General features: G+C 70.8%; 53 protein-coding genes and 1 pseudogene (2 of these 54 only partly in view). 30 read left to right on the plus strand and 24 right to left on the minus strand.

Going from position 1 to position 56,296, the window contains the following annotated elements; genetic code table 11:
* The 4 genes in view from ABGB18_RS26615 to ABGB18_RS26630 are tightly spaced (at most 26 nt apart) and all read right to left on the minus strand, a layout consistent with a single transcriptional unit that may run on beyond the window.
* Window positions 1-611, minus strand: partial view of a sugar ABC transporter permease gene (locus tag ABGB18_RS26615; RefSeq protein ID WP_347698318.1) — the 5' portion only. It extends 301 nt beyond the left edge of the window; only the first 611 of its 912 coding nucleotides appear in the window; the start codon lies at window positions 609-611; the stop codon falls past the left edge of the window.
* On the minus strand, window positions 611-2,023 hold the full coding sequence (gene ngcE, locus ABGB18_RS26620) for an N-acetylglucosamine/diacetylchitobiose ABC transporter substrate-binding protein (protein WP_347698319.1): 1,413 nt from the start codon (window positions 2,021-2,023) through the stop codon (window positions 611-613). Before ngcE ends, ABGB18_RS26615 begins: the two co-directional genes overlap by 1 nt.
* Before the next feature lie 26 nt (window positions 2,024-2,049).
* Window positions 2,050-2,784, minus strand: a complete 735-nt coding sequence (locus ABGB18_RS26625; protein WP_347698320.1) for an SIS domain-containing protein — start codon at window positions 2,782-2,784, stop codon at window positions 2,050-2,052.
* On the minus strand, window positions 2,785-3,654 hold the full coding sequence (locus ABGB18_RS26630; protein ID WP_347698321.1) for a MurR/RpiR family transcriptional regulator: 870 nt from the start codon (window positions 3,652-3,654) through the stop codon (window positions 2,785-2,787).
* A 79-nt stretch (window positions 3,655-3,733) separates the two neighbouring features.
* On the opposite strand from ABGB18_RS26630, the gene ABGB18_RS26635 reads away from it, so the two are divergent.
* Window positions 3,734-4,708: a BadF/BadG/BcrA/BcrD ATPase family protein gene (locus tag ABGB18_RS26635; RefSeq protein ID WP_347698322.1), complete on the plus strand. Its 975-nt coding sequence runs from the start codon at window positions 3,734-3,736 to the stop codon at window positions 4,706-4,708.
* A gap of 118 nt (window positions 4,709-4,826) precedes the next feature.
* Here the strand turns inward: ABGB18_RS26635 and ABGB18_RS26640 are convergent, their stop codons facing one another.
* Both ABGB18_RS26640 and ABGB18_RS26645 read right to left on the minus strand, forming a co-directional pair.
* A complete protein-coding gene (locus tag ABGB18_RS26640; protein WP_347698323.1) occupies window positions 4,827-5,732 on the minus strand; it encodes a hypothetical protein in 906 nt (301 codons plus the stop codon).
* The gene (locus tag ABGB18_RS26645) at window positions 5,729-6,304 is read right to left on the minus strand and encodes an RNA polymerase sigma factor (RefSeq protein WP_347698395.1); all 576 of its coding nucleotides are present in this window, start codon (window positions 6,302-6,304) and stop codon (window positions 5,729-5,731) included. The genes ABGB18_RS26640 and ABGB18_RS26645 overlap by 4 nt, the downstream gene beginning before the upstream one ends.
* 248 nt (window positions 6,305-6,552) lie before the next feature.
* Here ABGB18_RS26645 and ABGB18_RS26650 point away from each other — a divergent pair, with 248 nt between their 5' ends.
* The gene (locus ABGB18_RS26650; RefSeq protein WP_347698324.1) at window positions 6,553-7,401 is read left to right on the plus strand and encodes a LysR family transcriptional regulator; all 849 of its coding nucleotides are present in this window, start codon (window positions 6,553-6,555) and stop codon (window positions 7,399-7,401) included.
* A 15-nt stretch (window positions 7,402-7,416) separates the two neighbouring features.
* Entirely contained in the window at window positions 7,417-8,043 is a 627-nt protein-coding gene (locus tag ABGB18_RS26655; protein ID WP_347698325.1) for a MerR family transcriptional regulator, read from the plus strand.
* Between the two features lie 64 nt (window positions 8,044-8,107).
* Here ABGB18_RS26655 and ABGB18_RS26660 read toward each other — a convergent pair whose 3' ends face one another.
* Both ABGB18_RS26660 and ABGB18_RS26665 read right to left on the minus strand, forming a co-directional pair.
* Window positions 8,108-8,995, minus strand: coding sequence for a hypothetical protein (locus ABGB18_RS26660; protein ID WP_347698326.1), 888 nt, complete (start codon window positions 8,993-8,995; stop codon window positions 8,108-8,110).
* A 50-nt stretch (window positions 8,996-9,045) separates the two neighbouring features.
* The gene (locus ABGB18_RS26665) at window positions 9,046-9,720 is read right to left on the minus strand and encodes a ThuA domain-containing protein (protein ID WP_347698327.1); all 675 of its coding nucleotides are present in this window, start codon (window positions 9,718-9,720) and stop codon (window positions 9,046-9,048) included.
* A gap of 124 nt (window positions 9,721-9,844) precedes the next feature.
* Here ABGB18_RS26665 and ABGB18_RS26670 point away from each other — a divergent pair, with 124 nt between their 5' ends.
* The 6 genes from ABGB18_RS26670 (at window position 9,845) to ABGB18_RS26695 (ending at window position 17,512) form a co-directional block, all read left to right on the plus strand.
* The gene (locus ABGB18_RS26670) at window positions 9,845-10,702 is read left to right on the plus strand and encodes an RNA polymerase sigma-70 factor (RefSeq protein WP_347698328.1); all 858 of its coding nucleotides are present in this window, start codon (window positions 9,845-9,847) and stop codon (window positions 10,700-10,702) included.
* A gap of 42 nt (window positions 10,703-10,744) precedes the next feature.
* Complete coding sequence (locus ABGB18_RS26675; RefSeq protein WP_347698329.1) at window positions 10,745-11,506, plus strand: SDR family oxidoreductase; 762 nt, start codon at window positions 10,745-10,747, stop codon at window positions 11,504-11,506.
* 124 nt (window positions 11,507-11,630) lie between these two features.
* Window positions 11,631-13,280 carry an FAD-dependent oxidoreductase gene (locus tag ABGB18_RS26680; RefSeq protein WP_347698330.1) on the plus strand — a complete coding sequence of 550 codons (1,650 nt, stop codon included), beginning with the start codon at window positions 11,631-11,633 and terminating at the stop codon, window positions 13,278-13,280.
* Entirely contained in the window at window positions 13,277-14,710 is a 1,434-nt protein-coding gene (locus ABGB18_RS26685; protein ID WP_347698331.1) for an ATP-binding protein, read from the plus strand. Before ABGB18_RS26680 ends, ABGB18_RS26685 begins: the two co-directional genes overlap by 4 nt.
* Window positions 14,711-14,847: 137 nt before the next feature.
* Window positions 14,848-16,356 carry an AbgT family transporter gene (locus ABGB18_RS26690; RefSeq protein WP_347698396.1) on the plus strand — a complete coding sequence of 503 codons (1,509 nt, stop codon included), beginning with the start codon at window positions 14,848-14,850 and terminating at the stop codon, window positions 16,354-16,356.
* A 22-nt stretch (window positions 16,357-16,378) separates the two neighbouring features.
* The gene (locus ABGB18_RS26695) at window positions 16,379-17,512 is read left to right on the plus strand and encodes a M20 family metallopeptidase (protein ID WP_347698332.1); all 1,134 of its coding nucleotides are present in this window, start codon (window positions 16,379-16,381) and stop codon (window positions 17,510-17,512) included.
* Window positions 17,513-17,580: 68 nt separating this feature from the next.
* On the opposite strand, the gene ABGB18_RS26700 is transcribed toward ABGB18_RS26695, so the two are convergent.
* Window positions 17,581-18,597 carry an ROK family transcriptional regulator gene (locus ABGB18_RS26700; RefSeq protein WP_347698333.1) on the minus strand — a complete coding sequence of 339 codons (1,017 nt, stop codon included), beginning with the start codon at window positions 18,595-18,597 and terminating at the stop codon, window positions 17,581-17,583.
* Between the two features lie 72 nt (window positions 18,598-18,669).
* Here ABGB18_RS26700 and ABGB18_RS26705 point away from each other — a divergent pair, with 72 nt between their 5' ends.
* From ABGB18_RS26705 to ABGB18_RS26720, 4 genes are all read left to right on the plus strand, one after another.
* Entirely contained in the window at window positions 18,670-19,818 is a 1,149-nt protein-coding gene (locus ABGB18_RS26705; protein ID WP_347698334.1) for an MFS transporter, read from the plus strand.
* Between the two features lie 306 nt (window positions 19,819-20,124).
* Window positions 20,125-21,444 carry a serine hydrolase domain-containing protein gene (locus tag ABGB18_RS26710; RefSeq protein WP_347698335.1) on the plus strand — a complete coding sequence of 440 codons (1,320 nt, stop codon included), beginning with the start codon at window positions 20,125-20,127 and terminating at the stop codon, window positions 21,442-21,444.
* Window positions 21,445-21,693: 249 nt separating this feature from the next.
* Window positions 21,694-23,472, plus strand: a complete 1,779-nt coding sequence (locus ABGB18_RS26715; protein ID WP_347698336.1) for a protein kinase — start codon at window positions 21,694-21,696, stop codon at window positions 23,470-23,472.
* A gap of 126 nt (window positions 23,473-23,598) precedes the next feature.
* Complete coding sequence (locus ABGB18_RS26720) at window positions 23,599-24,348, plus strand: glucose 1-dehydrogenase (RefSeq protein WP_347698397.1); 750 nt, start codon at window positions 23,599-23,601, stop codon at window positions 24,346-24,348.
* 873 nt (window positions 24,349-25,221) lie between these two features.
* On the opposite strand, the gene ABGB18_RS26725 is transcribed toward ABGB18_RS26720, so the two are convergent.
* Window positions 25,222-26,235 (minus strand): hypothetical protein, encoded by a 1,014-nt coding sequence (locus tag ABGB18_RS26725; RefSeq protein ID WP_347698337.1) that lies wholly within the window; start codon window positions 26,233-26,235, stop codon window positions 25,222-25,224.
* Here ABGB18_RS26725 and ABGB18_RS26730 point away from each other — a divergent pair.
* The gene (locus ABGB18_RS26730; RefSeq protein ID WP_347698338.1) at window positions 26,225-26,680 is read left to right on the plus strand and encodes a hypothetical protein; all 456 of its coding nucleotides are present in this window, start codon (window positions 26,225-26,227) and stop codon (window positions 26,678-26,680) included. The two genes, ABGB18_RS26725 and ABGB18_RS26730, sit on opposite strands and share 11 nt — an antisense overlap.
* Before the next feature lie 162 nt (window positions 26,681-26,842).
* Here the strand turns inward: ABGB18_RS26730 and ABGB18_RS26735 are convergent, their stop codons facing one another.
* The gene (locus tag ABGB18_RS26735) at window positions 26,843-27,811 is read right to left on the minus strand and encodes an alpha/beta hydrolase (RefSeq protein ID WP_347698339.1); all 969 of its coding nucleotides are present in this window, start codon (window positions 27,809-27,811) and stop codon (window positions 26,843-26,845) included.
* Window positions 27,812-27,951: 140 nt separating this feature from the next.
* Here ABGB18_RS26735 and ABGB18_RS26740 point away from each other — a divergent pair, with 140 nt between their 5' ends.
* The 4 genes from ABGB18_RS26740 to ABGB18_RS26755 all read left to right on the plus strand — a co-directional run bounded on the left by ABGB18_RS26740 (window position 27,952) and on the right by ABGB18_RS26755 (window position 30,385).
* Window positions 27,952-28,677 carry a dienelactone hydrolase family protein gene (locus tag ABGB18_RS26740; protein WP_347698340.1) on the plus strand — a complete coding sequence of 242 codons (726 nt, stop codon included), beginning with the start codon at window positions 27,952-27,954 and terminating at the stop codon, window positions 28,675-28,677.
* 104 nt (window positions 28,678-28,781) lie between these two features.
* Complete coding sequence (locus ABGB18_RS26745; protein ID WP_347698341.1) at window positions 28,782-29,672, plus strand: LLM class flavin-dependent oxidoreductase; 891 nt, start codon at window positions 28,782-28,784, stop codon at window positions 29,670-29,672.
* 90 nt (window positions 29,673-29,762) lie between these two features.
* The gene (locus ABGB18_RS26750; protein ID WP_347698342.1) at window positions 29,763-30,080 is read left to right on the plus strand and encodes a hypothetical protein; all 318 of its coding nucleotides are present in this window, start codon (window positions 29,763-29,765) and stop codon (window positions 30,078-30,080) included.
* Window positions 30,081-30,091: 11 nt separating this feature from the next.
* On the plus strand, window positions 30,092-30,385 hold the full coding sequence (locus tag ABGB18_RS26755) for a hypothetical protein (protein WP_347698343.1): 294 nt from the start codon (window positions 30,092-30,094) through the stop codon (window positions 30,383-30,385).
* A gap of 102 nt (window positions 30,386-30,487) precedes the next feature.
* Here the strand turns inward: ABGB18_RS26755 and ABGB18_RS26760 are convergent, their stop codons facing one another.
* A complete protein-coding gene (locus tag ABGB18_RS26760; protein WP_347698344.1) occupies window positions 30,488-31,588 on the minus strand; it encodes an ROK family transcriptional regulator in 1,101 nt (366 codons plus the stop codon).
* A 99-nt stretch (window positions 31,589-31,687) separates the two neighbouring features.
* Between ABGB18_RS26760 and ABGB18_RS26765 the strand changes: the two genes are divergently transcribed.
* Window positions 31,688-32,914, plus strand: a complete 1,227-nt coding sequence (locus tag ABGB18_RS26765) for a Gfo/Idh/MocA family oxidoreductase (RefSeq protein ID WP_347698345.1) — start codon at window positions 31,688-31,690, stop codon at window positions 32,912-32,914.
* A gap of 104 nt (window positions 32,915-33,018) precedes the next feature.
* On the opposite strand, the gene ABGB18_RS26770 is transcribed toward ABGB18_RS26765, so the two are convergent.
* Both ABGB18_RS26770 and ABGB18_RS26775 read right to left on the minus strand, forming a co-directional pair.
* Entirely contained in the window at window positions 33,019-33,333 is a 315-nt protein-coding gene (locus ABGB18_RS26770) for a hypothetical protein (protein WP_347698346.1), read from the minus strand.
* Between the two features lie 82 nt (window positions 33,334-33,415).
* Window positions 33,416-34,267 (minus strand): NAD(P)H-binding protein, encoded by an 852-nt coding sequence (locus ABGB18_RS26775; protein ID WP_347698347.1) that lies wholly within the window; start codon window positions 34,265-34,267, stop codon window positions 33,416-33,418.
* 85 nt (window positions 34,268-34,352) lie between these two features.
* On the opposite strand from ABGB18_RS26775, the gene ABGB18_RS26780 reads away from it, so the two are divergent.
* The gene (locus ABGB18_RS26780) at window positions 34,353-34,784 is read left to right on the plus strand and encodes a MarR family winged helix-turn-helix transcriptional regulator (protein ID WP_347698348.1); all 432 of its coding nucleotides are present in this window, start codon (window positions 34,353-34,355) and stop codon (window positions 34,782-34,784) included.
* Window positions 34,785-34,893: 109 nt separating this feature from the next.
* The gene (locus tag ABGB18_RS26785; RefSeq protein WP_347698349.1) at window positions 34,894-36,912 is read left to right on the plus strand and encodes a hypothetical protein; all 2,019 of its coding nucleotides are present in this window, start codon (window positions 34,894-34,896) and stop codon (window positions 36,910-36,912) included.
* 28 nt (window positions 36,913-36,940) lie between these two features.
* Here the strand turns inward: ABGB18_RS26785 and ABGB18_RS26790 are convergent, their stop codons facing one another.
* Entirely contained in the window at window positions 36,941-37,360 is a 420-nt protein-coding gene (locus ABGB18_RS26790) for a very short patch repair endonuclease (protein WP_347698350.1), read from the minus strand.
* 192 nt (window positions 37,361-37,552) lie between these two features.
* On the opposite strand from ABGB18_RS26790, the gene ABGB18_RS26795 reads away from it, so the two are divergent.
* Both ABGB18_RS26795 and ABGB18_RS26800 read left to right on the plus strand, forming a co-directional pair.
* Entirely contained in the window at window positions 37,553-40,633 is a 3,081-nt protein-coding gene (locus ABGB18_RS26795) for a DUF3427 domain-containing protein (RefSeq protein WP_347698351.1), read from the plus strand.
* Window positions 40,634-41,471: 838 nt separating this feature from the next.
* Window positions 41,472-41,600, plus strand: a pseudogene (locus ABGB18_RS26800) (transposase); the annotation flags it as partial.
* Between the two features lie 690 nt (window positions 41,601-42,290).
* Here ABGB18_RS26800 and ABGB18_RS26805 read toward each other — a convergent pair.
* Together ABGB18_RS26805 and ABGB18_RS26810 are read right to left on the minus strand one after the other, a co-directional pair.
* The gene (locus ABGB18_RS26805) at window positions 42,291-42,764 is read right to left on the minus strand and encodes an ATP-binding protein (RefSeq protein ID WP_347698352.1); all 474 of its coding nucleotides are present in this window, start codon (window positions 42,762-42,764) and stop codon (window positions 42,291-42,293) included.
* Window positions 42,761-43,021, minus strand: coding sequence for a hypothetical protein (locus ABGB18_RS26810; protein WP_347698353.1), 261 nt, complete (start codon window positions 43,019-43,021; stop codon window positions 42,761-42,763). The genes ABGB18_RS26805 and ABGB18_RS26810 overlap by 4 nt, the downstream gene beginning before the upstream one ends.
* 189 nt (window positions 43,022-43,210) lie before the next feature.
* Here ABGB18_RS26810 and ABGB18_RS26815 point away from each other — a divergent pair, with 189 nt between their 5' ends.
* Window positions 43,211-44,029 carry a helix-turn-helix transcriptional regulator gene (locus ABGB18_RS26815; RefSeq protein WP_347698354.1) on the plus strand — a complete coding sequence of 273 codons (819 nt, stop codon included), beginning with the start codon at window positions 43,211-43,213 and terminating at the stop codon, window positions 44,027-44,029.
* The gene (locus ABGB18_RS26820; RefSeq protein ID WP_347698355.1) at window positions 44,026-44,247 is read left to right on the plus strand and encodes a DUF397 domain-containing protein; all 222 of its coding nucleotides are present in this window, start codon (window positions 44,026-44,028) and stop codon (window positions 44,245-44,247) included. The genes ABGB18_RS26815 and ABGB18_RS26820 overlap by 4 nt, the downstream gene beginning before the upstream one ends.
* A gap of 16 nt (window positions 44,248-44,263) precedes the next feature.
* Here the strand turns inward: ABGB18_RS26820 and ABGB18_RS26825 are convergent, their stop codons facing one another.
* The 4 genes from ABGB18_RS26825 to ABGB18_RS26840 all read right to left on the minus strand — a co-directional run bounded on the left by ABGB18_RS26825 (window position 44,264) and on the right by ABGB18_RS26840 (window position 48,768).
* Window positions 44,264-44,422 (minus strand): DUF6203 family protein, encoded by a 159-nt coding sequence (locus tag ABGB18_RS26825; RefSeq protein WP_347698356.1) that lies wholly within the window; start codon window positions 44,420-44,422, stop codon window positions 44,264-44,266.
* A gap of 418 nt (window positions 44,423-44,840) precedes the next feature.
* On the minus strand, window positions 44,841-45,110 hold the full coding sequence (locus ABGB18_RS26830) for a hypothetical protein (protein WP_347698357.1): 270 nt from the start codon (window positions 45,108-45,110) through the stop codon (window positions 44,841-44,843).
* A 17-nt stretch (window positions 45,111-45,127) separates the two neighbouring features.
* Entirely contained in the window at window positions 45,128-47,104 is a 1,977-nt protein-coding gene (locus ABGB18_RS26835) for a PASTA domain-containing protein (protein WP_347698358.1), read from the minus strand.
* Between the two features lie 110 nt (window positions 47,105-47,214).
* Window positions 47,215-48,768, minus strand: coding sequence for a serine/threonine-protein kinase (locus ABGB18_RS26840; protein ID WP_347698359.1), 1,554 nt, complete (start codon window positions 48,766-48,768; stop codon window positions 47,215-47,217).
* Between the two features lie 215 nt (window positions 48,769-48,983).
* Here ABGB18_RS26840 and ABGB18_RS26845 point away from each other — a divergent pair, with 215 nt between their 5' ends.
* The 4 genes from ABGB18_RS26845 (at window position 48,984) to ABGB18_RS26860 (ending at window position 52,427) form a co-directional block, all read left to right on the plus strand.
* The gene (locus tag ABGB18_RS26845; RefSeq protein WP_347698360.1) at window positions 48,984-50,231 is read left to right on the plus strand and encodes an LLM class flavin-dependent oxidoreductase; all 1,248 of its coding nucleotides are present in this window, start codon (window positions 48,984-48,986) and stop codon (window positions 50,229-50,231) included.
* Window positions 50,228-51,097 (plus strand): TIGR03619 family F420-dependent LLM class oxidoreductase, encoded by an 870-nt coding sequence (locus ABGB18_RS26850; RefSeq protein WP_347698361.1) that lies wholly within the window; start codon window positions 50,228-50,230, stop codon window positions 51,095-51,097. The genes ABGB18_RS26845 and ABGB18_RS26850 overlap by 4 nt, the downstream gene beginning before the upstream one ends.
* A gap of 146 nt (window positions 51,098-51,243) precedes the next feature.
* A complete protein-coding gene (locus ABGB18_RS26855) occupies window positions 51,244-52,053 on the plus strand; it encodes a HipA family kinase (protein WP_347698362.1) in 810 nt (269 codons plus the stop codon).
* A complete protein-coding gene (locus ABGB18_RS26860) occupies window positions 52,050-52,427 on the plus strand; it encodes a DUF3037 domain-containing protein (protein WP_347698363.1) in 378 nt (125 codons plus the stop codon). The genes ABGB18_RS26855 and ABGB18_RS26860 overlap by 4 nt, the downstream gene beginning before the upstream one ends.
* Here ABGB18_RS26860 and ABGB18_RS26865 read toward each other — a convergent pair.
* The 3 genes from ABGB18_RS26865 to ABGB18_RS26875 all read right to left on the minus strand — a co-directional run bounded on the left by ABGB18_RS26865 (window position 52,424) and on the right by ABGB18_RS26875 (window position 56,043).
* A complete protein-coding gene (locus tag ABGB18_RS26865; RefSeq protein ID WP_347698364.1) occupies window positions 52,424-53,449 on the minus strand; it encodes a DUF418 domain-containing protein in 1,026 nt (341 codons plus the stop codon). The two genes, ABGB18_RS26860 and ABGB18_RS26865, sit on opposite strands and share 4 nt — an antisense overlap.
* Window positions 53,450-53,538: 89 nt before the next feature.
* Window positions 53,539-54,381 (minus strand): GNAT family N-acetyltransferase, encoded by an 843-nt coding sequence (locus tag ABGB18_RS26870; protein ID WP_347698398.1) that lies wholly within the window; start codon window positions 54,379-54,381, stop codon window positions 53,539-53,541.
* A 72-nt stretch (window positions 54,382-54,453) separates the two neighbouring features.
* Entirely contained in the window at window positions 54,454-56,043 is a 1,590-nt protein-coding gene (locus ABGB18_RS26875; RefSeq protein WP_347698365.1) for an alpha/beta hydrolase, read from the minus strand.
* Window positions 56,044-56,247: 204 nt separating this feature from the next.
* On the opposite strand from ABGB18_RS26875, the gene ABGB18_RS26880 reads away from it, so the two are divergent.
* On the plus strand, window positions 56,248-56,296 hold the 5' portion of the coding sequence (locus ABGB18_RS26880) for a hypothetical protein (protein WP_347698366.1). 299 nt of this gene lie beyond the right edge of the window; 49 of the gene's 348 nt are visible here — the first part of the coding sequence; its start codon is at window positions 56,248-56,250; its stop codon lies off the right edge, out of view.

Consider the following 56,296-nt stretch of genomic DNA (forward strand, 5'->3'; position numbering starts at 1 on the left):
GCCCCGTCGATCTGCGCCGCCTCGAACATGTCCCGCGGGATGGAGGCCAGCCCCGCCGAGAACAGCACCACGTAGAAGCCGACCGCCTGCCACACCATGACGCCCAGCACCGACCAGAACGCCACGTCGGGGTTGGACAGGAAGCCGACCGGCGAGATCCCGAGCGCCATCAGCGGGCCGTTCAGCATGCCGCTGCCGTCCGGCCGGAACACCTGCTGGAACAGCACCGCCACCACCGCGACGGCCAGGACCTGCGGGAAGAAGAACACCACGCGGTAGAACTTCGACCCGCGGATCCCCGTCACGCCCTGCGCGCCGCCCACGTTGAGGAGGAAGGCGAAGAACAGGGCGACGACGATCGTGATCAGCGGCAGCAGCACCAGCAGCGCGCCGTTGTGCGTGACGGCCTTCCAGAACGTCTCGTCGCCGAACAGGCGGGCGAAGTTGTCCAGGCCGATGAAGGTGGGCGTGGCCGTCACGCCGCGCCAGTCCGTCATCGCGATGTAGAACGCCTGAAGGTACGGCGAGATCACGTAGACTAGGTAGAGGATCACCGGGGCTGCCAGGAAGGAGATGATGAACAGCCCGCGGCGATACCTGTTGAAGATCATCAACGCTGATACTTCTTGATCGAGGAGTCGTTCTTGATCTCGTCGGCCTTCTTCTGCATGCGTTCGAGGAACTTGTCGGGGCTCAGGCGGCCGGCCATCAGCTCGCCGGTGGCGGCGACGCCCTCGTCCTTGAGCGGGCCGTACCAGTTGTTCCAGCGGTAGTAGACGACGTTCGCGCCCGCGGCGGTGATCGCGTTGGAGGCGCTCTCGACGCCCGGCGAGTTCTGCCGGCCCTCGCTCGCGCCCTTGACCACGGTCAGCGTACGGACGAGTTCGCTGAAGTCGCCGGCCGCCTTCTTCGACAGCATGGCCCGCAGGTATTCCATGCCGCCCTGCGGGTTGGCGCTCTTGGAGGAGACGATGAAGTTCTCGCCCGGCTGGGTGTGCAGGGTGCCGTACGCCATCTTGTCCGAGCCGGTGACGTCGGGGATCGGGAACATGGCGTACTCGAAGTCGGCCGGGGTGGTGGACTTCTGCTCGTTCTCCAGCCAGGAGCCGGAGGGCAGCATGGCCACCTTGTACTTGTTCTGGGCGGTCTGGGTCTGGATGTGGTCGAGGCCGGTGGTGCCCTGCATGAGGTATTTGGCGCCGACCTCGGCCCAGGCGGTGGCCGCGGTCTTCATGGGCTCGGCGGTCCAGGCGCCGTCTTCGAGGTTGTCGATGTTGACGAGCACCTCGTTGCCGCCGATCTTGGCAGCCATGGTCAGCAGCGGTTCATACAGATATTGCGGGAATTTTCCGGCATAGGTGAAAGGTGCCATCTTGCCGGATTTTTTGATCGTCTCGCAGAGGGCGAGGAATTCGTCCCAGGTCTTCGGGATCTGCCAGTTGTTGTCCCGGAACACCTTCTGCGAATACCAGATGCCGTGGATGTAGTTGACATAGCCGAGCACGGAGAACTTGCCGTCGTAGGTGCCGATGTCGATGACCGACTGGTCGATGGTGTCCCTGACCTTGGTGTTCGGGTCGTCCCACGAGGGCGCGTCGAGCAGCGCGGTCAGATCCTGCATCTGGCCGTCCTGGGCCAGCGCGCCGAAGTCCATGAAGTTGGCCCCGGAGTTGTCGATCACCTCGGGCGGGTTGCCTCCGGCGAAGCGCGGCTGGAGGACCTTGGTGATCTCCTTGGTCGAGTTGTGCTTGATCGCGGCCTTCGGGTATTTGCTCTGGAACAGCGGCTGGTGGATCTTCGTGGCGTATTCCTGACCGAAGCCGCCGTCGAAGATCCAGACCTCCAGCGGCTTGTCGGCGGCCACGCCGAGCGGGTTGGCCGCGCTGGTCGCGACCGGCGCCGACGAGGACGAGGCCGCGGGCGGGGCCGCAGGCGTGGCGCACGCGGCCAGCGCCCCTGCCACGGGCACGAGCGCGGCGCCGCGAAGGAGTTCGCGCCTGCTGATATGGGGGGTGTGAGGCATGATGAGTGACTCCTGACTAGTTCTTCCTACGAACCGCGTCTGATGCGTCCTGCGTAGCGGCTCTCCAGGGCCTTGTTGTGGTCGTCGCCGCCGGTCACGTTGGCCGACAGGTAGATGGGGGGCCTCTCGCCCAGGGCCACCAGCTCCTGCACCGCCTCGGTGACCACCATCTGCGCGAGCAGCGCGGAGGTGATCGTGGAGACCGCGCCGTACGTGCCGCCGCCGGGCAGGGCGAGGATGGCATCCCCGTAGGGCGCGCCGTTGTCGAGCACCACGTCCGCCAGGTCGAGCAGCTTGCCGCCGGACGGGTGACGGGAGGTCATCCGGGTGCTGTGCTTGACCGAGGTCAGGGCGATCAGCGGGTGACCGCGCTCCTTGACGATCCTGGCCAGCTCGACGACCACGCCGTTGACACCCGAGCTGGAGATCAGCACGAACACGTCCTGCGGGGCGACCGGGGCCAGCTCGAAGATCCGGTGGGCGACCGCCGGGTCCCGCTCCAGCTCAGGAGTCAGCACGCTGGGCGGCTGCCCGCCGTACAGCACCAGGTCCCTGGGGGTGAGGCGGTTGCTGGGGACCAGGCCCCCGGCCCGGCCGGCGATCTCCATCGCGATGGCCTCGGAATGGCCCGAGCCGAACGCGTTGACCACGCCGTCCGCCCTGATCGAGGCCACCAGCAGCGCGGCCGCCGCGCGTACCGGCTCCGCCTGGCTCTCCGCGACCTGATGGGCCAGGTCGAGGACCCTTGATGCGTAGCTCATTCAACCTCTCTCCACGCGGTGGCTCTTTACGGCGCTGATCGTGCGTTCGAACGCCTCGTTGGTGCGCTCGTAAGTGAGTTGCGCGACCGCCACATAGACGGCGTCCAGCACGAAGAGCTGCGAGTGCACGGCGGCCAGCCCGCCGAGCCGGAACGTGGTCTCCCTGCTGGCGGTGGTCAGCACCAGCCCGGCCAGCTCGGCCAGCGGGGAGCGGGCGAAGGAGGTGACCGCGACGGTCAGGGCCCCGTGGCTGCCCGCCTCCGCCAGCGCCTCCATGACCTCGCGGGTGCGGCCGCGATGGCTGATGCCGATGGCCACGTCACCCGTCTTGAGCAGCGCCGCCTCCGACAGGGCCACGTGCGCGTCGCCCGCGCTCCAGCCGGGGATGCCGATCCTGCGCAGCCGGCCCTCCAGCATGGTCGCCACGTTACCGCTGGTGGAGACGCCGACGAGGAGCACACGCGGGGCCGCCACGATCGCGTCGGCGACCCTGGCGACCACGTCGAGGTCGAGTTGCGCGGCGGTGTCCTGGATGAGCCGGGTGTCGGCCGCGGCCATCACCTCGATGGCCGCGTCCAGCGGGTCGTCGGGGCCGATCTCGTGACCCACGCCCGCGCCCCACCCGGCCTGTGCGGCCCGGCCGGTCTCGGTGGCGAGCGCGACGCGCAGCTCCGCGTAACCGGAGAAGCCGAACGCCCGGCAGAACCTGGTCACGGTGGCGGGCGAGCTGCCCGCCCGCTCGGCCAGCGCGATGATGGTCGACCGCGCGGCTTCGGCCGGATCTCCGAGAATGACCTCGCCGACCCTGCGCAACGCCTCCGGCAAACCGGGTAGTTCCGTTTCTACACGCCCAAGAGCTCCTGAAGTCACGAATATTCCTTCCGAATACCCGGTCTTCCCGCGAAAATTATTCTTGCTTCAGAGTCCCGTCAAGCCCCAGACTCGTTTCGTGACGGAATCGCTGGTGGTCGGCGTCGACGCCGGGGCCACCTCCACACGGGTGGCGGTGCACACGCTCGACGGCGCGCGCGTCGGCTACGCGAAGACGGGGGCGGGCAATCCGACCGCGCACGGGCTGGCCAAGGCGGTGGCCGCGGTCGCGGTCGCGCTGCGCGAGGCGCTCGGGCCGCTGGACGGGGCGCGGGTGGTCGCCTCGCTGGCCGGGGTGGCGGGGCACGCGGAGGAGATGGTGCCCGAGCTGGCGAGGGTCTGGGCCCAGCTCGGGATCCCCCGCGAGCCGCGCTATGTGGGCGACGTGCCGATCGCCTACGCGGCCGGCTCCCCCGAGCCGGACGGCTCGCTGCTGCTGTCCGGTACGGGCGCCGTCGCGGCCCGGATCGTGGGCTACGAGCTGGACGGGCTCGCCGACGGGCTGGGCTGGCTGCTCGGCGACGCGGGCTCGGGCTTCTGGATCGGCCGCGAGGCCGCCAAGGCCGTGGTGGCCGCTCTGGACCGGGGCCTCCCGATCGAGGCTCTGCTCCCGGAGGCGCCCGGCGAAGAGCTGGTCCAGCTCGTCGGGGAGCACTTCCTCGGCGCGGAGCGGCCCGCCACACCGCGGGCCGCCGCCGATCGCATCGTGCGGCTGGCGCAGGCCGACCACATGCGGCTGGCCCGGCTGTCGTCGCTGGTCAGCCGGGCGGCGGCGGCAGGGGACCCGATGGCCCTCGAGATCGTAGGGGAGGCGGCCGATCACCTGGTGGCCTCGCTCCGGCGGGTGCACGTCGCCGGTCCGGTGGTGCTCGCCGGCAGCGTGCTGACCAGTCCAGGGCCGGTGCGGGCGGCCGTGACGCGGCTGCTGACGGGCGAGAACGTCATGACGGCGGGCGACGCGGCGGGCGCGGCGGCCTGGCTGGCGGCGTGCCCGTTCCTGAACCCCGAGGAGTCCAAGGCGCGCCACCCCTGCTTCACCCGCCCGGCGGGGTAAGGGCCGCCCGCCCCTCACTCAACAGCTCCGACCGAGGCCGCCGCGGCGAGACCGCCTGGCCGGCCGAGGTCACGCAGGCGGTTCAGCCGAGGTTGCGCAGGCGGTCCGGCCGGGTGTGTCAGTTGGTGATGGGCTCTGTGGGGTTCTTCGGGAGGCGGTGCCTGGTCACCAGGAGGCGGAGGACGCCGGGCTGCTCCGACTCCGCGCGCCAGACGATCCAGTCGTCGCCGACCTTGACCGTTCGCTTGTCGGGTTCGAAGCGGTAACCGTTGTGGTCGGGGGCGGGGGTGATCTCCTGGAAGACCGCGCGGACGTGGCGTCGGCGTGCTTCGGTGAGGACCTCGCCGACCGTCTTCCCCTCGGGGACGTAGCCTTCGAGCATTTCGCCCTTGGCCGTGGCCGAGCCGAAGTTCTGGTACTTCTCCCCCGGCAGGGCCTGGCGGCCCAGCATGACCAGTGCGTCGCCGGTTACCTGGCGGCCGACCGTGATGGTCATCGAGCAACCGGGCCGGCCCATTGCGCAGCCTCGCGGTTCGGTGCCGCTGCCGATGGAGGCCGGGACGGGACGGTCCGTGGGGCCGCCCACCCCCTGCATGCCGGTGACCTTGCCCACCTGCGACGGAGAGGCGGGCACGGGCTGCAGGCGCACGTTCAGACCCACCGCCTTGAAACCTTTCGTGTATTCGGCGTAGTCGGCGAGCGGGTTCTTGATGGTGGCGACGTAGTAGTCGCCGCGCGGTTGGATGTCGATGGCCGAGCTGGCGTAGGAGGTGGCGTGGTCCTCGCGGAGCAGGGCGGGGCCGACGACCGCGGCGGCGGCCGTCGCCGCGGTGGCGCCGGCGGTCACGAGCAGGCGGCCCGTACGCCGGCGGGCGGCCCTCGGAGGCAGTCCGCGTGAGGCGTGGGTGGGCGCGGTTGCCGGTTCGTCGGTGATCGCGGCCAGGAGTGCCCGCGCCCCCGCGCCGGACACCGTCCCGGCCAGGTCCTTGTCGCTGACACGGGCGAGGTGCTCGAGGTCGTTCATAGTGACTCCATGACGAGACGGTTGACGGAGATGCCCGCTCCGGCGATTGCCTTGGAGAAGCGCTTGCGGGCTCGATGCAGCCGGATGCGTACGGCGTTGCGCGAGCAGCCGAGGACCTTGGCGATCTGACCGTGGTCCAGGCCCTCCCAGGCGACCAGCGCGATCAGCTCCTGGTCGTCCTCGGGAAGCAGGCGGAACTCCCGCGCGATGGCCCCCAGCTCGACGCTGCCCTCGGGCGAGAAGCCGTAGAGGTCGGCGATGTCGGTGTCCAGCTCCATGCTTCTGAGGCGGTGCCGGGTCTGGCCGCGGCGGTGGTTGGCCAGCACGTTCCTGGCCACGCCGTAGAGCCAGAGCCTGGCCTCCTCGCCGGTCGGCAGCGTGTCGACGCGCTGCCACGCGATGGCGAACGTCTCGGCGACCACGTCCGCCGCGTCGTGGGGCGAGTCGCAGCGGCGTACCGCGTAGCCGAGTATGCGCTCGTAGGTTTCGGTGTATACGGCCTCGAACCGGGTCTTCCGGTGGCCCTCCGGCAGCGGCCGCCCGGACTCATCACCGCATGCCGATCCGGACAGAGCGCGCGTTCACCACAGCAGCGCGGGTAAACGTTTCCGGACGGCCGGAATGGCGGCGCTTTTCCTCCCAAGGCGGCAGGGCATTGCCGCGTGAAGTGCCGATCAACACATCCGACCAGCCCGTTATAGAGATCTGGCCAGAAATATCAACGCCTCTGATAACTGAACATCTTCACGAAAGCTGTCCGGTCTTGTAATACGTAGGTGCGATCTACCGATAGCCCATCATCATCACGCCGAGGTGGGAGATGGACCTACGCTACGTCCGTTACGCGATGGCCATCGCACGGGCGGGCAGCCTGCGCCGGGCCGCCGCCGCGCTGCACATCGCCCAGCCCACGCTGTCGGAGCAGCTCAAGGCGCTGGAGAAGGAGATCGGCGTCGAGCTGTTCAGCCGTTCGTCGAGCGGTGTGCAGCTCACCGAGGCGGGTGAGGCGTTCCTGGCCCAGGCCACGGTCGCGGTCAACGCCTTCGAGCGCGCCGTGACCGCCGCCAGGAGCGCGGGCCACATGGCGCGCCTGGGCGTCGCCGACGGGCTGGCCGACGTGGCCGCCCGCCTGCTCTCCCAGCTCCACACCGCCGCCCTCCGGGTGGTCCCGATGGGTACGGCCGAGCAGATCGTCTCCATCGTGGACGGCACCCTGCAGGCCGGACTCGGGTACGCCCCCGGCTCCCTGCCCAGGGGCGTCGCCCGGATGCTCATGCACCGCTTCCCGGTACGCGCCCTGCTCCCCCGCGAGCACCACCTGGCCGCCTCCGAGCGGCTGTCGCTGGCCGACCTGGCCGCGGAACCGCTGGTCATGCCGGAGTCCGAGGCGGTGGCGGGGGCCCGCCGCTTCCTGGAGGGCTTCGTCCGTCACCGCCTGCACCCCCGGCTCGGCCCTGCGGCGGCCACCCACGACCTCGTCGTCAACCTGGTGGCGGACGGCGCGGGATACGCCCTCTGCGTCCACGAAGGAACGACAATTCCCGAGACGTTAACCTTTATCCCAATAAAAGAGGACGTCCCCCCGCTGGAAGTCGTCTTTCTCTGGAACCGCCAGGCGGAAGTGACCGAGGTCGTCAGCGCGGCCCGGCACCTGGCCCGCTCTGGATAGCGCTATTGTCTAGCGATGCGCATCTCCGAACTCAGCGCCAAGTCCGGTGTGGCCCTCCCCACGGTCAAGTACTACCTCCGCGAGGGCCTGCTCCACCAGGGTTTGCAGACGGCCGCCACCCGGGCCGAATACGACGAGTCGCACCTGCGCAGGCTCCGCCTGATCCGGGCCCTGCTCGAAGTGGGCAAGCTCCCGGTGGCCGCCATCAAACAGATCATCGAGGCCGTCGAGGACGACTCGCTTCCCATTCACGAGATGCTCGGCACCGCCCACTACGCCCTGGGCCCCACGGTCGAGCCCGGGCCCGGCGAGGACTGGCGGCTCGCCCGCGCCGAGGTGGACCGCCTCCTCGACGACCTCGGCTGGAACATCCACCCCGCCGCCCCCACCCGTGACGAGCTGGCCCAGACTCTGGTCAAGATGCGCCAGCTCGGCCTGCCGGTCGATCTGAAGCCCTACGTGGAGGCGGCGGCGCGGCTGGTGTCGGAGTTCGAGATGGACCTGGTCCCGTTCCAGGGCCCGCGCGACGCCGCCGTGGAGACCCTGGTAGTCGGCACGGTCCTGTACGGCAGGGCGCTCGACACGCTGCGCCGCATGGCCCAGGAGTCGGAGTCGGCCCGCCGCCTGCGTCCCCACCCCTGAGCGATGAATGGCGGCATCCGATCGGGACAGAGTTCGACCCCACGCCGGCGATCGTCCGCCACGGTCAGATGACGCCGTTGGCACGCAGGGTCTGGACGGCCCGGAGGGTGGCGGCCCCGCGCCAGTCGAGCCGCCCGGCGGGTGAGATCGGCGCGTAGTCCACCGTCCAGCCGCCGTCGTCCTGCTGCTCCCCCACCAGCCTGGCCAGGTCGGCGGCGATCACCTCGGGCTCCAGGAGCGCGCGTGCCGGCCGGCCGGGCCGGGAGGCGAAGTCGAGCGGCCGCAGCGACTCCCCCTCGGTGCCGCCCTCGACGGGCACGCGGCCGTCCGCCGGGACGTAGGCGCCCAGCCGCTTGAGCAGGTCGGCCGCCCGGGGCTCGCTGTCGTGGACGGCGTCGAGGAAGTGGATGGCGAACGACAGCACGTACGCGTGCGGCCGCTCGTCGAGCGCCTGGATCGCGTCGAGGCAGTGGCGCGTGGCCCTGGCCAGCCACGGATGCGCGGCCACGGCGGGGTCGTGGGCGGCGACGGTGTGGGCCATGGCCGCGGACACCGCGGTGATCTGCAGGGACGAGGTGGTGTGATCGCCGCCGGCCCACCAGGGCGCGGTGCCGTCGGAGACGGAGATCGGCAGCGAGAACGGCAGTCCGCCGTCGGGCAGCGTGACCGAGTCCAGCCAGTCGCACAGCGCCGCGGCCTGCGGCGCGGTGGCGGGGGCGATGTCGTGGAACACCTCGAAGGCGTGCAGGGCCGCGCCCGGCTGGCTCTCGGGCGCCCGCAGGTCGGGCTCCAGGCCCCAGCCGTAGCCGCCGTCCGGGTTGCGGTAACCCTCCAGGGCCGCCAGTGCCGAGGCGGCGTCGCCGTCGCCCATGAGCAGGTCGAACCGGCGGCGGTCCAGCACTCTGGCGTGCGTGGCCATGAAGTTGGGGATCGCGGAAACATTGACGTTCATACCGCCATCGTGCCCAGTCCGCCGCCGAGCGGTCTTGTACGTTCCGGACGCTAGTCGCCGACGATGACCGGGCGCTTGAGCAGCCACAACGCGGCCCGCCGGAGCAGCGTCCGGTGGATCTCGTTGTCGTAGGAGCGGGTGTCGTGGCCCAGCGCGTCGTAGAGGACCCGGCCCCGCCGCACCGGCCGCGCCCACACCAGCGGCTGACCGTTGGCCGAGGCCAGCGGCTCGACGTCGGGTAGCACGCGCAGGTCGCTGTAGACCTCGTCCACCACGTCGAAGTCGCGCAGCCCCTCCACCACCGGGTGCGTACCGTGCACCCGCACGCTCGTCCAGCCCAGCGGCGGGTGGTGGGACCTGGGCCACTCCCAGCAACCGCCCAGCACCCGCGGCCAGCCCTGCCAGTCGTCGAAGCAGATCGACGCCGAGTGCACGCACAGCAGCCCGCCGCCCTGGTCGAGGTGGTCGAGGAGCGTGGCGCGGGCCTCGGCCGGCAGGTCGAACCGCCACTCTCCCCGCAGGTCGGTGAAGCGGTCCTCGGCCATCTGCCAGCGCAACGCGTTGACGGTGATGAGCTGGACCTCGGGCGGCTCGCTCAGCGCGCCCGCGATGTCCTCGGTGATCTCGGATTCGACCCCCACCTCGGCGAGCGCCTCCGCGAGGGCGGCCGACGTGGCGGCGAAGTCGTGGAACAGGCCTCCTGACAGGATCAGATTTCTCGCCACCCACCAAGCCCATCATGCCCATCGCCGCATTTCCACCCGAAAGCCGTCACAGCCCGCGGCCGGGCCGGGCGCGGCTGCGGCTCGACTGGCGGCCCCGGCATGCCCCGTTCACGGCGGAGCGGGCATGATGCCGCCCGTGAACTTCGAGGAGCTTCGCCCGATGCTGCTGGGTCTCGCCTACCGGCTGCTGGGCAGTATGTGGGACGCCGAGGACGTGGTGCAGGAGGCCTGGCTGCGCTGGCAGGGCACCGACCAGAGCCAGGTCAGGGAGCCGCGTGCCTTCCTGACGACCGTGGTCTCGCGGCTGGCGCTCGACCAGCTCCGCTCGGCGCGGGTCAGGCGGGAGTCCTACACCGGGCCGTGGTTGCCCGAGCCGGTGATGACCTCGCAGGTGGGGCCGCTGGACACGGCCGAGCTGCGCGACACCGTCTCGTTCGCGACCCTGCACCTGATGGAGCGGCTCTCGCCGCCCGAGCGGGCGGTGTTCGTGCTGCGGGAGGCGTTCGAGCTCCCGTACGAGCGGATCTCCGAGATCGTCGAGACCTCGGTGGCCAACGCCAGGCAGATGTACCGCCGGGCCTCCCAGCGGCTGGCCGAGGGGCGTGACAGGTTCCACCCCTCGGCGCAGGACCACGCCGAGCTGCTGACGAAGTTCATGGCGGCGGCGGGCGGCGGCGACCTGGCCGCGCTCACCGACCTCCTCCACGAGGACGTCGTCATCTGGAACGACGGCGGCGGCCGGGCCAAGGCGGCGCTGCGGCCCGTCGCCGGCCGGCGGAAGGTGGTCTCCTTCCTGGCCGGTCTCGTGTCGAAGTACCACTTCCGCACGCCGCGGCTGGTAGAGGTCAACGGCGGGGTCGCGCTCCTGACCCGGCTGGACTCCGGGCACCAGCTCGTCATGATCGACATCAAGGACGGCAAGATCAAGGGCATCTACGGAGTGCTCAACCCGGACAAGCTCACCCGGGTGCCCATGGACTGACCCGTCTCCTTCCGCGCCGTCGCACGATCTATAGTCGCCCCTATGGATCTCGGCATCTCAGGCAAGGTCGCTCTCGTCACCGGAGGCAGCGCGGGCATCGGCCTGGCGGCGGCCAGGAGCCTCGCGCGGGAGGGGTGCGACGTCTGCGTGTGCGCCCGCAATCCCGAGCGGCTCGCGGACGCGGTGGTGGAGCTGCAGGAGTTCGGCAAGGTGGTGCACGCCGTGCTGGCCGACCTGGAGGATCCCGACGCCGCCCGGCGGGTGGTCGAGGAGACCCGCGCCGTGCTCGGCCCGGTCGACATCCTGGTGGCCAACGCGGGCGGGCCGGCGGGCGGCCGCTTCGACGAGGTCACGCTCGACGACTGGGACGTGGCCGTGCAGCGCAACCTGCTGAGCGTCGTACGCCTGGCGCGGGAGGTCCTGCCCGACATGCGCTCGCGCGGCTGGGGCCGGATCGTCACGATCACCAGCAGCTCGGTCCGCGAGGCGATCAAGGGCCTGCTGCTGTCCAACGCCGTCCGCCCGGCCGTGGCCGGAATCGTGCGTACGCTGGCCCGCGAGGTCGGCGGCGACGGCGTGCTGGTCAACAACGTGATGCCGGGTCCGATCGACACCGAGCGGCTGCGCGGGCGGTTCCCGACCGAGGAGGCGCTGAACGAGCGGATCAGCGGGGTGCCGGTGGGCCGCATCGGGCGCCCGGAGGAGATCGGGGACGTGGTGGCGTTCCTGGCCAGTGAGCGAGCCTCGTTCGTGAACGGGATCTCGATGCTGGTCGACGGCGGGGAAAGCCGCGTCATCGCCTGACGGCCGTCCGCCCCCCTGCCGTTACCATCGCGCGTCCATCCATGATACGAGCGCCTGCTCACCGAACCCCGCGTACGTGACATCCTTCCTGTAAGGGACCTGTGACGAAGGTGGGACGTGACGCATGGATAAGCCGGTCATCGTGACCGTGGACGACGACCCTGGCGTGTCGCGAGCCGTCGCCCGCGATTTGAGACGCCGGTACGGCCAGGATTACCGGATCGTCCGCGCCGAGGCGGCCCGGGACGGCATCGAGGCGGTCAGGGAGATGCGCCTGCGCGGCGACGAGGTGGCGGCGATCCTGGCCGACTACCGCATGCCGCAGATGAACGGCGTGGAGTTCCTCGAGGCCGCCATGGACATGTATCCCTACGCCCGCAGGGTGCTGCTGACTGCCTACGCCGACACCGACGCGGCGATCCAGGCGATCAACGTGGTGGACCTCGACCACTACATGCTCAAGCCGTGGGATCCGCCGGAGGAGAAGTTCTACCCGGTGATCGACGGCCAGCTCGACGCCTGGATGCGCACCGAGCGGGTCGAGCGGGCCGAGTTGCGGGTGGTGGGCGACCGGTGGTCGGCGCCGTCCTACCGGGTGCGCGACTTCCTGGCCCGCAACCACGTGCCGTACCGGTGGATGCTCACCGAGGACCCGGAGGGCGCGCAACTGGTGAAGGCGGCGGGCGACGACTGCCGCCTGCCGCTGGTGGTGACCGCCGACGGCGCCACGCTGGAGTCGCCCGACCAGGCCACGCTGGCCTCGGCGGTGGGCCTGTCGACGACCCCGGCCACCGACTTCTACGACCTGATCGTGATCGGCGGCGGCCCCGCCGGGCTCGGCGCCGCCGTCTACGGCGCCTCGGAGGGCCTGAACACGGTGCTGGTCGAGGCGTACTCCTCGGGCGGCCAGGCCGGGCAGAGCTCCCGGATCGAAAACTACCTGGGCTTCCCCGACGGCGTCTCCGGCCAGCAACTCGCCGACCGGGCGCGCAGGCAGGCGCTGAAGTTCGGGGCCGAGCTGCTGACCGCGCGCAAGGTGGTCTCGCTGGAGCCGCGCGGCCAGGCGCGCGTGGTGGGGTTCAAGGACGGCGGGGAGATCGCGGCGCACGCGGTGATCCTGGCGACCGGCGTCACCTACCGGCGGCTGGAGGCGCCGGGGCTGGACGAGCTGGTGGGCCGGGGCGTCTACTACGGGGCCGCCCTGACCGAGGCCCCGGCGTGCAAGGGCGCCGAGGTGCACATCGTGGGCGCGGCCAACTCGGCCGGCCAGGCGGCCGTCTACCTCTCGGGATTCGCGAGCAAGGTGCATTTGTTGGTGAGAGGTGATGGTTTGGAGAAGTCCATGTCTCACTACCTCATCGAGCAGATCGCCGCGATCCCCAACATCGAGGTGCACCTCCAGACGCAGGTCGTCGGCGGTGACGGGGACGGCCACCTGGAGCGGCTGATGCTGTCGGCCAAGGACGGGCAGCGCACGGTGGACGCGCAGTGGCTGTTCGTGTTCATCGGGGCCGAGCCGTACACGTCGTGGCTGGGCGAGACGGTCGAGCGGGACGCGAAGGGGTTCGTGCTGACCGGGCCCGATCTGGTGCAGGGCGGCAGGCGGCCACGGAACTGGCCGCTCCGCCGGGAGCCGTACTTCCTGGAGACGAACGTGCCCGGGGTGCTGGCCGCCGGTGACGTACGCGCTGACTCGATCAAGAGAGTGGCCTCCGCCGTCGGAGAGGGCGCGATGGCCGTCGCACTCGTCCACCGTTATCTGGAGAAGCAATGAGCAGCACGATCATCGACATCGGCGAATTGCGGAAACTCTTCCTGTTCGAGCGGCTGAGCGACGAGCAGCTCACCAAGCTCGCGGGCAGCGGCCGCGTGCAGACCTACGCGCAGGACGAGGACATCGTCCGCCAGGGCGAGCCGGCCGAGTGCTTCGCGGTGCTGATCGAGGGCGAGATCCAGATGATCAGCGAGACGGTGAGCGCCGGGACCGTCGCGATGCCGCGCGTCTCGCAGCCCGGCGTCTACGGCGGCGCCACCGCCGCCTACCTGGGCGAGCGCGCGCCGCTGACCTACCAGCACACGTTGCGCGCGACCGCGCCCTCGCGCATGTTCATGCTGCCGGCCAAGAAGTTCGCCTACATCGTGGCCGAGTGGTTCCCGATGGCGATGCACCTGCTCGACGGCCTGATGTCGGGCGGCAGGATGCAGCGGGAGATCATCGACCGGCGGCAGCGGCTCACCGCGCTCGGCACGATCACGGCCGGTCTCACGCACGAGCTGAACAACCCGGCGGCGGCGGCCGTGCGGGCGGTGAGCGAGCTGCGCACGCTGATCCAGGCCTCGCGCCTGCGGCTGGCCCAGCTCGCCCAGGACGGCATCCCACCGGAGAAGCTGCGCACGCTGATCGAGGCGCAGGAGGCCTGCACCAGCAGGCTGGGCAACCAGCCGCAGCGCTCGCCCCTGGAGATCGCCGACGCCGAGGACGAGCTGGGCGAGGCGCTCGACGAGGTGGGCGTCGAGGAGGCCTGGGAGCTGGCCCCCGCGCTGGTCAACGCCGGTTTCTCGACACAGGACCTGGCCAAGATCCGCACCAAGGTGGGCGAGGCCCACACCCCCGCGGCGCTGCACTGGCTGGCCGAGGCGATCGAGATCTCGCAGATGCTCAGCGAGGTGACCGAGGCGACCGAGCGCATCACCACGCTGATCCGCTCGGCCAAGCAGTACTCACAGATGGACCGGGCGCCGTTCCAGCAGGTGGACGTGCACGACCTGCTCGACAGCACGGTCGCGATCTTCCGCGGGAAGATCCCGCCGGGCATCAGCGTGGTCACCGACTACGACCGCACGCTGCCGGACATCCCCTGCTACGCCGGCGAGCTCAACCAGGTGTGGACCAACCTGATCCACAACGCCCTCGACGCCATGGGCGAGCAGGGCACGCTGACCATCCGCACCGCGCACGACGAGGACGAGGCCATCATCGAGATCGGCGACACCGGTCCCGGGGTGGCCGAGGCGATCAAGGAGCGGATCTTCGAGCCGTTCTTCACCACGAAGAGCGTGGGCGAGGGCACGGGGCTCGGCCTGGACATCTCCTACCGGATCGTGGCCGGCCGGCACGGCGGCGAGATCAAGGTCCGCTCGGTGCCGGGAGACACCTGGTTCGAGGTACGCCTGCCGCTGCGTGAGACCGTGGTGACGACCTGAGCATCAGGAGGTTGACCAGCTGATCGCGGATTCGCACTTGTCAGGACGCTTCATGACCGCATGTAATGGTTGACCGAAATGCGGGAAGGGAGGCGGGCCGGGTGAGCGCGTCCGAAACTGTTGCAGGTTCGCGTCCACTGAGCGTGTTGCTCCGGGTGCTGGGCGGCATCGAACGTCTGGGCAACAAGCTGCCTCACCCGTTCTGGTTGTTCGTCATCCTGAGCGCCTTACTCGGCCTGGTGAGCTGGGGGCTGGCCGCGGCCGGGGTGTCCGCGGTCAACCCGGCGACCGGCAAGACCGTGGCGGCCGAGAACCTGCTGTCCGTCGAGGGCGTGCGGATGATGGTCAGCGACGCGATCAAGAACTACACGTCGTTCCCGCCGCTCGGCACGATCCTGGTGGTGATGCTCGGCGTCGCGGTCGCCGAGCGCTCGGGGCTGCTGGCCGCGGTGCTGCGGTCCGGGGTGTCGAGGGTGTCGCCGAAGTGGGTGACGTTCGCGCTGGCCTTCAGCGGCATGGTGGCGCACGTGGCCTCCGACGCCGCGTACGTCGTGCTGATCCCGCTCGGGGCGCTGGCCTTCCGCGCGGTGGGGCGCAGCCCGATCCTGGGCATCGTGGTGGCGTTCGTGTCGATCTCGGCCGGCTACGACGCCAGTCCGCTCGTCACCCCGTCCGACGCCATCCTGTCGGGGCTGACCACGGCCGCCGCGCACACCATCGACCCCGCCTACACGGTCACGCCGCTGGCCAACTACTTCTTCTCCCTGGCCTCCTCCCTGGTGCTGGCCGCCGCGATCACGGTGGTGACCGAGCGGCTGCTGGCCCGCCGGGTCGAGGCGATGCCGGTCGATCCGGACGCCGACGAGGACGACCTGGGCTCGCTGTCGCTCAGCGCCGAAGAGCGCCGGGGGTTGCGGGCCGCGCTCGTCGCGCTGGCGGTGTTCGTGATCGTGGTCGTGGCGGCCGTACTGCCCTCGGGGTCGCCGCTGCGCGGCGAGGGCGGCAGCATCGTGCAGTCGCCGCTGCTCACCTCGATCGCGGTCTTCCTCGGGCTGGCGTTCCTGACCGTCGGCTGGGCGTACGGCCGGGCGGCGGGCACGGTCACCGGCAGCCGGGACGTCCCGGCGTTCATGGCCCACGGGTTCCGCGAGATGGCGCCCATCCTGGTGCTGTTCTTCGCCATCTCGCAGTTCCTGGCCTACTTCAAGTGGACCGGCCTGGGCGAGATCATCGCGATCAGGGGCGCCGGGCTGCTGCGCTCGGCCGGGGTGAGCGGGCCGGTGGTGTTCCTCGGCATCCTGCTCGTGGTCACCGTGATCAATCTGGTGGTGACCAGCGGCTCGGCGCAGTGGGCGCTGGTCGGGCCGATCTTCGTGCCGATGCTGATGTTGCTCAGCATCCCGCCGGAATACACCCAGGCCCTCTACCGCATCGCCGACTCCTGCACCAACGCCATCACGCCGATGAGCCCGTACTTCGTGATGGCGCTCGGCTTCCTGCAGCGCTACCGTCGTTCCGCCGGGATCGGGACGCTGGCCTCGATGACCATCCCGCTGGCGTTCACCCTGCTCGTCGTCTGGACGCTGCTGTTCTTCGTGTTCTGGTGGCTGGGCATCCCGCTCGGCCCCGGGGCGCCTGTTCCCTAGCGATCCCTGGAGGGATTTTCCCGTGTTGATCACCGACTGGACCCGGCAGGCCCTTCCGGCCATGCTCGACGACCTCAAGGCCGTGGTCGAGCTGGAAACCCACAGCTACGACAAGGCTCTGCTGGTCAAAGGGCTGCGCGCGATCCGTGGCCGGGCCGTCGAGCGGCTCGGGACGCCCCATGACGAGGTCCTGCACGAGGGCGGCGCGCAGGGCGACATCCTGGAGCTGACCTACGAGGGCACCGCTCCGGGGACCGTGCTGGTGCTCTGCCATTACGACACCGTCTGGCCGACGGGCACGCTCGCCGGGTGGCCGTTCACGGTGGTGGACGGCAAGGCCACCGGTCCTGGCGTGTTCGACATGAAGACGGGGCTGGTGCAGTCGATCTGGGCGCTGCGCGGGCTGCGGGAGCTGGACCTGCCGCATCCGAGCGTGCGGTTCCTGTTCAACGGGGACGAGGAGATCGGCAGCCCGACCTCGCGCCCGCACATCGAGGCGGCCAGCGAGGACGCGCTGGCGACCCTGGTCTTCGAGGCCTCCCACGACGGGGCGCTGAAGACCGCCCGTAAGGGGGTGGGGCTGTTCAACGTGACCGTGACGGGGATCGAGGCGCACGCGGGGCTCGACCCGTACGCGGGCGCGAGCGCGATCCACGCGCTGGCCGAGATCGTCACCACGCTGGCCGGGGCCGGCTCGCGCGAGCGGGGCACCACCGTGAACGTCGGCCTCATCAACGGCGGCACCGGGCGCAACGTCGCGGCGGGCCGGGCGACCTGCGGCGTCGACGTGCGGGTGGCGGACCCGGCGGAGATGGGGCGGATCGACGACGTGTTCGCCGACCTGCGGGTGTCTGACCCGCGGGTGACGATCTCCGCGACCGGCGAGTGGAACCGGCCGCCGATGACCCCGAACCCCGCCTCCCGGCGGCTGTTCAAGGAGGCCCAGGGGGTGGCCAGCGAGTTCGGGTGGCTGCTGGACGAGGCCGCGGTCGGGGGTGCCAGCGACGGCAACTTCGTCTCGGCGCTGGGGCGGCCCGTGCTGGACGGGATGGGCGCGGTGGGCGACGGGGCGCACGCCCGGCACGAGCACGTGCTGGTCGAGCACATCCCCGAGCGTACGGCGCTCACCATGGGACTGATCTCGGCCCTGGCCTGACTCACCGGGCCGACCAGCACACCTGGCACGACCCGACACCACTGGGGCGACCGGTTGAGCCGGGGTGGTCAGCCGAAGACGTGGTCGCGGACCAGGTCGAGGGCCGTCAGCACCGCTCCCTGGAGCACCGCGTTGCCCTCGACCGTGCTGGCGCGGACCTCGGTCGGCGCCGGAGCCAGGGCGCGCAAGCGCTCGGTCACCAGCCCCGCCAGCTCGTCACCCCCCTGGTGCCCGGTCCTGCCCCCCAGCACGACGAGCCCCGGGTCCAGGATCGTGACCAGGGCGAAGGCGCCCCTGGCGATCCGCGCGGCCAGCTCCGCCCGGTCGAGGCCGCCGGTGACGTCCGGTGAGACGAGCTCGCAGAACGCCATACCGTCCACCTCCAGCATCCCGACCTCCCCCGCGCCCCCGGACGCGCCCCTGCGCAGCCGGCCGCCCAGCACGACCGCCGCGCCGATCCCGTCGTCCAGCCACATCAGCACGAAGTCCTCGCTCCCGGCCGCCGAGCCGGTGCGCGACTCGGCGACGGCGGCGAGGTTGACCTCGTTCTCCAGCACCACCGGGGCGCCCAGGCGCCGGCGCAGAGCGCCGATCAGGCCGGGCCGCCAGCCGGGCACGTCGCTGGCCGACACCAGCTCCCCGGTGCGCGGGTCCACCAGCCCCGGCGCGCCGATCACCACCGTGTCGAGCGCGCGCCCCCCGGCGGCGTCCCTGATCGTCTGCTCGACCAGCGCGTCCAGCTCGCCGCGGATCGTCCTGGTGGCCTCGCCGGCCACCCCGCCGGCGATGTCGGCGACCGTGGCGGTGACCGCGTCGCGCCGCAGGTCCACGCCTGCCACGTGGGCCCGGTCCGGCACCAGCCCGTACAGGCGGGCGTTCGGCCCGCGCCGGTCCTCGCCGTATTCGCCGGCGACCTGGATGAGCCCGCCCTCCATGAGCCGCTCCAGCAGGTCGGACACGGTGGGCCTGGACAGCCCGGTCAGGGTGCGGAGCTGGGGCGCGGTCAGCGGTCCGCGCTCGATCAGCAGGTCGAGCGCCAGCCGGTCGTTGATCGCGCGGGCCGTGGCCGGGGTCGCGGTCTTCACGCGTCCCATAATAATCAGGAACCCTGCCTGAAAGTATTTTCATCAGGAACCCTGCCTGATAGTTTCCGTGGCATGAGCCATCACCGTGCCATCGCCATCGTGTTCGTCCTGCACGGAGCCGTCGCCGGCAGCCTGGCCACGCGCATCCCGTGGTTACAGGACCACCTGGACCTCGGTCCCGGCACCCTCGGCCTCGCGCTGGTGTGCCCGCCCATCGGGGCCCTGATCGGCATGCCCATGGCCAGCCGCCTGGCCTACCGCTTCGGCGGGCGGGCCGCCACCCGCGCCCTGCTCGCGCTGTGGTGCGGGGGCCTGGCCCTGCCGGCGCTCGCCCCGGCGCCCGCCTGGCTGTTCGCGGCCTTCCTGCTGTACGGCGGCGCGGCCGGCATGTGCGACGTCGTGATGAACGCCCACGCGGTCGTGCTCGAACGCCGCCTCGGCCGCTCGATCATGTCCGGCCTGCACGGCATGTGGTCGGTGGGCAGCCTGGCGGCGGGCGGCGTCGGCGCCCTGGCCGCGCAGGCGGGGATCGACGCCAGGATCCATCTCGGCGCGGTCTCCCTGGCGCTGCTCGCCGTGGGGGCGGTGGCCGGGCGCGGCCTGCTGCCCGACGACTCGCCGGCCGACGCCCCCGCGCCGCGCCGCTTCGCCCTGCCCGCGCGCGGGATCCTGGCCATCGGCCTGGTCGGGTTCTGTGGCACGTTCGCCGAGGGTGCCAGCTCCAACTGGGCCGCCGTCTACCTCACCGAGGTCACCACGGCCGGTCCCGGCCTCGCGGCGGCCGGCTACACGGTGTTCATGCTCTGCATGGCGGGCACGCGACTGGTGGGCGACCGGCTCATCCGCCGCCTCGGGCCCGTCGCGGTCGTCCGGACGGGCGGGATCATGGCGGCGCTGGGCGGCGTCCTCGTGGTCGCGGCGCGCACGCCGGTGCTCGGCATCGCGGGGTTCGCCCTGATCGGGCTGGGGGTGGCGGTGGTGGTGCCGCTGGTGTTCGCGGCGGCGGGCAACGCGGGGACGACCCCGGGCGAGGGCGTGGCGGGCGTGGCGACGATCACGTACCTGTCGGGCCTGGTGGCGCCGGCGGTGACGGGCTGGGTGGCGGGCGGCCTGTCCTATCCCGCCGCGTTCGCCATGATCACCGGCGTGGTGCTGCTGCTGGGACTGCTCGCCCCGGTCCTGCGCCCCGCGCCCCGGCCACTCGTCCGCACGCCCGGCTAGCGTGGCCGCTCCAAGCGCCGCCGAGGGGCCGCCGCACGAGGTTCTCGGGCCTTCCACCTCTTTCACCGCTTCGACGGCCCCCGACCACGACGTCCCGGACCGGGCGCACGGTGGCGGCGACCATCCCGGCACCCCTGATCGGCATGGCCGGCTCGGCACCTCTCCCGTGGTGGCGGCGCGCAGGGCGTCGAGCACCACGGCCGGGGTGAGGAGGATGAGGGTGCCACGTTGATCGTCTGGGCCGCATCGTCCCCAATTGTTAGGCTCGTGAGCCAAGTAAGCGCTTCCTTTCCCTGCGGAGGTCTGATGCACTGCGATCCTCGGTTCTCCCGCGTACGCGAGGTGTTCGAGCGGCATATCGCCGATGGCGAGGAACTGGGCGCGGCCTTCGCCGTCTACCTCGACGGCGAGCCGGTGGTGGATCTGTGGGGCGGGATCGCCGACCGGCACACCGGGCGGCCCTGGGTGTCCGACACGCCCGCCTTCGCCTACTCCTGCACCAAGGCGATCACGGCCACCGTGCTGCTGCAGCTCGCCGAGCGGGGGCTGGTGGACGTGAGTGCGCCGGTCGCGGACGTGTGGCCGGAGTTCGCGGCCCGGGGGAAGGCGGCGATCACGGTCGAGCATCTGCTCACCCACCAGAGCGGGCTTCCGGTGGTGGAGGAGACGGTGCCGGTGGAGGAGTTCGAGGACCACGCGGCCATCGCGGCCCGGCTCGCCGATCAGGCGCCGCTGTGGGAGCCGGGGTCGGCGCACGGGTACCACGCGCTGACGTACGGGTTCCTGGTGGGGGAGGTGATCAGGCGGGTGACGGGCAAGTCCGTGGGTGAGCTGGTGGCGGCGGAGATCGCCGGGCCGCTGGGGCTGGAGCTGTGGGTCGGCGCGCCGGACACCGTGATCGCCCGCGCGGCCCGCCTCAAAGCAGGCGAACGCCCCCGCCGGCCGGACACCCCGCCCGAGGCGACCACCGGCGGCCCGGCCGTCACCGAGGCCGTCGGTGCCGCCCTCGGCGGGCCCGCCTCCGAGACCAGGGCCACTTCCGAAACTGGGGCCTCCGAAACTGGGGCTTCCGAAAGCAGGCCCGCCTCCGGAACCAGGCCCGCTTCCGAGAGCACCGGGGCCGTCCCCGAGCGGTCGCGGGACGTGCTGGCCGAGATGGCCAGGGCGGCGCTCGATCCGCGGAGCCTCATGAACCGGGCGCTCGGCAACCCCGGCATGCGGCAGCTCAAAGGCGGCGCGAACCACCCCCTCATCCTGCGTGCCGGCTGGCCCGCCGCCGGGATCGTCACCACCGCCAGGGGCCTGGCGGCCTTCTACCGGTCGCTGATCGCCGGCGACCTGCTGCGCCCCGACACCCTGCGGGAGGCCGTCCGCCCACGGGTGAGCGGCCCCGACCGGGTGCTGTTGCTGGACACCTCGTTCGGGCTCGGTTACATGCGGCCGTCGATGACGTTCCTGATGCCGTCCCAGACCGCCTTCGGCCACAGCGGCATGGGCGGTGCCATCGGCGTGGCCGACCCGGAGCGTGGCCTGGCCATCGGCTACGTCATGAACAAGATGGCCAACGCCGTCTCGGGCAACCTGCGCGGCCTGCGCCTGGTGTCCGCCGTCTACGACGCGCTGTGACGACACGGCCGGTCAGTGCGGGGAGGCGATGAACGGCGAGTTCGCCGCCCCCCGCATCTCCATCACCAGCACGGCCACGCGCTCCACCGGCGACCCCGAATCCGGCCGAGCGCCTGCCTGGCAGGAACCCGAGCACAGCACCCGCCGCACCGGCCCGTTCCGCACCGGGTCCGGCCGATTTTCGCACTCGTGACAACCGGAACACCGGGTGAGACCGTCAAATCCAGGACGGCCTGATGGGGGTTCGACTTGGTCCCTGGTTACCGTGAAGCACGCCAGCTGGGCGCCGGCCGCACCGGCCGGGTTTTCCTCGCCACCTACCAGTCGACGGGCGCCTATGTGGCGATCAAATACCTGAACGCCACCCTGCGCAGGGACGCCGAGTTCATGGACCGCTTCCGGTCGGACACCCACACGCTGGTCGAGCTCGACGACCCGAACGTGGTCCGGCTGCATGAATACGTCGAGACCTCCACCCGGGCCGCCGTCGTCATGGAACTGGTGGACGGCGTCTCACTGCGCACGCTGCTGGCCGAGCACGGCCGGGCCAGCCCCGAGGCCGCGCTCGCGCTGCTCAAGAGCACGCTGCTGGCCCTGGCCGCCGCGCACGAGGCTGGCGTGCCACACCGCGACGTCAAGCCGGAGAACGTGCTGGTCCAGGCGGACGGCACCACCAAGCTGGCGGACTTCGGCATCGTCGTGCACGCGGAGGAGCCGGGCGTGCCGGCGGGCAGCCCCGAGTACATGGCACCCGAGCTGTGGACGCAGCACCGGGCGGGGCCGGCCGCCGACCTGTACGCGGCGGCGTGCGTGCTGTTCGAGGCGGTCAGGGGCCGCCCGCCCTACCGGGCCTACAAGGAGGGCGGCCAGGACGAGCTGGACGTGCCGGCCATACGGGACAAGCACCTGGTGGAGCCGGTGCCGCTGGAGATCGTCCCGGACGCCCTGCGCGACCTGCTCAAGCGCGGGCTGGCCAAGGACCCGGCGGCCAGGTACGGCTCCGCCCGGCACTTCGCGGCGGAGCTGGAGGAGGACGCGCTCGCCGGCTACGGCCCCGGCTGGGAGCAGCGCGGCCGGCGCCACCTGGCCGAGCAGGCCACGCTGCTTGCCCTGCGCTTCCCACTGGCCAGGCCCGAGCCGGCGACCGGTGCCGCGCTCACCCTGCGCGACCGGATCCTGCAGATGCCCAGGCTGCCGCCGCCCCTGTGGATCGCGGGCGCGGCGGTGATCTCCGTGGCCGTCGCGCTCGTGATGTCGGGCGGGCGGCTCCCGCCGGGCCCCGGCACGGTCCTGGTCCCACCGCCCGGGGCGCAGGAGGAACCCGACCCGGTGGACACCACGGCCCCCCGCCCGAGCCGGACCGCCGCCGCCCCGCGGCGCACCACCGCGACGCCGGCGCCCGAACCCGGCCGCGGGAGCGGGCCGACGACCGTCCCGCCCCCGCCCACCGACCCGCCGCCGCCCCCGCCCACCGAGCGGCAGGGCGGGACCTCGGGGTTACGGCCGGTCGTGCGGTCGGCCGGCATCGCCCGGTGGAGCGGCACGGAGGGCACGGTCCGGGTCTCGGTGAGCGGCACGGGGCCGGTGCGGCTGCTGGTCACGTACACGCGCCGGGAGGGCGAGGAGGGGTCGGTCCGGACGCTCCGGCGGGAGACTCGCACGCTGCGTGGCAGCACCACCTACACGAGGACCGTCGCGCACGATCCAGGAGACGTGGCCTGCGGCACCCGGGCCCATCTCGGGATCCTCGTCATGACGGAACCGGCGGCGGGCAACGGGCCGCAGGTGAACGAGGTGGCCGTGGACGGGCCCGCCTGCCCCCCGCCCTCACCGACCGGCCCGGCCCAACCTCCGCCGACCGGCTCCGACACATTCCCGCCGACCGGCTCCGGCGCACCCCCGCCGACCGGACCGGCCACGCGCCCGCCGAGCAAGGGCCCGGCTCTGCACACGCCCCCGCCGTCGGATCCTCCGGACAAGCTGTTCACGAGCCCCACAGACCTTGCCGGTCAACCAAGCGTTCGCTAGCTTGACAGCGATGAGCGCTGACACCTCCGCCCCCGGCGAGCTGGCCATCCGGCGCCGCACCACCTGCGGCGGACTGGCCGGTGGAGACGGTGCGTGACGTGGTGGCGGCCGCCGCAGGAGGACGTCATGGGGCTGCTTGACGGCAAGGTCGCGCTGGTCACCGGCGGGGCGCGGGGCATGGGGGCCGCGCACGTGCGGCTGTTCCTGGCGGAGGGCGCGCGGGTGGTGTTCGGAGACGTGCTGGACGAGGAGGGCAAGGCGCTGGCGGAGGCGACCGGGGCGACCTACGTCCATCACGACGTGACCAGCCTGGAGGAGTGGCGGCGGGCGGTGGCGACGGCGACGGACCTGTACGGCAGGCTCGACGTGCTGGTCAACAACGCCGGGATCCTGAAATTTCGGCGTATCTATGACATGGCGCCCGAGGACTTCGACCGGGTGATCAACGTCAACCTCAAGGGCGCGTGGCTGGGGATCAAGTCGGTGATCGACCCCATGAAGGCCGCCGGGCGGGGCTCCATCGTGAACATCTCCTCGATCGAGGGCTTCGTCGGGGCGGAGGGGCTGTCGGCGTACTCGGCCTCCAAGTTCGCGCTGCGCGGCATCACCAAGTCGGCGGCCAGGGAGCTGGCCAGGTTCAAGATCCGGGTGAACTCCGTGCACCCCGGGGCGATCAACACCTCGATGGCCATGGATCCGGACATGATGAGCGAGGTCGACGCGGAGTCCTTCGTGAAATCCATGGTCATCAAGCGCTTCGCGAAGCCGGTGGAGGTGTCGCACGTGGTGGCGTTCCTGGCCTCGGACCGGGCCAGCTACTGCACGGGCAGCGAGTTCACGGTGGACGGCGGGCTGCTGACGGGGGCGGGTTACTGAAATTAGGTAGATCTTTCTTCTCACCCCTCGTTCCAGGACATTCCGAACAATGCCTCTGACCTGGGCTTTTACTCCAGGCGAGCCGGTTGAACTCCCCTTGAGGCGCACTTGACCTGCGGAAACGACAGGGTAATCTCGCCCTACCACAAGCTTCCGATTTAACCCCATACATCCTGCTTTACCCCTTTTGTCAGGATATGTACGGATAAGTCGACGCCGTGGTGCGACATGTCCTCTCGTGGGCCGTGCAGAAGCTCGGTTGCCAGGACTGGATCGGGCAGTCCGTGTGGACGGTGGCGCAGACGACGCGACACGAGCGGCGTCGTCGGCCACGGCTACTCGGAACTCGTCAGGGCCCGCCTGGACACCACCCGCTCCGGCGCCCCGCGGCCCAGCTCCAGACCGTCGAGCACACCCCTCACCCACCCGCCCCGCCCACGAACCGCCAACCGACCGACGGACGGCCTGACACCACATGCCCAACGGACATTCCGGCCCCCGGCCCACGGAGCCGCGCCCCAACGCCCACGAGCCCCACGACCAGCCCGCTTACGGCCCCGGCGCTCATTTCCCCCAGTACCAACCCGGCCACCGGCACCCCCAATGGCAGCCCGGCGGCCACGAAGACCAGGGCCGCCGCCCCGGCGACCAGCAATTCGGCCCCTTCACCCCACAGACAACCGACGACCGCCCCAACCACCACCCATCCGGTTCCTACCGCCCCGGCCCGCACCGCCCCACCGACTCGGCTCAACCCAGCGGTCCCCATCGCCCCGCTGCCTCCGAACGCCCCACAGGCTCAGACCGACCTTCCGGTCCTCACAACCCGGCCGGATCAGACAACCCCACGGGCCCAGACCGACCATCCAGTTCTCACAACCCGGCCGGATCAGACCGTCCCACCGGTTCCGACCAGCCGAAGGCGGACGCCGGAGGCCACCAGCCCTCTGGCGGGAAGTCGACCGGCTCCGTGGGCCCAGGCACCGACGGCGACGACTCCCACCCGTCGGCAACCCATCCCGCGCCCACACCGACCCGAGGCTCGGACACGGAGCCGACCGCCACCGCCCCAACCCCGGCCTCCGCAGCACCAACCGAAACCCCGGACAGGCCGACAGCCACGGCTGCGCCGATCCCACCCTCCGACCCGACCTCAGCCACACCCACCCCGAACCCGACCTCCGACTCTCCGACGGCCACCCCCACCGCGACTCCGACGTCCAGCGCGCCTTCCACCACGCCGACGCCCACCCCCACGACATCCGACTCGTCCTCGGCCACCCCCACCCCGACCACCTCCGAGACGCCGTCATCTACACCGACCCCCACCACGTCCGACTCGTCGTCAGCCATCCCCATCCCCTCCGATACGGCCTCCCCCGGTCCCACCCCCACGGAGCCGGAGTCGCCGACAGCCACGGCCACCGCCTCGACGCCGCCGGCGACGGAGAGCCCCGCCCCCTCATCGACCACCGCCCCGGACGAATCGACCGCCACCCCCACCGAGTCGGCCGCCGCGTCGGAAGAGCCGAGCGCGAGCCCCACCGAGTCGGCCGCGGCGTCGGAAGAGCCGAGCGCGAGCCCCACCGAGTCGGCCGCGGCGTCGGAAGAGCCGAGCGCGACCCCCACCGACTCGGCAGAGGCAAGCGCCAGCCCGACCGCATCCGACGCGGCGAGCGCGAGCCCCACCGACTCGGCCACCCCGTCCGAGGAGCCGAGCGCCACACCGACCGCGTCGTCCACGACCGAGCTCGCCGCGGAGCAGGCCACCTCGCCCACTCCGACGACGTCCGGCACCACGGCCGCCGCCGGCGCGCCCTTCCCCTCGCACCTCACCTCCTCGATCAACGACTCGCTGCCGGGCCTGGGGACCCCGATGCTGGTCATCTCGGCCCTGGTGGCCGTGGTGGCCCTGATCGGGCTGATAAGCGTGGCCAGGAACCGCCGGCGGGGCGGCGCGACCGACGCCGTGCTCGCGGAGACGGGCCCGTACCTGCCGACTCCCCAGCACGCCGCCGCCGAGCCGGACGACGGCATCCTGTGGCGGCGCGACCTCATGGGCGCCGCCGAGGCCGCCGCCCAGCCGCTCACCCCCGCCCCCGCACCCGGCGAACAGGAGAACCACCGGCCCGGACCTCTGGCCCGCTTCCTCCTCCAGTCGGAGGACACGGAGGAGTACCACGTGCGCGGGCGACACGGCGAGCACCCCGGCGCCGACGAGGGTCCCGGCACCGAGCCGGGCCATCACGAGCACCCGGCGCCCGGCACAGGCGGCGGCGACGACGTGACGGAAACGCTGCCGCGCATGACCGGAGATCACCCCAACCCGTAGTCGGCGGCGAAGGCGGCCAGCCGCGACACGGCGTCGCGGCTGGCGGGGCTGGCGGGGCTGGCGGGGCCGCCCGGCGCGGCGCGGCGGCCGGCTCTCCGCCCGCGAGCACCGGCGGCCGCCGTCGCACGGCCGTCACCGCGAGCCCGTACGCCGGGCGTGTCGTCAGAGGCGGAAGGCGCGCTTGAGCGCGGCCAGCCGCGCCGCCCGCGCCCGCCTGCTCAGCTCGGTGTCCGGCACCATGCCGTCGAACCCGTGGAAGGCCCCGGGATACAGGTGGAACTCGGTGGACACCCCGGCCCGCGCCAGCCGCAGCGCGTAGTCCATGTCCTCGTCCCTGAACACCTCCAGCTCCCCGACGTCGATGAACGCCGGCGGCAGCCCGGCCAGGTCGGCGGCCCGGGCCGGCGCCGCGTACGGGGACACGTCCTCGGCCCCCACCCGGTCACCGAGCAGCGCGGTCCAGCCGAACAGGTTCGCGGCCCGGTCCCAGACCACGGCCTGGGTGAACTCGTGGCTGGACGGGGTGATGTTGCGGTCGTCCAGCATCGGGCACACCAGGAACTGGAAGGCCACGTCGGGACCGCCGCGGTCACGGGCGAGCAGCACGGTCGCGGCCGCCAGCCCGCCGCCCGCGCTGGCCCCGCCGACGGCCAGCCGGGTCAGGTCGATGCCCAGTTCGCCCGCTGCCTTGGCGGTCCACGCCAGCCCGGCGTAGCAGTCCTCGACGGGCGCCGGGTGCGGGTGGTCAGGGGCCAGCCGGTAGTCGACGGACACCACCACGCAGCCGAGCCGCTCGACGAAGCCGATCATCGTCGGGTCATCCCCCTCGGGGGCGCCGAGGATCATCCCGCCGCCATGGATCCAGTAGAGCGCCGGCCGCCCCGGCCCCTGCCCGGGCGGCTGATAGATCCGGACCCGGACATCGGGGTCTCCGTCGGGCCCCGGCACCCGCCGGTCCTCGATCACCACGTCGGTGTCCGGCCTCGGCATGGCGGCCAGCATCGCGCCGAGCTGCGCGCGGTGCCCCAGCAGTTCCTCCAGCGTCATACGGGACATGTCGAACGCGGGCATCGGCGTCCGCTCCAGCGCGGCGCGGATCTCGGGATCGAGATTGGGGTGCTCGTATGCCATGAACCTCTCCTTGTCACCGGACCCGGGGACCTACCCCTCGATGGTCGGAGTCACCGCCCGTGACGCGCAACCCGCGACATGCCGATCATGGTGCTCGCAGGACCCTGGATAACGCGGATCAAGGTGGGCATGCTGGCCGCATGTGCCATTCCACCGACAGCAGGCCACCGGCTCCGCCCGTCCAGGGCGAGGTGGCCTCTCAGGAGCAGATAGAGCTGACCGCCGCCGACGGCAACCGCTTCCTGGCCTACCGGGCCGATCCCGCGGAGCCCAACGGGCGCAATGTGGTGATCCTGCCCGACATACGCGGACTGCATCCGTTCTACCGCGACCTGGCCGTGCGCTTCGCCGAGGCGGGGTTCCGGGCGATCGCGATCGACTACTTCGGCCGGACGGCGGGCCTCACCGGCCGCGACGCGGACTTCGAGTACAAGCCGCACGTCGAACAGCTCCGGTCCGACCACGTCAGGGCCGACGTGCGGGCGGCCACGGACGCACTGGCGGCCCTGGGGCCGGTGTTCACCGTGGGCTTCTGCATGGGCGGCGCCCAGTCGTGGCGGCAGGCCGCCGAGGGCAACGGCCTGGCCGGCGGCATCGGCTTCTACAGCACGCTCCGCTTCGTCGACGACCCGGCGACCGGCCCCGGCGCGCCGATCCTCGGGCTGCTGGGCGGGGCGGACACGGCCACGTCGCCGGAGCGGCTGAGAGCGTACCTGGCCGCGCTCGACCGGGCGGGCACCGAGCACGAGACCCACGTCTACGAGGGTGCGCCGCACTCGTTCTTCGACCGCTCGTACAAGGAGTGGGAGGAGGCGTGCCAGGACTCCTGGCGCCGCATCCTGTCGTTCACGGAACGCCACTCCTGACGCGGGGCGGGAGCACCCGAGCAAGCACGGTCGCGGTCATCACCTCCTGAATCGGGGCGCGCGAGACTGGACGCGGCCGCCGTGGCGGGTCTATCGGTGGGGACATGACAGAAACGAGATTCGCCATCTCCCTCCCCCAGCACGTCGCCGACGGCTCGTTCGACCCCGGCGCGTTCCGGGACTACCTGCGGCGGGTCGAGGAGCTCGGCTTCCACAGCGCGTGGACCCGCGAGTCGACGCTGGCGCCGACGCCCACGCTCGGCCCGATGGAGGTCCTGACGTACGCCGCCGCCTGCACCGAGCGGCTGCGGCTCGGGTGCGCGGTGTTCATCCTGGTCCAGCACCAGCCGCTGCAGCTCGCCAAGGGCATCGCCACCCTGGACCAGCTCAGCCGGGGCCGCCTGGAAGTGGGGTTCGGGCTGGGCGGCCGGGACACGCTCGCGAACTTCGGCGTGCCGCCCGACGGGCTGGTGACCCGCTTCACCGAGTCGATCGAGCTCATGAGGGCCTGCTGGACGGAGGCCAAGCTGGGCTTCGATGGGCGGTTCTGGCAGGTGCACGCGGATATGGAGCCCAAGCCGTACCAGAAGCCGCACCCGCCGGTCTGGATCGGCGGGCACCGCCCCGCCGCGGTGCGCCGCGCCGTGCGGCACGGCGACGGCTTCTTCGGCGCGGGCGGGGCCACCACGGCGGCGTTCGCCGAGCAGGTGCGCACGGTCAAGGCCGAGCTGGCCGCCGCCGGCCGCGACCCGGCGGGCTTCGGCATCGCCAAGCGGGTCTACGTCTCGGTCGGCACGGAGGCCCGCATCGACGACCTGCTGCGCAAGATGTACGGCGGCGCGAACGTGGCCGTCACCGGCCCGCCCGAGGTGTGCGTGCAGGGACTGCGCGACGTGATCGCGGCCGGCGCGGACCTGGTCCTGCTGGACACGATGTTCGACGAGCCGGAACAACTCGAACGCCTCGCGACCGAGGTTCTGCCCGAATTGCGATGATCGGGGCGGCGAAAAACCATTAGAACGCTGTGTAGTCATGCCCTTACTGTGAGCAACGCAAGGATCGCCACATCACAAAGGGAGAGCACGGTGCACGTCAGACGAGTAACCATGACCGGCCTGCTCATGGCCATGAGCCTGAGCGGGCTGCTCACCGCGCAGGCCGCCTCGGCCGCGCGGCTCTACGACTTCGCCGCCCAGGGCGTGATCATCTGGAGCCAGCCCCGGGCGGGCTCCAGCCGCAACGGCCTGGGCTACGCCGGGCAGGGCTTCCAGTCCGACCGGGTGGAGCGGCACGCGCTCTACCAGTGCGACCACTTCGCCAGCGACGAGTGGCACCACGGCCGCAACGTGACCACCGGCGTCGTCGGCTGGGTCCCCGCCTGCAACCTCGCCGACCCGGACTGAGGGAGGCCACCGTGATCCGTCTCGTCACGACCGCGGCCGCCCTGACGCTGGCTCTGAGCGGCCTGTCCCCCGCCCACGCGGCCCTCGTCCCCGTCTACAGCTGCGACACCGTCCGCGGCGACCCCGCCACCACCGTGCTGTTCGGCAACTGCCGCGCCTCCTTGGGTGCCGTGACCAACGGTCCCTTCGGCGGCACGGCGATCGGCGAGGCCCGCCAGGTCCCCCTCAGGATCAGATGCGTGAGCGGAGGCGAGGCCGCCGTCCCCAACGAGGTCCTGCTCCGGGACTGCACGCAGATCGGCTGACCCGTCACGGGGGCGCACCGGCCAGGCGGGCGCCCCCGTGGTCCCCGCCGCCCACCACCGCGCACCCGCCAGGCGCGCCCCCGCGGTCCGGCCGCAGCGGGCTCAGAGCCCCAGGATCTCGCGTTCCACGTGGTCGAGCGCGAGGCGGACCGCCCCCAGCGCCACCCCCTCGCGCCCGAACGTGGACACCACCACCTCCGGCGCGCTCACGCACAGCTCGGCCAGGTGCCGCCGCAGCGGTTCGAGCAGCACGTCACCGGCCTGCGCATAGCCACCGCCGCCCAGCACCAGCAGGTCGGGATCGATGGTCAGGACCAGGGCGGAGGCGCCGACGGCGAGGCTCTCGGCATAGCCCTCCACCCGCCGCAGGGCCTCGCGCTCGCCCTGCCGCGCCGCCCTGAACACCTCCGCCGCCGAGGCGTCCTTCACCAGCTCCCGGGCGGCCTCCTCCCAGCCGACCTGCCGCAGGGTGCCGATCTCGCCCGCGGCGCCGCCGCGCCCGGCGTGCAACCGGCCGCCGATCAGGATGCCCGCGCCCGGCCGGTGGCCGACCAGTACGTACACGATGTCGGAGACATGCTGCGCGCTGCCGCGCCAGTGCTCGGCGAGCGCCGCGAGGTTGGCGTCGTTGGCGGCCAGCGCCGCGCTCCCGAACCAGCCCGCGGCCAGGCCCGCCAGGTCCACCCCCGTCCAGCCGGGCAACGTGATCGACAGCGACACCCGCCCGGTGCGGTCCACGATGCCGGCGGTCCCCGCCGCCACCGCCCACACCCGCCGGTGGGCCACGCCCGCGCCGTCCACGCACTTCAGCGACGTGTGCCGGGCGGCCTCCAGCCGCTCGTACGCCGGGGCGTCGGCGCAGACGGCGGCCCGCTCCCAGGCGACCACCTCGCCGTTGAGGTCGGCCAGTGCCGCCACGATGCCGTCACCGCCGATCTCGACGCCCACCACGTAACCGGCGTCCGCCCGGAACCCGAACCGCCGCGCCGGCCGCCCCATCACTCCCTCGTCGGGCGGCACCTCCAGGACGTAGCCGCGCTCGCCCAGTTCGTCGAGCACCGCTTCCACGGTCTGCCTGGACAGCCCGGTGACGCGGCCGAGCCGGGTCAGGGTGGCCACGCCCTCCCGGCGCAGGGCCCTGAGCGTGACCTGGGTGTTGACCTTGCGCAGCAGCGACGCGTCACCCGGCCGGAGCTCGGTCACTTATGAGACCCTTCCCCATAACTGCCCTATTGACGGCTATCTGCCCGGATCCTAGCATCGACCGACATACGTGGATTGGTTGCATATCTGGAGGGGCGAATGGTCACGCTGGCGATCGTCGGTGCGGGCTCACGGGGCACCACCTATGCCCGTCACGCCGCCGGGACCGGCCGGGCGCGGGTGGTCGCGGTGGCCGACCCGGTGGCGAGCCGCCGTGACAGGTTCCCCGAAGCCCGCCCGTACGCGGACTGGCGGGAGCTGGCCGCCCTCCCCCGCCAGGCGGACGCGATCATCGTCGCCACCCAGGACCGGGAGCACGTCGAGCCCACCGTGCGATTCGCCGAGCTGGGCTACGACATCCTGCTGGAGAAGCCGATGGCGGTCTCCGAGGACGACTGCCGGGCGATCGTCGCCGCCGGGCGGCCCGACGCGGTGTTCGCCGTCTGCCACGTGCTGCGCTACACGCCGTACACGCGGGCCCTCAAGGAGCTGCTCGACGCGGGCCGGATCGGCGAGATCGTCAGCATCCAGCACCTGGAGCCGGTCGGGTGGTGGCACCAGGCGCACTCGTACGTGCGGGGCAACTGGCGCAGGACCGACGAGTCCACGTTCATGCTGCTGGCCAAGTCGTGCCACGACCTCGACTGGCTGGTCCACCTCACCGGCAGGCAGGTCACGCGGGTGTCGTCGTTCGGCGGGCTCCGGCACTTCCGCCCCGAGAACCGCCCCGCGGGTGCCGCCGCCCGCTGCCTGGACTGCGCCGTGGAGCCCGCCTGCCCGTACTCGGCAAAGCGCATCTATCTCCCGCTGGCGGGCAAGGAGGCGTGGCCGGTGTCCGTCCTCACCGACGACGTCTCGGAGCGGGGCATCCTGGAGGCGCTCAGGACCGGCCCGTACGGCAGGTGCGTGTACGACTGCGACAACGACGTCGTCGACCACCAGGTCGTGAACATGGAGTTCGAGGGCGGCCTGACCGCGTCGTTCACCATGACCGCGTTCACCCCGGCCCTGCACCGGCAGACCCGGATCTTCGGCACCCGCGGCTCGATCGACGGCGACGGCGACCGCCTGACCCTCACCGACTTCGTCACCGGCCGGTCCGAGGTCATCGAGACCAGCCCGACCGGCGACGCCACGGCCAGAGGCGGCCACGGGGGCGGCGACGAGGCCCTGGTCGAGGCGTTCCTGACGGCCGTCGCCACGAGGGACCGCTCCCCGATCCTGTCCTCACCCGGCGAGAGCCTGCACAGCCACCTCATCGCCTGGGCCGCCGAACGCTCCCGCCTGACCGGCGAAACCGTCACCCTGGCAGGAACGTCCCGCTGAAAGGCGGATCACAGCTCCGTGAAGTACCGGCCTCTGGGGTCGGGGTGGCAGACACCACCGGGGCAGGTGATGGGCGGGTTGCAGTACTCGCGGTTGGTGAGCGCTCACCCATCATCGCGATGACCGCCGGCACCGACCTGTCGCCTGGCCGTCTCGTCCGCCGGTCCTACGAGCCGGCCCGCGATGGAGGCGACCAGCTCGCAGGACCGGCGGCGATCCGCGTGCTCGTACACCGGCGTGGTGATCATGGGCTCACCCGTGCCGGTGCCGTCGAGCACCGCCCGCAGCCGCCCCGCCACCGTGGCCGGACCCCCGACGAGGACGCCGCCGGAACGAGCGGCGATCTCGGCACGATCCTCACCGGTGTACGGATACGCCGCCTCCTCGGGACTCGGCAGCAGGATGCGCTCCCCCCGCACCCGGCTGAGCACCTTCAACCGGGTCGGGCCGGCGAGCCATTCGGCCCTTTCGTCGTCCTCTGCGGCGACGACGGACAGCGGATCAGTGAGCGCGGCGGAAGGCGTCGACGTTGCGGGCGCACCAGTCGGCGAAGGTGCGGGGCTTGCGCCGAAGCAGGCGTTCCACCCAGTCGGTGCGGAATCCGGCGGTGTCGGCGCGCATGAGGTGGAAGCCTTCGATGATGGCCTCGGCCAGCGCCGGGGGTGCCCCCTTCGGGAACCGGGCGGCGACGGCCTCCTCCGCGGTGGTGACCGCCCGGACCGTGATGTCCCGGCCGACCGCCGCGGCGAGGACCTCGACCTGTTCGGCGACGGTGAAGAGCTCCTCGCCGGTGAGGACGTACTCCTGGTCCTGGTGGCCGTCGGCGGTCAGGGTCAGGGCGGCGACGGCGGCGATGTCGGCGGGGTCGATCGGCGCGTACCGGCCGGGTCCGGACGGATCGAGGACGTAGCCGGCCTCACGGATGGTGGGCAGCCAGTCGAAGGCGTTGGTCATGAACCCGCCGGGCCGCAGGAACGTGGCCGGGATGCCGGAGGCCCGGATGGCCTGCTCGCGCTCGTGGTGCCAGCGGCCCATGGCGGGCATCGGGTCGCCCAGCACGTTGATCGAGGACAGGTGCACGATGTGACCCACCCCGGCTGACCGCGCGGCGGCGATGGCATGCCGGGTGTGGTCGAGGCCGATGCCGGGAGTGAGCAGGAACAGCCGGTCGGCCCCGGCGAAGGCCGGCGGCAGCGTCCCCGGATCGCTCAGGTCGGCCACGACCCGCTCACCAGGCAACGCGGCGGCCCGGCCCTGGTCGCGAACGAGGATGCGGAACGGCACCCCGGCCTCGGCCAGCTCGCGGACGAGCTCGCGGCCGACGTTTCCGGTGGCACCGGTGACCAGTATCATGAGAACCCCAAAGTCGTGTACCGGTTAACGATCGAGCGAAACATTAACCGGTACACGATCTGCTGTCAATCGCGGAGGCCCCGACGTGCCCGAGTTCCTGGACCTGCACAGCAAGGCGTCGAAGGCACTGCGGGCGGCGGCCGAGGCGGCCGTCCGGCGCCACGGGCTGCACCTGGGACAGGACCACCTGCTCGCGGTGCTGTGGCGGCAGGACGGCAGCACCCCGGGCGAGGTCGCCGCCGCACTCAACGTCACCACCCCCAACGTGGTCAAGGCGGCCACTCGGATGGCCGCGGCCGGCCTGCTCACCCGGCGCCGCGACGACCGGGACAACCGCCTGGTCCGCCTGTGGCTCACCGACACCGGACGCACCCTTCAGGCACCCGTCGAGGAGGAGCGTCGGCGCCTTGAGGAGCAGGTCATCGCCGACCTCACCGAGACCGAACGCGAGCACCTCCTCACCGCACTGGCGAAGATCCACCGCTCCGCGACCGCCCTGCTGAACGAAACGTCATAGCCGACGTGGATGGGTGGGCGACCTGACGGCAGGCGCCCGCAAGTTGGGCGCCTCGCCTCCCCAGAAGCGGAATACTGGTACGCGTCCCCCAACCGACCACAAGGGAGCCGTGGTTTTGCGCACCTGCTACGAACCCGAGGAGACCGAGGAGTTCGAAACCGCCAAGGATTTGCTGATCAGACGCTGTCTCACCTGGGCGGAGGAGCACGGTCGCCCGGCCGACGGTTTCATGCTGAGCGCGGCCATCGACTCGCGCCACCAAAGCCGCGACGGCCGGCTGAGCCACTGGAACGCCGACCAGATCAGGCGGTTCCTGCTGCAGTGGATCCCCCGCCACGTCGTCGCCCCGAGAGACCGCCTCGACGCGGCTCCGGAAACCCTGCGCACGCTCCTGGCCTACCTGGCGGCGACCGGGCTGCGCGACCCGCGCGGCGCGACCCCGGCCGAGGCGGACGCGGCCATCGACGAGGCCGCCTATCAGGAGGCGCTGGACGACCCCTACCGCCAGAGCCTGGCGAAATACTGGGCGCAGATGGCGCTGGACCACGGCGTCGACCCCGCGAGCCCCAAGGACTTCGACCGGTTCAGGCGGGACATCGACGCCGGCCGGATCCAGTACGACCAGGACCTGCTCGACCACCTGGTGCAGGCCCGGTTCACGGAGGCGGAAACCCTCGCCGAGGAGCGCGCCTTCGCCCAGCCTCCCATCGCCCTCCCCCCGGCGGCCGAGCTCACCGAAGCCGCCGCCCGCAGCGAGATCGTGCGCCAACTGACCGCCCTGGCGGACTGGGTGGGCGCCGACGGCCGCCCACTCACCGAGGCCGGCAACCTTCGCGTCGCCGACGCCCGCGAGCTGGCCATCCTCCTGGCCACCGGCGAGGAGCAGCTCCAGATCCGCAGCGCCACCGAACTGCCCCGTCTCACCCTCCTCCTCACCTGGGCCAAGAAACTCCGCCTCCTCCGCACCAGCAAGGGCCGCCTGCTCCGGGTGGCCAAGGCGGCCCCGCTCCTACGCGACCCGGAAGCCCTGTGGCGCCGCGCGTTCGAGACCCTTTTCGACCTCGGCCAGGTGATCACGCCTCCGGCCACGACCTGGCAACCCCGCTCCATGCTGACGGACGCCTTCGACGAGATCCTCCCCGACGTCCTCAACAGCATGTACGGCCTGGGCACCATGCCCATGATCCGCCTGGAGGAGTCGGTCTGGCTGGCCTGCCAGGAATACTTCGTCTTCGACCCCGCCAAGGACGAGCGCCAGGTGGACCTGTGGCGCAGGGTGGTCGGCCGCGACCTGGAGCGCACGTTCGAGATCCTGTCCGCTCTCGGCGCCGTCGAGCTGACCCGCGGCCCCGCCGACGAGCTCTTCTCCAGCGACCTGGACGAAGTGGACCAACCACTGCCCCCCGATGCGGTGGAACGCCTGCGCACCCGACTGGCCGAGCCCGACCTCCTCCTGGTCCGCCTGACCCCGCTCGGCCTGCGCGCCGTCCGCGACCGCCTGCTCGCGGAGGGCCGCGACGCCCCCCTGATCGGCGAAATGTCCACCGCCCCACCGGCCGAGCTACTGGGCGTCCTGGCCCAGCACTACGACCCGGAGTCGACCGTCACCGAACTCGAAGGCTGGCTCTCCCACCCGGGCCAGGACCTGGCGGCGTTGGTGCAATCGATCCGCGACTGCCCGTTCCGCACCCGAGCCGCCGCCATGCTCGCCACCCTCATCGAAGCCCTCCCGGACGGCCACTCCCTCCTCCGCGACCTGCGCCACGACCCAGTCCTGGGCCCCGTCGCCCTGAGCTACCTCGTAGACGGGGGTGAGCTCGCCCCGGAGTCCTTGAGCGAGCGAGAGCACCTGCTGTTCGGCGCCGAGAGCTTCCTCGTGCTCCTGGAACTCGGAGGGCCGGAGGCGGTCATCGAGCAGCTCAGGGAGATGGCGGGCAAGAACGCGTACGGCATCGTGGAGGCGCTCCTGTCGTCGGGCCACGGGGACACGACGGGCCTGGCAGAGCTGCGCACCCTTGTGGCCGAGCCGCTACGCGCAACCCGCACCCACCCCCTCCGCCTGGCCCCCACCGCAGCCCCAGGCGCACGAGGCCGCCGAAAGAGCTCAGACAAGAAATGGAAACGCTGAACCTCTCCTCGAAGCCTGAATAACGGCCCTAACCGTGCGCCCTGGAACGGATGGCCTTGAGCTCGTCGGCGATTCGCACCGCCGACGAGGCGGGGTCCCCGTGCTCCCAAATACGGATCACCGTCCAACCGGCCTCGCTGAGCAGCCGGTCCGTCTCACCGTCCCTCGCCCGGTTCTTCAGCACCTTCTCCGCCCAGTAATCCGCGTTCGTCGCGGCTTTGGTGTGGTGCTCAGGACAGCCGTGCCAGAAGCAGCCATCCAGGAAGACCGCAATCTTAGCCTTGGTGAAGACCAGGTCGGCGGTACGACGTACGCTCGGCAAGGGGCGGATGGAGACGCGATACCTGAGCCCCAGGGCATGAACCGCGCGCCGAAGTGCCAGCTCAGGCTTGGTGTCCCGACCCTTGTTGGTCTTCATGCTCTTGCGGACGCCCTCGCTGGGACGCACTAGTCAGCCTTTCGACATACAGTATCGAGATCGCAAACTCCGAAATCAGATCTTGAGTCGCCTGAGGCACGTACACCGATATAGAGCATCGCCAGCGGCCCGCCATCGCGGACGAGGACGTATGGAAATCCCTTGCCGCCCTGGGCGGCATCAGCTAGATATGTGATCTTCCTATGTCTCTGAGGGCATGACATGACCAACGCTCCAATCCCGGGTCTCTACGACTCCCTACTTACCGGCACGCTCGACGCGAAGATCAACGCTTGGCAGCAAGCCGGCCATCTGGTCGAGGTGTCGAAGATCGACGTCGAGGAGGTTGCTCATCTGCTGGGCCGTTTCATCGGCGAAACGGCAGCGCGGGCCTTCGCTGAGCTAAAGGGACACCCTGACCGGCAGGTAGCACTGGCCAACCGGTTGCTGGCGCAGCTCACCGAGCCGGAGGCGATCGCGGAGGGGCCGAATCAGCTCCTGTCGATTGTGAAGGACGTTCCGGGGGCGGCTGCTCCGCGTCGGCCAATGACTTCGCTGTCGGAAGCGGCTCTGCTAACCAACGCCCGTGAGGACCCGAACCTGGCGCACGAACTAGCGGCCGAGCTGGCGAGTGCCGACCGCGTGGATTTGCTGTGCGCGTTCGTGAAGTGGTCGGGACTACGCATTCTGGAGAAGCCGCTGGCCGAGCTGCGGCGTCGGGATGTGCCGCTGCGGGTAATCACGACGACCTACATGGGGGCGACCGAACGGCGGGCGCTGGACCGCCTGGTCAACGATTTCGGTGCCGAGGTGAAGATCAGTTATGAACGCAACTCCACCCGACTGCACGCCAAGGCATGGTTGCTGCGCCGCCACACTGGCTTCGACACCGCCTATGTCGGCAGCTCCAACCTTTCCCGCGCCGCGCTGCTGGACGGGCTGGAGTGGAACGTTCGACTGTCGTCGGTGACCACTGCTCGGCTGCTGGACAAGTTCGAGGCGACCTTCGACTCCTACTGGAACCGGTCCCAGTTCGAGCCGTACGACCCGGCGACCGATGCCGATCGCCTGGATGAGGCGCTGGCCCGTTCCCAGGCGGGCAAGCAGTTGTTCGACATCCCCGAACTGGTGCCGCATCCCTTCGACCACCAGCGCGAGATGCTGGCCGACCTCGACCGGGAGCGCACCATCCATGACCGGCATCGCAACCTGCTGGTTGCCGCGACCGGCACGGGCAAGACCGTGGTAGCCGCGTTCGACTACCGCAACCTGCAGCAGCGGCTGGGCCGGCAGCCGTCGTTGCTCTTCGTGGCGCATCGGCGGGAGATCCTGGCTCAGGCGATGCGCACGTATCGGCAGGTGCTGGCCGTACCGGACTTCGGTGAGCTGCATGTGGGGGAGGAGAAGTCGCGGCACTGGCGGCATGTGTTCGCCAGCGTGCAGTCGCTGACCCGCCGGATCTCGGAGTTCGAGCCTGGGCACTTCGATGTCGTGGTGATTGATGAGTTCCACCACGCCGCCGCGCCGACCTATCGGCAGATCATCAACCATCTCGAACCGAAAGAGCTGCTCGGCCTGACCGCGACACCGGAGCGGTCGGACGGCACGTTGGTGCAGAATGAGTTTTTCGACCGGCGCATCGCCTCCGAGCTGCGGCTGTGGGATGCGCTGGATGCAGATCTGCTATGTCCGTTCCACTACTTTGGGATCAACGACGGGACCGACCTGTCCGGGGTGAAGTGGACGCGCGGCTCCTACGACGTCTCCGCTCTCGACAACATCTTCACCGGCGACGATGCCCGTGCCCGGCTGGTGTTCAACGCGGTGCGCGACAAGGTGAGCAACCTTGAGACCGTACGCGGGCTGGGCTTTTGTGTTTCGGTACGGCATGCGCACTACATGGCCGAGTTCTTCACTCAGCACGGGTTGTCGTCACTGGCGGTGGATGGATCGACGGAGGACGGCACTCGGAAGGCGGCACTTCGAGCGCTCGCGGACGGGGAGATCAGGTTCCTGTTCGCGGTGGACCTGTTCAATGAGGGTCTGGACGTGCCTGACGTCGACACCCTGCTCATGTTGCGGCCCACCGAGAGCGCCACGATCTTCCTGCAGCAGCTTGGGCGCGGGCTCCGCCGTACGCCGGACAAGGACGTGCTGACCGTGCTCGACTTTGTTGGGCAGCACCGTAAGGAGTACCGGTTCGCCAACCGGTTCCAGGCGCTGACCGGGTTCTCCAGAGGGCGGCTGGACAAGCAGGCCAAGGACGACTTCCCACTGCTCCCATCGGGGAGCCAGATCGTGCTGGATCGGGTGACCAAGGAGCGACTGCTCGCCGATCTCAAGGTTCAGCTCGGGGCGACGATCAACACACTGTCGAAGGAAATCCGCTCTCTGGCGGAGCTGTCGCTCATCAGATATCTGGAAGAAAGCGGACGCGACATCAGCGACCTGTACCGCAATCGTCGCTATTGGACCTCGCTGCTGCGCCGTACCGGACTGTTGCCCGGGCAAGGCTCGGAGCTGGAAGAGGCACTGGGGCGACGCGTCCGCGCGTTGCTGCACGTGGACGACCGGACCCGCGGCGAAGCCTACGTCCGGCTGCTGCAGCCGGCTGGCCCCCGCTATGCTTCGCTGTCCCCAGCGGATCAGGCCTTCGCTCGGATGTTGTTCTTCTCGTTCTGGCGTGATGGGGGTGGGTTCGCCTCTTATGACGAGGCGCTGGACCAACTGCGCGGCCAGACGGCGCTGTGCGATGAGATCAAGCAGCTGCTCGCCCATGGCATCGACCGGCCGCGGTATGTGCCCAAGCCGGTGGAGCTGGATGGCGTGCCACTGGCGGTCAACGCCCGTTACTCCACGGACGAGGTACTCGCCGCGATCGGCTGGGCCTCGCTGGGTGGCCTGGTGCCCTCCACCATGCAGGCAGGGGTTGCCTGGAGCCCCGCGGCCCAGTGCGACGCCCTTTTGGTCACCTTGCAGAAGAACGAGAAGGAATTCTCACCCCAGACGATGTACCGCGACTACGCCCTGACCTCGCGCCTGTTCCACTGGGAATCCCAGAACCGGACCAGCGCTACCTCGGCCACTGGTCGCCGCTACCAGAATCATATGGCGGAAGGCAGCCACGTGCTGCTGTTCACCCGCGAGCGCAAGGAGAACGAGCTCGGCCACCCCGAGGCCTTCGTCTTCCACGGCATGGTCTGCTACGTCCAGCACCGCGGCGAGCGGCCGATGGGCATCACCTGGCGGCTCGATGAGGAAATGCCTGCAGACTTGTTCCGCCGCGCAGCGATTGCCGGATAAGGATAGGCGGTGCTTCGGCGATCTTGCGGGGCATCTCGGCCAGGGTGCGGCTGGGCTGGGCCTGGTGGGTTTCATCCCCAGGCGGGCCCGCTCAGAGATGCGGGCTGAGACGCTTGGCGATCCCGTCGGTGGTCGAGACGAGGGACCTCACCCGACCGCGTGCCGCCATCGGGCAGAGTGCCGGCGACATGGAAGTGAACATGAGGGACGGTCTGGTGCGCGGGCACCCCGTTGTTCTGCCAGACGGCGATGCCGCCGGGGTCGTAGGCGGCTGCGATGGGCCCGGGCCGCCCGCCGCACGGCGTTCATCAGTCGGTGCTCCTCCGCCGGGGCCACGTCCATGACCGTCGGGCGGTGAGCGACCGGGATCACCAGCACGTGCCCCTGCCCACGCTGCTCACGGGTGACCAGGGTGGCGACCTGCTCCCCCTGCTCCAGGACGGTGACAGGGTGCAGGCCGGCGAGGCAGTCGCAAAAGGGGCACCGATCCGCAGGTGGCATGGATAACGCCATCAGGAATGCCTGCCCTCACGCGGACGCCTGGTTCTCTGCGGTGAATACCGCGCTCAAGCAAGAACCCTGACATGAACCGGTTCTGCTTGCTGTGGCTCTACCAAAATTTCCGGCGCCGTACGCCGCGATCGGCTGGTCCGAATCGGTAGGCCGAGCCATCTCCGTCAAGGTACGCGGCCACACGTGCAAGTGCCTGCCGACGTCGTACGAGCTGTGCGCCGCGACGGGCCTCGGACACATCCGCCGGACCCAGAGGACGTCCGCAGGCGACCGGGTAAGCGAGAGCCCTTGGCTTCGTACCGACGCGGTGATCAAGCTCTGGAGGGACGTCGTCCAGGTCTTCCCCAACCCCGCCGCCCTGCAACGCCTGGCCACCGCCGTCCTGGCCGAACTCCACGACGAATGGCAAGTCACCGACCGCCGCTACCTCTCCGAAACCTCCATGGCAGAACTCCGCGTCAACGCCCTCGACCCCGGCCCCGGCGAGCTCAGCCCCACCACCAGGACCTCACGACTCGAGCACGTAATTACACCACTCGGCGGGACGCCATCCTGCGGGGGGCGGGGGGCGGCGGGGGGCGGGCGCAGCGTTGGGAGCAGGGCGAGGGGGCCGACGACGCGACGGCGGGAGCAATCGACAGTCTGGAGAAGGCCCTGCATGCCCTTGCCGCTGCTTACGCGGAACCGGTACCGGCCGCCGAGGCTTACGCCGACGAGCCTTTGTTCTGAAGCCGCCCATCACCGTGCGGACGGTTAGCTCCAGCCGGGAACTGGCGATTCATAACGGGCCATCATCCGACGTCAGGCAACGTTTATCCGGACGTAAGCGAGCAAAACAGCGTGATCCGCCGCTACATCATCTGTCGCCTCGCCCCGCCACCGTTGCGTTTCCTCCACCGTCCAGCTCCCACCTGGCCGCTGTACATGGCGCCGGATGAACTGCATCTCTCTGGCCTGCCGCAACTCGTAGGAGACCCGCAGGCAAGAACAAGTCCGCCTCAGGACGTACCCGCCACCTCACGTCGATCCGGAAGGCTCCATTCCAAACTGCTCACGAGCGATGTCGGCGGACTCGGGCGAGGCTCGGCGCAGATGGGCGGTCTGTCCATCCGACTCATCCGAACGGCGCGGCCGTACGAGGTCATCACATCTCCACCACGCTGGCTGTCTCGCTGGGCATGTCGCCCGCCGCCTCGTCCTGAGGGTCTTCTGGTACGGCGGTAACCACCTCTGCCCAGACCACCGTTCCGCCGACCGGCCCTTGGCGTACTCCCCACCGCACCGACATCGCCTCGACCAGTCTTAGACCCCGCCCATCGCAGTCGCTATCACGAGCCTCGCGGGGACGCGGCACGGAACACGAGCCCTCGTCGGTCACCTCGATGCGCGCCAGCGTGTCACCGATCGCCGACACCTCCACGATCACGCACCCGCCCGACCGCCCCGACCGCGTATGCGTCACCGCGTTACTGGCCAGTTCGCTGACCACCAGCCGTACATCGTCTACGTACCGATGCCCCGCGGTCGCCAGGATCCGCCCGACGCAGTGCCGCAGCAGCGGAACCGAAGCCTCTACCCCGGGCACCAGCAGTTCAGCCAGAAGCCGCCGCCCGCTCACGACGACACCTTCCGGAGCAGTAGTTGAGCCACGCCCTCGTCAACCGCATCGACCCGGCACCAGGGCCAGCCGTCCCAGGTGTAGAGCCATTGCCCTCCCAGCAGCGCGGTACGAACCGATGCCTGCTCGGACGGACCCCCTACCACCAGCCTGGCGAATCCCAGGTCCCACATGACCGGCTCGCCCTGGCGCACCAGGGCTCTTTCCAGTCGCGACAAGTGAGCGAGTCGTTGCAGATCGTGGTCGTGGAACGGCATGGCTGCTCCTATCCCCTTGATCGGGATTGTTGCACTGAGATAGCCGCCTGATCGGGAAGGACTAGGCGGGTTGCTGATGCAAGGATGCACATGCCACAGGCGAATATGCAACTGTTGCATCTACACTCGTTATAGATTTTCGGTACGCTTGCCCGCATGCCTCCACGGCCACAAACACCAACGGTCCGCATGCGACGGCTCGCAAGGGAACTGCGTCAGCTTCGGGAAAACGTCGGCCTGTCTCGGGAAGAAGTCGGCGAGATGACCGAGATGAACCGGGCTACGCTCTACAGGATCGAAACGGCTCAGGTTCGGCCCCAGGTCCGCACGCTCCGGGCGTTGATGAGTGTTTATCGGGTGGCTGAGGATCGCCAAGCCGAGCTTCTCGCGATGCTCAAGACGGCACATGAGCAAGGTTGGTGGCAAGCCGCTGCTGAACTGCCCGAACAGTACGCTACCTACATCGGATTCGAGGATGAGGCGCAACGCGTACTCAACTACGAATCGTTGTTCATGCCTGGCATGCTGCAAACGGAGGAGTATGCCCGCGCGGCCACGGTAGGGACCGGGCCCACCCTTCCCGAGAATGAGGTCGAACACCGGGTCGTCGCTCGTATGAGACGCCAGGCGCGACGGGACCCACCCTTGGCGATCTGGGCGATCATCGACGAGGGTGCACTACACAGGCAGGTTGGCGGTGTTGGCGTCATGCACGCACAGCTCCAACGCTTGCTTGACGTCAGCAAAGATCCCAACGTCACCTTGCAGGTTGTGCCCTTCTCGGCCGGCGCCCACCCGGGCATGCGTGGCTCCTTCGCCATCCTTCAGTTCCCGGAAGAACATCACCTCGACGTTGTCTACATCGAAACGAGCACCGGTGACCTGTTTCTGGAGAGCCCGGAGGATGTAGCACGATATAGCCTGGAATTCGAGCATCTTCGTGCGATGTCGCATAGTCCTGATGCAACACGTGATCTTATTGCCGAAGTGCTCTCGACTATGAGATGAGGTCCGACTTGGAGAGCAATGACGTTGATTTGTCACACGCGCAGTGGCGAACCAGCAGCCTGAGCGGAACAAATGGTCAGTGTGTTGCTGTGGCCTTCGTTGACGGCCATGTGGCAGTCCGACATTCCAAAGAACCGGACGGCCCAAAGATCATTTTCACCGAAGCTGAGTGGCTTGCCTTCACCGGAGGGGTTCGGCAAGGCGAATTTGACAGCTAGCCTTGATCTTTCGTGGTCAGCTGAGCGGTTCGGCCCCCGTTCGCTCGAACTGGTCGCGCTGGGCCCGCTGCCGCCTGCGTCGGCGGGTCAGGAACCAGCTGATCCCCAGCACGACCAGGCCGAGCGGGGTGCGGGCCAACCAGCGTGCCACCACGAGCTTGAGGAACTTGCCCATGGCGCCACCCCTGCCCGTGAGCACCCGGTGCACGCCCGAAGCCGGAGGTCAGTAGCCGATCTTGCCCACCCCCGCGCCCGCCTGCACAGTGGCCGGGTCGGTTGCCGGGTCCTCCAGTGTGTACGGGTAATAGGTGCGGGGCTCGACCACGGTCCCGGCCGTCTCCGGGGTGCCCGAGTTGACGTACAGGTACGTCGTTCCACCACGCGCCCCGGCGCGCTCTTGTCGTAGCCGACGTGGATCGGATGGGCGACGTTCTCGAAGTAGTTGCCCTCCACCAGCACCCCGGCGTTCTCCGTCGAGGCCACGCCGTAGAGCGAGTTGTTGCGGTAGTAGTTGTTGAACACGTGTACGGGCTCCGCGAACCGGACCCGGGGATGGCGCTGGTCGGTGCCGTCGAAGAAGTTGTGGTGGTAGGTCACCCGCAGTTTGCCGATGCCCGCCCGGTACGTCTCCGAGTGGCCGAGCAGCGCCGACTTGCTGTGGTGGTGGATCTGTTCCACGAGACGGTGACGTAGTCCGACTCCCGCTTGATGTCCAGCAGCCCGTCGTACCCGGTGGAGAGGCCGTTGTGGTCGATCCACACGTGGTGGGCCTTGTTGGTGACGCTGATCGAGTCGTCCTCGGCGTTCGTGAAGCGGATGTTGCGGATCATCACGTTGTTGCCGGGGCGGGTCGTGGAGCCCATCTACAGGCCGCCGGTGATCAACCGCGCGAGGCGCGGCCCGTTGGGGTGGGGGTGGGTGAGGGCTCGCCGGGGTCCGGGTCCGGCCGGCTCGGCAGGCCGTACACGATCGTGACGGCGGCGCCCGGCCTGGCGCACCCGCCCGGCTGCGGGTTCTGGCTGAGCACCGTACCCACCCGCGACTCGTCCTCCACGACCTGTCCCCTGGACCGGACCGTGAACCCCGCCCCGACCAGCGCCGACCGCCCGTCCTCCTGGGAGCGGCCGACCACCGACGGCACCGCGGCGCCGTAGCGCGCCACCGTGAGGGCCACCAGGGTGCCGCCCGCGACCCGGCTGCCCGCCTCGGGCCTGCTGGCGAGCACCTGCCCGGACGGACGGTCCGAGCAGGATCGGGTGACGGCCCCGACGGTGAGGCCCGCACCGGTCAGCGCGGCCTCGGCGGCCTGGCGCTGCATGCCCGTCACGGACGGTACGGCCAGCCCGGCCGACACTCCCAGCGCGACGGTGCTGCCCTTGTTCACGGCGGTGCCGGGGGCGGGCTTGCTGCTCAGCACCTGCCCGATCCGCTGCGGCGAGTCCACCTTGGTGACGGCCCCCAGCACCAGCCCGGCCCGCTTGACGGCCTTGGACGCCGCCGCCCGGTCCATCCCCACCAGCGCCGGGACGGCGACCGTGACCGGAGCCGGGCGCACCACCGGCGGAGCCGCGGTGGTGGGCGGGCGGGACGGCTCCGGCTCCTTGGTTCTGGTGGGTGGTGACGACTTCTCCGTCGGGGGCTCGGAGGTCACCGTCTCCGACTGGGTGGGCGACGCCGGTGGCCCGGCCGCCTGCGTGCCCCGGTCGTCCATCGCGGGCACGACCACGGCGAACAGCACGGCGGCCGTCACCACCAGCGCCACGCTGACCGCGAGCGCCGCCCTGGACCACCCGCCCCCGGATCGCTCCGGCGCCACGGGCCCGCCACCCGCGCCCCCGGACCATTCCGGCGCCACGGGCCCACTACCGACGCTCGCCGGTCCACCGGCCTGCTCGGGGGGCTCGTTCCCCGGTTCGGTCGTCGCGTCGGGCAGCTGATAGCCCCCGGAGGCGCCCGTGGCCTCCGCCTGGGCCAGGGGTGGTCGCGGTTCGGGCACCAGCGACGACGGGGCACGCAGGATGTGGGCCGGCGGCGAGCTCAGCACCTCGGGCGGCACGTCGGGCGCCTCTCCCAGCAGCTCGAACAGCAACTCCCTGCTGGTCGGCCGGTTGCGCGCGTCCTTGTCCAGGCAGGCGTCCACCAGCGTGCGCAGCCGCCCGTCCAGGAGGCCCAGTTCAGGCGGCGCGGTCAGGATGCGGTGCAGCACCGGCGCCACCGAGTCCTGCCCGAACGGCGCCGTGGCGTTGGCCGCGAAGCACATCGTGGCGCCCCACGAGAACACGTCCGCCGCCCCCGTGACGGCCAGCGCCGTGATCTGCTCGGGAGCCATGTACGCGGGCGTCCCCACCCCGCGCCCGCTCACCGTGGCCGCCGCGTCCAGCGCCCTGGCCAGGCCGAAGTCGATGACCCGGGGCCCGTCGGAGCCGAGCAGCACGTTCTGCGGTTTGAAGTCCCGGTGCACGATCCCCGCGCGGTGGATCGCGGTGAGCGCGGTCGCGGTGCTCACCGCCAGCCGCTCCAGCGCGCCGCCCCGCCGGGGCCCGGTGAGCGCGACCTCCCGCTGCAGTGAGGGCCCGTCCACGTATTCGCTCACGATGTACGGCCGGCCCTCGTCGAACCCGGCATCGATCACCTGGGCCGTACAGAACCTGGCCACATGCTTGGCCAGCTCGACTTCCCGTAAGAACGCCGCCTGCTCGTCCCCCACCGGGCCGTGCAGCAGCTTGACCGCGTACGCCTCGCCGTCCCTCGAACCGAGGAACACCGTGCCTTGACCACCCTCACCCAGCCGTCCGGAAAGCGCGTACTCCCCGAGTCGCCGCGGGTCCCCCGTCCTGAGCGGCTGTGCCGTTGGCACGGGGCGCCTCCCCTCGCCGCCACCCCATTCCTGCTCTCTACTGAATGCAACCGGTGGCGATCAGTCAACGGTGCGCAGGACAATCGCCGCCTGACCGTGACACAGCGCTGTCAGGAGATCCGGGCGACTGTGCCGGAATATGTCACTTTATCCTGGCCATTCCGGATTACTTGCAAGCTCATTCGTTCCGAGTCGTCCGTCGGGAACATCCGCAGCGTCCCCGGATGACACTCGTCACCGGTGACCTGGTGGAGCGTGAAGACCATGCCGCCGCCGGCCCGCCCGACCCGCCCCGAGCAGTGCAGGTCGGCGCCCCACCGCATGTCCCCGCCACCGGAGTGCAGCCGTAGTTCGACGGGGAAGACCCGGTTCGCGGTGAAATGCTCGGCCGACCCCGTCCACGTGCCCTCCAGCCCGGGGCTCTGGGCGCCGCGCAGCCAGAACACGAGTCCCGCCACCGCCATGGCCAGCCCGACCACCGCCACGACGACCTGCCAGACCCGCACCCGCCTGCGCGGGGCGGTGGGACGGACGACGGGAAAGCTCGTGGTGGGGTCGGGGTCCTCGATCGGCCCGGGCCCGCCCGTCCCCGGCCCGAGCTGCGCGATCAATGCACGACCGGTCGGCGGCCGCCGACGCACGGATGCCGAGCCGGACCTCAGCGCGGCAGGATCGACCGGAGCATCACCGACCACGGGCGAAGGGCCAGGATCGGCGAGCGAGCCGCCGGCCGCAGACGCGGCGCCGGAGCCGGCGAGCGAACCACCGGCCTCAGGCGTGGCGCCGGAGTCTGCGGGTGCGGATGCGGGTGGGGCGCCGACGGCGGCCAGGGCGCCGGACGACAGCAGGTCCCCACCCCTGACCGCGGTCAGCCCCAGCAGTTGCCCCAGCACCTCCTCCGCGTCCGGCCGCTCCCCCGGATCCGGCACCAGGCAGGACTCCACGATCTCGCGCAACCGCCCGCTCAACCCGTCCAGGTCCGGCTTCCCGTACAGGATCCGGGCCAGCACCTCCTGGTAGGTCCCGCCCGCGTACGCGTGCCGCCCGGTCGCCGTGTAGCCGACCGTCAGCGCCCACGCCCACATGTCGGCCGGGGGCCCGGCGGGCTCACCTTCGAGCCGCTCGGGCGCCATGTACGCCGGCGTCCCGACCGGGTTCATGCTGTTGGTGGCGGCGGCGTCCACCAGCCGGGACACCCCGAAGTCGATCACCCGCGGCCCGTCGAGCCCGAGCAGTACGTTGCCCGGCTTGAAGTCCCGGTGCACCACCCCGGCCCGGTGGATCGCCCCCAGCGCGGTGGCGGTGCCGATGGCCAGGCGGTCGAGCGAGCCGCCGGTCCGCGGCCCCTTGGTCTCGATGTGCTCGCGCAGCGAGAGCCCTTCGACGTACTCGCTGACCAGGTAGGGCCGGTCGCCGTCGAGGTCGGCGTCGAGCACCTGCGCGGTGCAGAACGCCGCCACCCGCCGCACCGCGTCGACCTCGACCAGGAACCTGCGCCGCACCTCCGGGTCCCCCGACAGCGCGGCGTGCAGCAGCTTGATCGCGACCGGTGCCCCCTGCGGCGAGTAGCCGAGATAGACGACGCCCTGGCCGCCCTGGCCGAGCCTGCGCGACAACCGGTACTCTCCCAGCACCCGGGGGTCATCGTGGGTTAGCTCGGACATATCCCACCATTATGCCGCGCCTCCCCTAAGGGCCGCGTATCGGTACAGGATCGGCAGCACCACCTCGCCCAGCCCGTTCGGCAGGCGCCCTGACGCCGCAGCCGCCGTGCCGAGGCGCAAACGGGGTGGCGTCCTCCGGCCGTTTAACCAAGCGATTGCTCGGTTAGGATCTCCAGAGTACCTTGCAGAAGACCATCCCGCGGAAAGAGGCTCCGGTGAAGTTCTCTATCTTCCTGAATCCCCAGATTCCAGGCTCTGGATACGCGGCCGAGGACAACGCCAGGGCCAGGCGCCCGATCGGGCGGGACACGGAGTCGTACCAGAGACTGCTGCACGAGGTGCGGGAGATAGCCGTGCACGCGGACCGGGTCGGGTTCGACGCGCTGATGATGACCGAGCACCACTTCCACTCGGAGGGCATGGAGTTCTCCGTCAACCCGCTGATGTTCCTGACCGACCTGGCCGCAAGGACCGAGCGCATCCTGCTCGCCCCGCTCGGGCTCGTGCTGCCCGCCTGGGACCCGATCAGGGCGGCCGAGGACGTGGCGCTGCTCGACCAGTTCTGCCGGGGACGGCTGCGGCTCGGCGTCGCCCGCGGCTACCAGAACCGCTGGATGAACGTCCTGGGCCAGCGCTGGCAGGCCGCCGCCGCGCGTTCTGACGGCTCTGCGACCGACACACGCAACTTCGACGTCTTCGGCGAAGTACTGAAGATCATGAAGATGGCGTGGACGCAGGAGACCGTCCGCTACAGGTCCGACGTGCTGGACTACCAGGTGCCCTACCCTTACGAGGGCATCGAGGGCTGGCCGGCGCAGGAATGGACCCGCACGTTCGGCGCGCCGGACGAGCTCTCCGAGGACGGGAAGGTACGGGCCGTCTCCGTCTGTCCCCGGCCGTATCAGGAGCCCCATCCCGAGCTGTGGCAGCCGTTCACGATCTCGGACCGGTCGGTCATCAGGGCCGCCCAGGAGAACATCCTGCCGTGGCTGTTCACCCCCGACCCCGACGACCACGCCGCCAAGGCCAAGCTGTACCAGGAGGAGTCCGCCAAGCACGGCCGGCACTACCGGCTGGGCGAGCACACCGGCATCCTCAAGATCGTCGGAATCGGGGAGACCACCGAGGAGGCCGTCAACACCTTCGGCCGCGGCATCCCCAAGGACTTCGCCGCCTTCTTCGGCCCGTTCGGCTACCTGGAGGTGCTGCGCAAGAAGGAGGACGACCGGCACCAGCCCATCTCCCCGGAGAAGGGCGACGCCAGGCGCATGCGGGACGTGGAGATGGCGCTGTTCGGCACCCCGGACGACGTCAAGCGCGGCATCCAGCGCATGCTGGACCGGATGCCGGACCTGGAGTGGTTCGGCCTCTACATGCAGGGGCAGCAGGGGGTCCTGCCGCTGGACACGGTCAAGCGCAACCTGGAGCTGTTCGCCACCAACGTCATCCCGGAGTTCCGATGAAGTTCTGGCTGGGGGCCTCGTTCGTCGACACCGGGCAGTTCGTGGAGCTGGCGCGGGCGGCCGAGCGGTGCGGGTTCGACACACTGACGCTGTCCGACCATCTCTTCTACACCGACTTCGCCTCGCCCTACCCCTACTCGCGGTCGGGGCGGCCGCGCTGGGACGCGCGTACGCACTGGCCGGACGTGTGGGTGACGATCGGGGCCATGGCGGCGGTGACGACGACGCTGCGCTTCTCCCCCAACGTCTACATCGCCCCCGCCCGCGACCTGTTCACCGTGGCCAAGCAGGTGTCCACGGCGGCGGTGCTGTCGCACGAGCGGGTGACGTTCGGGGTGGGGGTGGGGTGGTGCAAGGAGGAGTTCGACGGGACCGGGCAGGACTTCCACACGCGGGGGCGGCGGCTGGACGCCATGCTGCCGGTGCTGCGCGCGCTCTGGGCGGGCGAGACGGTCACCGTGGACGACCTGCCGCCGCTGTCGATCTCCCCGACCCCGGCCGGGCCCGTGCCCGTCTACGTGGGCGGTGACAGCGAGGCGGCGCTGCGCCGCGCCGCCCGGCTGGGCGACGGCTGGATCGGCAACCGCATCTACACCGAGGAGCAGCTCGACCCCGTGCTGGACACGCTGCGCCGCCACCTCGACGAGCACGGCAGGACCGGGCCGTTCGACATCATCGCGCCGCTGGCGGTGCTCCCGGCCGCCGGCACCTACCGCCGCTTCGCCGCCAAGGGCGTGACGGGAACGCTGGCCGCCCCGTGGTGGCTGGCCACCCCCGAGGAGAAGTCCCAGTACGGCGAGGGCACCCTGGAGCTCAAGCTCGCCACCATGGAACGCTTCGCCGAGGAGATCATCGCCAAGGGCTAGGAACCCCGCGCGAGGTTCTCCATGATCCGCCGTCAGGCGTCCCGAGAGCACCCTTTCGCCCCGTTCCAGCGCCCCGCGGCCGGCTGACGGGACCGCCGGACCACGCTCCGCACCAACCGGGTCACCGGGGGCGATAGCCTCGACTTGTGCTGGAAAGGATCGCGGCCACCCGATATGTGACCCCGCTTCGGGAGGGCGGTTCGTTGCCTGGCGTCGTCGAGGCCGATGACCTGGGCACATACGTGGTGAAGTTCCGGGAGGCGGGGCAGGGCAGGCGGGTGCTCGTCGCGGAGATCATCGCCGCCGAGCTGGGCCGACGGCTGGGGCTCAGGACGCCGGAGCTCAAGCTCATCGACCTCGACCCGCAACTCGGCGTGCGCGAGCCGGACGAGGAGGTCCAGGACCTGCTCAAGGCCAGCACCGGCCTCAACCTGGCGGTGGACTTCCTGCCGGGGGCGCTGGGGTTCGAGCCGCTGGCCTGGGTGGCGGATCCGGTGTTCGCCGCCAGGGTGGTGTGGTTCGACGGGCTGATCCACAACATCGACCGGAGCTGGCGCAACCCCAACCTGCTGATCTGGCATCGCGACACGTGGCTGATCGACCACGGGGCGGCGCTCTGGTTCCACCACAACTGGCGCACGGCCGACCCGCAGCGCCCGTTCGACGCCGCCGACCACGTGCTCGCCCCGTATGCCGCCGACGTGCCGGGCGCGGGCGCTCACCTGGCCGGGCAGATCACCCGGGAGCTGCTGGAGGCCGTGACGGCCCTGGTGCCCGACGAGTGGCTGGACGGCGAGCCCGGGTTCGATTCGGCCGGGCAGGTGCGCGCGGCCTACGTCGATCACCTGCTCCAGCGGGCGCACGGGCCGGGCGAGTGGCTGGTCCGTACGGAATCGAGAAAACGCGGGCCGGGCCCGGGCTCGGTCGGCGCGTTCTGGCGGGGAGGCGCCCGATGACCAGGGACGTCTACGAATACGCGGTGATCCGGGTCGTGCCGCGGGTGGAGCGGGGCGAGCAGATCAACGCGGGTGTGCTGCTCTACTGCCAGCCGCGCGACTACCTGTGCGCGCGGGTCGCGCTCGACCCGGTCCGGCTGCGCTGCCTGGACCCCGGCGCCGACGTGGAGGCCGTGCGCCGGGCACTCAGCGCCTATGAGCTGGCCTGCGGCGACGAGCCCGGCCCGCTGGCCGTGGAGTCGCTGGGCGGCAGGTTCCGCTGGCTGACGGCGCCGCGCAGCACGATCGTGCAGTCGGGCCCGGTGCACGCGGGCCTGACAGTGGACCCGGACACGGAGCTGGCCAGGCTCTTCGACAAGCTGGTCCGCGTCTAACGCTGGGAAACCAGCAGGGGCGGGCGGCGGGCCCAGGTGGCCCAGCGCCAGAGCCATTCGAGCGGCCCCTGCCGGTAGCGCCGCGACCACAGCGTGGACCACGCCCACTGGACGGCGAGGATGGCACCCGCGATCAGCACCACCGTCGCCGTGGACCACCGCTCCGGCGGGCCGTCCATGGCGCGGGCGACCGCCAGGACGAGCATCGTCGCGGTCAGGTAGTTGGTCAGCGCCATCCGGCCGAGCGGCGCGAAGACGGCCCGCAGCACCGGCCGCAGCGGGGTCCTGAGCAGGAACAGCAGGGCGCAGACGTACGCGCCGGCCAGCAGCAGCCCGGCCGCGGTCATCGCGACCGGGTCGCCCGTGTCGATCTGCGCCCGCACGAGGGGCGCCGCCCCCGCCGCGAAGGCCAGGCAGAGCCCGGCCGGCACCCAGGTGGAGCGCTCGATGCGGCCGATCACCCCGTACCTGGTCAGCGCCGAACCCAGCAGGAACAGCCCCGGGATCATCGCGTAGTACCCGCCGGAGATGACCAGCGCGGTGGCGAGGAGCGCGGCGGCGAGCCCCGCCACGGCCCAGCGCGGCAACCAGGACGTGGGGAGCAGCACCACCAGGCCGACGAGGGCGTAGACGGTCAGGATGTCGCCCCACCACAGCAGGAACATGTGCGCCAGCCCCAGCGCCAGCAGCGCCAGCAGCCTGCGCAGCAGGATCAGCCGCGGGCGGGGCACGCGCTGCCCGGCCGACTCCAGGAGCAGCGAGAACCCGACGCCGAACAGCAGCGAGAAGATCGGGTAGAAGCGCTGGTCGACGAGCAGGCCGAGCCAGTCGCCGCCCGTCCCCTTCTCCGGCACCACGGCCACGAGGGCGTCGCCGACGTGGGCGATCGGCCGGACGTTGGCCAGCAGGATCCCGCAGAGCGCGAACCCGCGCAGCACGTCGAGCGCCATGATGCGGGGCCGCGTACCGGCATCGGCCCGGGAGTCGGCGGGCGCCGCGACAGGTGAGTGTTCATGTGGCATGGGCCTCATGGTCACGGACCCGCCCGCGACCGCGGCACGGGTCGAAAGGACGGTTCGCGACAGCCCGTACGGTACTTTCGGCCGATTCTCTAGAACAGCACCGACATGAACGTGTCGATCTCGTGGAAGCCCACCTTGCGGTAGACGGCCCGCGCCGACTGGTTGAAGTCGTTGACGTAGAGCGACACCACGGGGGCGAAGCAGCCGAGCGCGGCCTCCACCACGGCGGCCATGCCCGCCACGGCATACCCTCTGCCCCGCAGCTCGGGGGCGACCCAGACGCCCTGGATCTGGCAGGCGTGCGGGGTGACGGCCCCGATCTCCGCCTTGAACACCACCCGCCCGTCGTCGATGCGAGCGTAGGACCGGCCGATCCTGATCAGCTCGGCCACCCTGGTCCGGTAGAGCGCGCCACCGTCACCGAGGTTGGGCGAGACCCCGACTTCCTCGGTGAACATGGCCACGCACGCCGGCAGCAGCACGTCGAACTCGTCCGGCCGCACCCGGCGGACGAGCGGGTCGGCCGGCACGGGCGGCTTGCGGGAGGTCGCCATGACCGGCTGGGCCCAGCGGATCGCGCGGGCCCGGCCCCAGTGCGGCTCCAGCCGCTCCCAGAGCAGCGAGACCGCGTCGACCTGCCCCACGATCGACGAGCAGCGCCGCCCCTGCTTGCGGGCACGGTCGGCGAAGGCGTGCACGGCCTCCGGACCGGCGCTGACCGGCACCATGTTGGCCCCGGCATAACAGAGCGACACGAGGCCACCACGCGGCCCGAACCCCCACATCTGCCCACCCAGCCGGGCCGGGTTGAGTCCGACGGCCCGCACCCGTGAGGAGACGAAGACGTTGGCGACCGGATCGGCGTCCAGCAGGGCGAGAACCTCGTCCCGGTCGCTGTCATCGAGCACGCGCGACGCCGATGTACGCAGCATCACATGGTCAGACTACGCGAAGGGTTACCGATTGGCTCATCCGGCGCTGCCCACAGTAACCCTTTCTTGACGTCACACTCCCGGCACAACCCCCAGAATCCCGAGCAGCCCCGGCAGCGGCAGCGACTGCCGCCCGGCCATGCGGGCGGCCGGCTGCGGCTCCGGCATCGCCGCGCAGGACACGCTCTGCCGCGGCAGCGACCCGTCCTTCAGGTACGCGCCCAGCCACCGGTCCACGCACTTGTTGCCCACCAGCGAAACGCCGTGGTTGCCACCCCGGTCCAGCACCATGCGCGCGCTCGGGAACAGCTTGAGCATCGACATCGCACCCCGGTACGGGGTCGCGGCGTCACCCCGGGACTGGATGATGAGGATCGGCGGCAGCTTCGAGGACCCCTTCACGTCGACCGACTGGCGGCCGTGAACCGGCCAGAAGGCACAGGGGGCATTGAACCAGGCGTTCGGCCAGGTCAGGAAGGGCGCCCGGGGGTGCAGGCGGGTCATGTCGGTCCGCCACCGCTCCCACCGGCGCGGCCACTGGGCGTCGCTGCACTGCACGCCCAGGTAGACGGCGTAGCCGTTCTCGTCCTCGGTGTCCTGCTTGCCGTGCTTCTCGTAGATCGCCCGCAGGCCGTGCACATCGCCCTCGCGTACGTACGAGGACCAGGCCTGGGCGAACTCGGGCCACACCCTGCTGCTGTAGCCGGCGATGGTGAAGGTGTCGTCCAGCTCGCTCGGGCCCACGATGCCGTCGGCAGGGTGGTTGCGCAGCCGGTTACGCATGGCGTAGTAGGCGAACCTCGTCTGCGAGGCCGTCGCGCCCAGCTTGTAGACGGAGTTGTGCCGGGCGGTCCAGGCGAGGAAGTCGCGGTGGCGGCGTTCGAAGGCCTGGTCCTGCCTGAGGTTGGACCTGTACCAGACGGCGGTCGGGTCCACGGTGCTGTCCATGACCAGCCGCTTGACCCTGCTCGGGAAGAGCGTGGCGTAGACGGCGCCGAGGTAGGTGCCGTACGAGTAGCCGAGGTAGCTGATCTTCTCCTCGCCCAGGGCGGCGCGGATGGACTCCATGTCCCTGGCGGAGTTCTCGGTGGTGAGATGCGGGAGCAGCCAGGCCCAGAAGTTGCCGCAGTTGTCGGCGTACTCCTGGGCCCTGGCCAGCAGCGCCCGCTCGTCCTGCGGCCCGCGCGGCACGGCGTCGGGCCGCGGGGCCTTGTAGTAGACGTCCGGATCCACGCAGTGCAGGGACGGCTCGCTCCCGCCGACCCCCCGCGGGTCGAACCCGACGACGTCGTATCGCTCGCCGAGCCCGTCCGGAAGCTGCGTGGACACGAACTCGGTGAGATCGCGCCCCGCCGCCCCCGGCCCGCCCGGGTTCACCAGCAGGGTGCCCAGATGGTTGGCGTCCCGGGGCACCTTCGCCCTGACCCGGTTGAGCGCCAGCTTGATCGACTGTCCCATGGGCTCGCGGTAGTCGAGCGGCACGCTGAGCGTCGCGCACTCGACGTTCGCCGACACCGCCTTCTCCGCCGCCCTGGGGCAGGCCCCCCAGACCGGCGGCGCCGGTGCCTTCCACGACTGAACCGCAACCGCGGTCCCGTCCGTACTCACCAATCCGGTCACGAGCACGACGATCCCGGCGACAACCCCAACGACCCGCTTCACCCGGCCCCCTCCATGTCATACGCCTTGCGATGCTCCCGCGATCACCAGGTCAGGGCGTCGGGTATGGAGAAAGGCTTGCCAATCTGTAATCGCCCCATTGCACAGTGTGATCGACGACCAGCGGATCGAAGGGCCGCGCCACTGGCTGGCAGCCGTGCCGCGCCCCTCCCGCCCCCGTCGCCGTGCCGCGCCTATCGTGGCACCGTGACCACTCCCCCAGGGCTCCACCAGGCCCTCACCGACCCGCCCCCGC

The sequence above is a fragment of the Nonomuraea sp. B12E4 genome, from assembly GCF_039871825.1.
GTDB lineage: Bacteria > Actinomycetota > Actinomycetes > Streptosporangiales > Streptosporangiaceae > Nonomuraea.

Excerpts from the sequence above, each read along its gene's own strand:
- ABGB18_RS26705 (WP_347698334.1), top strand. The coding sequence starts at position 18,670 with ATGAGCCATCACCGTGCCATCGCCATCGTGTTCGTCCTGCACGGAGCC.
- ABGB18_RS26860 (WP_347698363.1), top strand. The coding sequence starts at position 52,050 with ATGACCAGGGACGTCTACGAATACGCGGTGATCCGGGTCGTGCCGCGG.
- ABGB18_RS26765 (WP_347698345.1), top strand. The coding sequence starts at position 31,688 with ATGGTCACGCTGGCGATCGTCGGTGCGGGCTCACGGGGCACCACCTAT.
- ABGB18_RS26685 (WP_347698331.1), top strand. The coding sequence starts at position 13,277 with ATGAGCAGCACGATCATCGACATCGGCGAATTGCGGAAACTCTTCCTG.
- ABGB18_RS26660 (WP_347698326.1), bottom strand. The coding sequence starts at position 8,995 with ATGAACGTCAATGTTTCCGCGATCCCCAACTTCATGGCCACGCACGCC.
- ABGB18_RS26740 (WP_347698340.1), top strand. The coding sequence starts at position 27,952 with ATGTGCCATTCCACCGACAGCAGGCCACCGGCTCCGCCCGTCCAGGGC.
- ABGB18_RS26810 (WP_347698353.1), bottom strand. The coding sequence starts at position 43,021 with ATGCCGTTCCACGACCACGATCTGCAACGACTCGCTCACTTGTCGCGA.
- ABGB18_RS26865 (WP_347698364.1), bottom strand. The coding sequence starts at position 53,449 with ATGCCACATGAACACTCACCTGTCGCGGCGCCCGCCGACTCCCGGGCC.
- ABGB18_RS26840 (WP_347698359.1), bottom strand. The coding sequence starts at position 48,768 with ATGTCCGAGCTAACCCACGATGACCCCCGGGTGCTGGGAGAGTACCGG.
- ngcE (WP_347698319.1), bottom strand. The coding sequence starts at position 2,023 with ATGCCTCACACCCCCCATATCAGCAGGCGCGAACTCCTTCGCGGCGCC.
- ABGB18_RS26675 (WP_347698329.1), top strand. The coding sequence starts at position 10,745 with ATGGATCTCGGCATCTCAGGCAAGGTCGCTCTCGTCACCGGAGGCAGC.
- ABGB18_RS26670 (WP_347698328.1), top strand. The coding sequence starts at position 9,845 with ATGATGCCGCCCGTGAACTTCGAGGAGCTTCGCCCGATGCTGCTGGGT.
- ABGB18_RS26640 (WP_347698323.1), bottom strand. The coding sequence starts at position 5,732 with ATGAACGACCTCGAGCACCTCGCCCGTGTCAGCGACAAGGACCTGGCC.
- ABGB18_RS26735 (WP_347698339.1), bottom strand. The coding sequence starts at position 27,811 with ATGGCATACGAGCACCCCAATCTCGATCCCGAGATCCGCGCCGCGCTG.
- ABGB18_RS26730 (WP_347698338.1), top strand. The coding sequence starts at position 26,225 with ATGCTGGTCATCTCGGCCCTGGTGGCCGTGGTGGCCCTGATCGGGCTG.
- ABGB18_RS26655 (WP_347698325.1), top strand. The coding sequence starts at position 7,417 with ATGCGCATCTCCGAACTCAGCGCCAAGTCCGGTGTGGCCCTCCCCACG.
- ABGB18_RS26815 (WP_347698354.1), top strand. The coding sequence starts at position 43,211 with ATGCGACGGCTCGCAAGGGAACTGCGTCAGCTTCGGGAAAACGTCGGC.
- ABGB18_RS26820 (WP_347698355.1), top strand. The coding sequence starts at position 44,026 with ATGAGGTCCGACTTGGAGAGCAATGACGTTGATTTGTCACACGCGCAG.
- ABGB18_RS26650 (WP_347698324.1), top strand. The coding sequence starts at position 6,553 with ATGGACCTACGCTACGTCCGTTACGCGATGGCCATCGCACGGGCGGGC.
- ABGB18_RS26850 (WP_347698361.1), top strand. The coding sequence starts at position 50,228 with ATGAAGTTCTGGCTGGGGGCCTCGTTCGTCGACACCGGGCAGTTCGTG.
- ABGB18_RS26725 (WP_347698337.1), bottom strand. The coding sequence starts at position 26,235 with ATGACCAGCATCGGGGTCCCCAGGCCCGGCAGCGAGTCGTTGATCGAG.
- ABGB18_RS26830 (WP_347698357.1), bottom strand. The coding sequence starts at position 45,110 with ATGGGCTCCACGACCCGCCCCGGCAACAACGTGATGATCCGCAACATC.
- ABGB18_RS26625 (WP_347698320.1), bottom strand. The coding sequence starts at position 2,784 with ATGAGCTACGCATCAAGGGTCCTCGACCTGGCCCATCAGGTCGCGGAG.
- ABGB18_RS26680 (WP_347698330.1), top strand. The coding sequence starts at position 11,631 with ATGGATAAGCCGGTCATCGTGACCGTGGACGACGACCCTGGCGTGTCG.
- ABGB18_RS26710 (WP_347698335.1), top strand. The coding sequence starts at position 20,125 with ATGCACTGCGATCCTCGGTTCTCCCGCGTACGCGAGGTGTTCGAGCGG.
- ABGB18_RS26795 (WP_347698351.1), top strand. The coding sequence starts at position 37,553 with ATGACCAACGCTCCAATCCCGGGTCTCTACGACTCCCTACTTACCGGC.
- ABGB18_RS26870 (WP_347698398.1), bottom strand. The coding sequence starts at position 54,381 with ATGCTGCGTACATCGGCGTCGCGCGTGCTCGATGACAGCGACCGGGAC.
- ABGB18_RS26720 (WP_347698397.1), top strand. The coding sequence starts at position 23,599 with ATGGGGCTGCTTGACGGCAAGGTCGCGCTGGTCACCGGCGGGGCGCGG.
- ABGB18_RS26775 (WP_347698347.1), bottom strand. The coding sequence starts at position 34,267 with ATGATACTGGTCACCGGTGCCACCGGAAACGTCGGCCGCGAGCTCGTC.
- ABGB18_RS26745 (WP_347698341.1), top strand. The coding sequence starts at position 28,782 with ATGACAGAAACGAGATTCGCCATCTCCCTCCCCCAGCACGTCGCCGAC.
- ABGB18_RS26825 (WP_347698356.1), bottom strand. The coding sequence starts at position 44,422 with ATGGGCAAGTTCCTCAAGCTCGTGGTGGCACGCTGGTTGGCCCGCACC.